Below are 57,671 nucleotides of genomic sequence, written 5' to 3'. Positions count from 1 at the left end.
ATGTGTCTAAAACCGTTCCGTTTTTATCTTCAATTTGTGTAATAAACATCGGAGAAACTCGCATTCCTTTGTTTGCAAATGTTGAATAGGCACTAGCCATCTCTAGTAGCGTTAAATCGATTGCACCTAATGCGATTGACGGATTGGCTTGGAACTCAGTATCTATTCCAGCAGATTTTGCCAATCTGGCTACATTAACTGGTGAAACCTCGTCGATTAATCGAGCTGTAATAACATTTATAGAGTTTGCCAACGCTTCTTTCAACGTTAATTCTCCTCCATACTTTTCTCCTGCATTTTTAGGTGTCCAATCATCTTGCATTCCATATTTTTCTTTTGGAATAGTATATGGTGTATTTGGTAACTTATCACAAGGAGATCTTTTTAATTGATTAATTGCGGTTGCGTATACAAACGGTTTAAAAGTAGAACCTACTTGACGTTTTTGTTGTTCAACTGCATCGTATTTAAAATGCTTGTTATTAATACCTCCAACCCAAGCTTTGATATGACCTGTTTGTGGTTCAATTGATACTAAACCTGAGCGCAAGAAATACTTATAATAGCGAATAGAATCATAAGGACTCATTACGGTATCCCTATCTCCTTTCCAAGTAAAAACTCGCATATCGGTTTTAGTTTGAAATGCTTTTTCTATTTCCTTATCAGATTTACCATCCGCTTTCATTCGTTTATAACGATCTGAATTTTTTTTAGCTCGGTCTAATATTTTACGGATCTCACTTTTATCAATGTCGTAAAAAGGAGCTGTTTTATTTCTTTTTTGTTCTTCAAAAAAGTATTTCTGAAGGTTAGACATGTGCTCGGTTACTGCTTCTTCTGCATATTGCTGCATTCTAGAATCTATAGTAACATAAATTTTAAGACCATCTTTATAAATATCATAAAACTCACCATCTGCTTTTGGGTTCTTTTTCGCCCAATCTTTCATAAACTGCTTTAGATATTCTCTAAAGTAAGTTGCTAATCCATCACTATGACTTTCCGGTGTAAAATTAATTTTTAATGGTAGCTTTTGTAATGAGTCTCTTTGTTTTTCTGAAATGAAGCTATTCTTTTCCATTTGAGAAAAAACTACATTTCTTCTTTCTAATGACTTGTTTTTAGATACTTCTCTATGCGGATTAAACTGACGCGGATTTTTAAGCATTGCAACAATAATTGCAGACTCTTGTATATCTAAATCTTTAGGTTCTTTACCAAAGTAAATTCTCGCAGCAGAACGAATACCTGTTGCATTAAACAAGAAGCCTTGTGTATTTAAATACATTGTAATGATTTCTTGTTTAGTATATTGGCGTTCTAGTCTAACAGCTATTACCCACTCTTTAATTTTTTGAGTAAGTTTTGTTACCAGTGATGCATTTTCTCTTTTATGAAATAGATTTTTTGCTAACTGTTGCGTAATAGTACTTGCTCCTCCATTTCTACCAAGTTTAGCAATAGCTCTAGCTAAACCTCTAAAATCTATACCTGAATGACTATAAAAACGTTCATCTTCCGTTGCTACTAAAGCTTTAACCAAATTGTCTGGCAAATCTTTGAATTGAATAGGGGTTCTATTAGCTTTTAAATAATATTTCCCTAAAGTTTTTCCATCAGAAGAAATGATTTCAGTTGCTAAATCATTTTTAGGGTTTTCTAGCTCTTCAAACGTAGGAAGCTTTCCAAATGCTCCCCATGAAGCTAGAAGAAAAACAAAGCATAATGCAAACAAACCTCCTAAAACGATTCCCCAAAACCATTTTATATATTTTGTAAAGTTCATAGTTTCCTTTTTTGTCATTTTTTAATGTATTTTCTCAATTCTAAATCCAACATTTACGATGCCTTCTAATTCATTGATTCCTTCAACTTCTCCACCTTTTCTCATAGCTTGAAAGATGTCTAAAGTGTAGGTTCCTTGAATCGGAAATAGAATTTGTTCTTTGTAAAATAATTTATTCTCTTTTAATTCTGAAAAGCCTTTTCCTAAAAACTGACCGTTCTTGTCAGCCATATCATATTCTAAGGTGTCTATAATCTGATACCCATCAGGAAAACTCATTTTTGTTATTAAAAATAAGTTGCTGTATTGGTAATCATTATTATTTCTAATACTAATAAACAGATTTCTTTTTGCTAAAGTATCTGTTACTTCAAATTTGTAGGATATAGGTGTGTTTATTTCCCATCTCCCATCATTTATTGAAGTGTACTCATCATAAACTCTTTTGGAATCACAAGAAACCAGAATTAATAAAAGTGCTGTAAGCCTTAAAACTATGTTATTGCTGATTTTTTTTAGCATTATTATTGTTTCCAGAATTTCGACGTTTATTTCTTCTCTGATTGTTATTTGTTTTTTTGTTTGAAGGAGAATTATTTTGGTTTTGTCGGTTATTATTTTTCTTGTCTTGATTTTGGTTTTGACCTGATTGTTTATTCACCTTCTTTACTGTACTATTCTTTGGTGTACTTTTTTGTTCTCCTTTTTTTGATTTATTAGAAGGTGGTGTATCTGTTCTTTTTTGGTTAGAACTTTTGTTGCGGTTTTTATTTCTATTTCTCTTTGGCTTTTTAGGAGTATCAAAACGAGTTAAACTATCTTGACCGACAACGTTCTCAAAATCAATTTTAGTTTCTTCTGTAATTTCAGCTTCGTAATCCTCTAGGGGAGAACCTAGCTCATCGCTTTCATTTAACTCTATAATTTCTTGTACCTGATCCAATGATAACTTATACCATTTGAACTTTTCTTCTTTATAGGTATACCAGATTAGCTTTTTGAAAATATCCATTTTTACAAAAATCGCCTCTCCTTTTTCTGTTTTTAGCACAACATCTTGCTTAGGAAATGCACTTAAAGCATCTAGGTAAGAATCTAACTCGAAATTTAAACAACATTTTAATTTACCACACTGACCCGCAAGTTTTAATGGATTTAAAGATAACTGCTGATAACGAGCCGCAGCTGTGTTTACTTTTCTAAAATCGGTCAACCAAGTTGAACAACACAACTCTCTACCACAAGAACCTATTCCTCCTAAACGTGCAGCTTCTTGTCGCATTCCTACTTGTTTCATTTCAACACGAATAGAAAAAGCACTTGCTAAATCTCTAATTAATTGTCTAAAATCAACGCGATCATCTGCTGTATAATAGAACGTAGCTTTATTTCCATCACCTTGAAACTCTACATCAGAAAGTTTCATTTTTAAACCAAGGCGGCTAATAATTTCTCGTCCTTTTCTTTGTGTTTCGAGTTCTCTATCTCTTGCTTCGTTCCAGACATCAATGTCTTTTTGCGTTGCTTTTCGATAGATTTTTTTTACATCAGGGCTATCAAGTGCAACTTTTCTTTTTTTCATTTGCACTTTAACAAGTTCTCCAGCTAGAGAAACCACACCAATATCATGTCCTGGATTTCCTTCAACAGCAACAACATCACCCATTACTATAGTGTGTGTTTTATCCGTGCTTTTGAAAAAATGTTTTCTTCCGTTTTTAAAACGAACTTCATATATATTAAACGGAGCTTCACCGGTAGGTAAAGTCATATTCGATAACCAATCAAAAACAGCTAATTTATTTCCACTTCCACATGAACCCGTTCCACAATTTCCATTGCTCTTACATCCATTAGGAACGCCGCTTTTGTTAGTTGAGCAACTGCTACAACCCATAATTTATATATTGTTTTAATAACTTCTTAAATCTGATTGTGTTTCAGCATCAAGACGCTAATTGTAATTGTTTGATTTATAATTAGATAAAAAAAAGCATTTTCTTTTCTATCAATTCGTAAATATACTCATTCCTATGGAATGTAAAAACCCCTTTACTCACTGAAATGCTTAGTTACCTAAAAATGATTTACAAATTGAAACTACATCCTCTAAATGCGAAGGTAATTCGTCTTTATCCCATGGATGTTTTGCTCCAAAAACATGATCTGCTTCATCAATAACATGAAGCTCACTATGTAAACCCCAAGAATGTAAGTTTTCAGCTTCGTTAATCAGAATTGAAGTATCTGCATTTCCATGAATAATACAAAATGGTATTTCTAACTTTTTTACCGCGCGTTCAATACTAAAACGTTCTTCGTTTGCTTTAAAATCTTGATAAAACTGATAATAATGTGGCATTTGTTGTTTCGTTCTTCCATTTAAAACATATTTCACACCATCTCTTCTCCATTGTTCTAAATCTCCAATTGTTGAAGACCTTTTTCCAAAATTTGAAACACCGCCCAACGTAATAACTTGTTTTATTCTCGCATCTTCCGCTGCTTTTATACATACAATTCCGCCTCCTCTACTATGTCCGATTAACGAAATAGAGTCTGAGTTTATTTCATTTTTAAATTGATTATTTGAACAGCACCAATCAATAACAGTTTTTAAATCGTCTAACTCTTTTGTGTAGTTGTTATTCCCAAAAGCCTCTAAATCTGGAAAATCAATAGGTTGCTCAACAGTTCCTCCATTGTGTGAAAAATTAAACTTGATAAAAAAAGCATCTTCCGCTAACGCTTCTGCCATTAAATTCCAAGCACCCCAATCTTTAAACCCTTTGTAGCCATGACAGAAGATTAGGGTTGGTTTTGGCTGCTCATTCCTACTAAAAAAAGCATCTAAAACAATTGGTTTACCATGTTTACCTTCGATAATAATATTCTTGATTTTTTCCATAGGTATAAAAATAAAAAAGCTCATCAGTAACTGATGAGCTTTTTAAAAAATATATTGAATCTTATTAGATAATTCCTTGTGCTAACATTGCATCTGCAACTTTCACAAATCCAGCTATGTTTGCTCCTTTTACGTAGTCTACATATCCTGATTCATCAGTTCCATATTGCACACATGCTTCATGAATATTCTTCATAATTCCTTTTAATCTTTCGTCAACCTCCTCACGAGTCCAGCTTAAACGTAATGAGTTTTGGCTCATTTCTAATCCAGAAGTTGCCACACCTCCAGCATTTGAAGCTTTTCCTGGCGCAAATAAGATTTTGTGTTCGTGGAATGCTGCAATTGCCTCAGGAGTTGATGGCATATTTGCTCCTTCACTTACACAGATACATCCATTTTTAATTAACGTTTCTGCCTCTTCTCCATTTAACTCGTTTTGAGTAGCACATGGTAAAGCGATATCACTTTTTACAGACCAAGGGCGCTCACCTTTAAAGAACTTAGCAGATGGATATTTTTCTACATATTCATTGATACGTCCACGCTTAACATTCTTTAGCTCCATTATAAAAGCTAACTTATCAGCGTCAATTCCTGCTTCATCATAAATATAACCTGAAGAATCAGAAAGCGTAACTACTTTAGCTCCTAACTCAGTAGCTTTTTCACAAGCATATTGAGCCACATTTCCTGAACCAGAAATCGTTACAGTTTTACCTTTAAAAGAATCTCCTTTAGTAGCTAACATGTTTTCAGCAAAATAAACTGCTCCATAACCTGTTGCTTCAGGACGAATTAGCGATCCTCCCCAAGATTGTCCTTTTCCAGTTAAAACTCCAGTAAACTCATTTCTAAGTTTTTTATACATTCCGAACATGTATCCAATCTCACGTCCTCCAACACCTATATCTCCAGCTGGCACATCTGTATTTGGACCAATATGTCTAAATAATTCACTCATGAATGCATGACAAAAACGCATGATTTCGTTATCTGATTTTCCTTTTGGATCAAAATCAGAACCTCCTTTTCCACCACCCATTGGTAATGTAGTAAGAGAGTTTTTAAATACTTGTTCAAATGCTAAGAATTTTAAAATACTTGCATTTACCGTTGGATGAAAACGTAAACCTCCTTTATAAGGACCGATAGCTGAATTCATTTGAATTCTATAACCTCTGTTTACTTGAATTTCTCCTTTATCATCAACCCATGAAACTCTGAATGAAATTAAACGCTCAGGCTCAACCATTCTTAATAAAATGTTTTTCCCATTATAAATATCATGCTCTGCAATATAAGGGATAACTGTCTCAGCTACTTCTTGAACTGCTTGTAAAAATTCTGGTTCGTGGCCATTACGCTTTTCAACCAGTTCCATAAAAGCCTTTATTTTAGATTCCATAATTTAGTTATTCGAAAAATGTTTTTTTAATAAAAATAAAGCACAAATATAGTTAAATAACTAATCTGACGATTTAAAAAAGTTCTTTTTTTGTTGAAACGAAAACGTTATAGTAAACTCAAGAAAGAAAAAGGCTAATTCAGTAAAAAAACGTAAATTTGCCACTCATTTTTTTGAAGGATTATGTTAGATAAAGTAAAAGAACTTATTGGAGACGTACAAACATTTCAGGCAACTACCAAAGAAGAGGTTGAAGCTTTCAGAATAAAATACTTAGGAAGCAAAGGTTTGCTTAAAGGTTTATTTGCTGAATTTAGAAATGTAGATGATGAGTTGAAAAAAGATTTTGGACAAGCCCTAAACAATTTAAGAAATGCTGCAGAAGGTAAAGTAGCTGAGTTAAAAGAAGCTCTTGAAAATACTGTAGAAGAAAAAGGTGTTTATGGTGATTTAACTAGACCTTCTGAGCCTATCGAATTGGGTTCTCGTCATCCAATATCTATTGTTAAAAATAGAATTATTGAAGTTTTTAATAGAATTGGGTTTACAGTTTCTGAAGGACCAGAAATTGAAGATGACTGGCACAACTTTACAGCTTTAAACTTGCCTGAATATCATCCAGCAAGAGATATGCAAGATACTTTCTTTATTGAAAAAAATCCAGACACTTTATTAAGAACGCACACTTCTTCTGTACAAGTTCGCTATATGGAGAATAATGAACCTCCTATTAGAACTATTTCTCCAGGTAGAGTTTTTAGAAATGAAGATATTTCTGCTCGTGCGCATTGTATTTTTCACCAAGTTGAAGGTTTGTATATTGATACTGATGTTTCTTTTGCTGATTTAAAACAAGTGCTATTATACTTTACAAAAGAAATGTTTGGTAAATCTAAGATTCGTTTGCGTCCGTCTTACTTCCCATTTACAGAGCCAAGTGCTGAAGTAGATATTTATTGGGGACTAGAAACGGAAACTGATTACAGAATTACCAAGGGAACTGGTTGGTTAGAAATTATGGGATGTGGAATGGTTGACCCTAATGTTTTAAAGAACTGTAATATAGATCCAACGAAATATTCCGGTTATGCTTTTGGAATGGGTATAGAGCGTATTGCCATGTTGTTATATCAAATTCCTGATATTAGAATGTTTTATGAAAATGATGTTCGTTTCTTAGAGCAATTTAAATCTGTGATTTAATTTCATGAGAAAAGATATTGAAATTTCTGAAGTGACTGACCTAGAAATGGCTGTTGTTTTGGAACCAAATGAAACGCATGATTCTGATGATTGGTATGTGTATTTAATCAATAAAAAGAATGTTGATTTAGATATGGTAATTATTGTTTCTCAAGGATTTTCTGAAACAAAAACCACTACTGTATTTAGAAAGAAAATTGATAAACTTCCTACAAACTCTTTTGTTAAAGTGGAAATGATTCATCCTGATGTTTTTTCATTAGATAATCGATTTCAAGTTTCTTTTTTTGAAGGAAATCAAATCTTTGAAAAAACCTTCCAATTTGATAAAAACACTATTAAAGAAGGAAATTTACGTATGATTTCACTTTTAAATAAAAGAGGTATTGTAGTAAAATAACTTGAATAGAATTTATTATAGAATAATTACTTGAAAGTACTCAGTTATATCTACATACTATTTATCCTTTTAACACTAACTAAGTTTATATAAAAAGAAAAATCCCTTTACATTTGGGGCTTGTAAAAGGACTTTGAATAGTTAACCAAATAAATATAAAAACTTTTAATTCAAATAATGAATAATTGTATTTTAAGGGGATAAATACTTTATAATATTCTTATTTACACTTCAAAGATAGTACTGGTTTTCTTTTAAACTTGTTGCAAATCGATGTTCGAATTGCTTACTGTAGATTAACTGTTTAATTTACTCGATTAGTTAAGTTGTTTGTTTTTTTCTCTCTCTTTGAATTACACAATTCTTATAAAAACAAAAAACTCTCTTACAGTAGGGGCTAGTAAGAGAGCTGACATGATTTAATCAATCACAAAACTTTAATTCAAACTCAAAATGAAAAATAAAACTTAATAGGGATTACTTTATTTTCTATTTACACTTCAAAGATATATCTATTTAACTTTCTGTTAATCAAGTATTCGACGTTTCCTTTTTTTACTATAGATAAACAGTTACTATTTATAGATTAATAAAATTTAGCTTTTTAAATTAGGATTTAAACCCGATTTATGAAGTTTGTAAAAAAGAAAAACCTCTTACATTTGGGGCTTGTAAGAGGCGGGCTTTTTAACTCAAAAAAATGAAAAAGTATATTTTTTTTTAGGGATTTTACTTTTTAAATTTTCTTTACTACTATTAACACTTCAAAAGTACTTAGCATTACCAAATTATTTTACCAAAATTCGATGTGCTAATTCTTACTGTAGATAAGTTGTTGTTATCTGTAGACTAATGAAATTTACTTTTGTTTGAAGAAGACATAGCAAGAGTTAAGATAACTTATAAAAAAAGAAATCTCTTACATTTGGGGCTTGTAAGAGATTATTTTTTTAACTCAAAAAAATGAAAAAGTATTTTGTTTTGGGGATTATTACTTTTTAAATTTTCTTTACTACTATTAACACTCCAAAAGTACAACCAAAAAGAAGCTGACAGCATAACTTTTAGTTTTATTACCTCCATCTTTAGGTGAATGGATGCTATTTCTCGTTGAATGGAAAAATCAATTAAATAGATTCGTAAGTCTCTACAGTTATGTCAGCAAGAACATCTCCTGTGTGTTTAGTAGATAACGGTTCAAAAAGCAACACATGAACTTCTTCTCTTGCAATTGGTTTATGTAAAACTCCTTTTGGAACTATATAAAATTCACCTTCATTTATGATAACAGAATCATCTTCTAAATCTATTTGTAGTTGTCCTTTTATAACCATAAACAATTCATCTTCATCATCGTGTTTATGAAATACAAATTCACCTTGTATTTTAGCTAATAAAACTTGTTGACCATTTAATTCTGCAACTTTTTTAGGAGACCATTGGTCTGTAAATAAATTGAACTTTTCCTTGATGTTAATTACTGATGACATATACTAATTACTTTTTAGGTTTTTTACATTTTCTGTATCGATTCTTGATACTTCTTTCAATTCATTTTTTTCAAAAAGCGCTGGTAATTCTGATAAAGGCGTTCCTACTTCTGCTTTATAATTGATATAATCTTGGAATAAAACACCGTCTATATTTCTTCGATTATAACTACTTCTAAAACGAACTCCTCCACCATTTACTTTGTAATTGTAAGCCAAATAATCCATAGTATTAGTATCCTTGTTAATCCAATAGTAATATTGATCTTCAAAATCTTTACCTCCGCCTTCTTGTTTGAAAGTAACTTGAATTACATCATAGTTCTTACCTTTTATTTGAATTTCTCCTTTGTACGTTTTGTTTACAGCTGCATCACTTAACTTATGTGGAAGTGTAGCAAAATAAATAACCGAATTTAGAGATTCACCAAAGCGAGAAGCATCTTCGTTACTCAATTCAACCTTATTACCATTAACAGTTCTATTGAAACTTCCGTTTTCTAATACATCAATAACCGCTTCTTTTTTATCATTCTCTTTAATTACAGAATACGTATACGAATCATTATTATTTGTAAAACTGTATTGTTTATTTCTAAATGTAAACGAATAAGAGGCCTCTTCGAATAAATCTCCTCCATGAGCTTTAATTGACGAGTTTATAATAGCTTCTGCTTTATTTTTTGGAGTTACTATTAGTTCCTCTTTTACTTCTTTAGTTGTTTCTTTTTTTTCTGATTTACATGAAAGAAATAAGAATATACATAACGTTGCAAACGTAGATTTCAAAATGGTCTTCATTGTAGCTTGATTTGTTTATGTAAATATGTCCTATTTTTTTTAACATCTTACAAGTCTTAACAAATATTTAGTGAATTTAACGTATAAAAAAACCGCTTAAAGAATCTTTAAACGGTTTTATTTATAATAAGGTTTTGAATTTATCGTAACGTAACTTTTCCTTCTCCTGCCTTGATATCATCAATATATACATCAACAATATAATTACCGGATTGCATAAAATTTCTATCAACAGATATAAGAGAAACTATTCCAATTTTCTGGTTCTCGTAATTTACTTTGATAAAATCGTTATACGGTTTTGAACCATTATCTTCTCCTCTATTCTTTTCAGATAAAATAACGTTGTTGTCTTTATCTTTAATTTGAATAAGGATATCTCTTACACCAACCTCTGCTAATTTGTTTTCTAATAAATCAAATTTAATTTTAAACGCATCAGTTCTGTTAGATCTAGAAGTACCAGTATACTTACCATTGCTTCTTTCTTTGTAAGAAAACACAGAAACTTTACCAATTTTTACATTAGCAGCGGTACCTATTTTCTCTTTTAATGCTTTTTCTTGGTTTTCCAGCTCTTCATTCATCTTAGCTAAGGACTCTTGTGATTTTTTATGAGCTCTTAATTTAAGTTTTGCCGAATTATTTTCTTGCTGTAATAGTTCGTTTTTTTGCTGAAGGTTATCAGCTTGCAGTAGTAATGCTCTGTTTTCACGTTCTAACTTAGCTGCCTTTACGCTATACTTAACTAACAAATCGTAATTCCCTTTTTTAACATCCTTGATAGAATCTTTAAGGGCGATAATTTTATTGATACTGGTAATTATTCTTCTTGATAAACCTTTCTTTTTTGTCGACATCTTTTTGTAGTCGGCAACGATTTGATCAAGTTCTTTTTGTAAAATGAGTTTTTCTTTTCTAAACTCCTCATCAAGTTTAGTTTGACTCTCATGAGTTTTAAAAGAATATACTACTAATGATATTAAAAGTACAATAGGTGAATACTTCAAAAATTTGTTCACCGTGGCTTTACTAATCTTTGTCATCGTAAGGGGGAAATTGAAGTTATTGTGTTAAAATTATGAAAAATCTTTTGCTTTTAGCATTTTATATTCCCTTTTTTCGATGAAAGGTTTTATAAACTCCTTGAATGGAGTGTTTTAATTAAAAAAATAAAACACTGTAAAAGAATCCTTTAATTATATTACTTTCGTTGAAAAAACAAAAAATGTTTTTAAGTCTTCAAGAAGTTTTTAAAAATACTACAGCTTTAGAAATTGTCCAATTGATTTTATTAATTGGAGGAGGAAGTTTTCTTTTATTATATTCAAAATTAATTCCCTTCCGTTATTTAGGACACGCAGTAAATATATTACGCGGTAAATATGACAAAGACACCTCTCCTGGAGATTTATCACATTATGAAGCATTATCTTCTGCTATTGCTGCAACCGTTGGAATGGGGAATATAAGCGGTGTTGCAATTGCTATTGCTACTGGTGGACCAGGAGCAATTTTTTGGATGTGGGTAAGTGCATTTGTAGGAATGGCTACTAAGTTTTTTACCTGTAGTTTATCCATAATGTATCGTGGAAAAGATGAAGCGGGAAATGTAAAAGGTGGGCCAATGTATGTAATTACTGAAGGTTTAGGAAAACGTTGGAAACCTTTAGCTGTATTCTTCTCTTTGGCTGGATTGATTGGAACACTTCCAGCTTTTCAGGCTAATCAATTAACACAAACGTTAGTTGATGTTTTTGAAGTAAATTCATCGAATGAGAAAACTGCTAAGTTTTTGTTAGGAATCACAATAGCAATTATAACTTCTTTAGTAATTTTTGGAGGAATTAAACGAATTGGAAAAGTTGCTGGGAAATTGGTACCTGTAATGGTTGTTATCTATCTGATTACAGTCTTAACTATTTTAATTTTAAGATTTGACACTATTCCTGAAATATTCTCACTAATTTTTACTGATGCCTTTTCTGGAAATGCTGTAATGGGTGGTGCTTTAGGAGCTTTAATTGTTACTGGAGTAAAAAGAGCCGCTTTTTCTAACGAAGCTGGTATTGGAACCGCTCCGATAATGCACGGAACTGCTAAAACCAATGAACCAATTAGAGAAGGATTAGTTGCCATGCTAGGCCCAGCGATTGACACGCTGTTAGTTTGTACGCTTACAGCTTTGGCAATTTTAGCTGCTGGAATTTGGAAAAACTTTGATGGAAATGGAATCTCGTTAACACTTTCCTCTTTTGATGCAGTTTTACCTTATGGTTTGGGTAGTGTTATTTTAACTATTTGTGTGCTAATTTTTGCTTTTTCTACTCTTTTTACCTATTCTTTCTATGGGTATTCTTGTTTGAGTTTTTTAACGAATACTAAAACCGGTAAGTATTACAACTACATCTATATTATAACAATTGTTATTGCTTCAATTACTAAGCTCGATTTTGTTATTAATTTGATAGATAGTGGTTATGCCTTAATGGCTATTCCTACAGTAATTTCTACTTTAATTTTAGCTCCAAAAGTAAAGAAGGCCGCAAACGAATATTTTAAGAAGTTAGCAGTAGGCAGTAGGCAGTAGGCAGTAGGCAGTAGACAGTAGGCAAAAATACTTTTATCAACTGATAACTGATAACTGATAACTGATAACTGATAACAAAATTACCTCTTCAAATAGTAGCGTATACTTTTCCAAAGTAAAAAGCAACTTACTATTAAAAGTAAGATTCCCCACATCCAATAGGTTCCAAAGGTATTTATAGCTATGTTTTGCGTATCTGAGGTCATAACTTGACCATTTCTTTCAAATTGTTTTGTAAATAAATAGTTTAACTGAAGGTACGTACTTAACACACATTGCAATCCTAAAAAAAGAACTGTTATAGTTTCAATCTTTTTATTTTTTAAAAACATAATTATTAGAAAGGCTACAGCAAAACCTCCAAGAACAATAATTCCCCAATACGAACGAATCCAGATTAATAGCGATAAAACCATAACAACCGTTAAGATTCTGAACAATATTGCAGCGTGTTTTTGCGAACGTGCAGCAATAATCAACAAACTTCCAGAAATAGCTGGTCCTAATAAACCTCCAGCTGCCGTTAACGCTCTTGCTGTCTGAATCGAAAAAAACTTGTTTGTAACCGTTGAATAAGCAACTCCTCCTCCGTTAGCATAAATTTCTAAATAATGAAACTTGCCTCCAACAAGTAAAGCTGTTAAACCATGTCCCATTTCATGAAACCAAGTTCCTAACAATCTAAATGGATATTGTATTTTTACAAAGTAGGGAAGCTGCAACAATAAAAAAATTGCCACAGAAACTAATAACACGGTATAATCTGTCTTTTTAGAAATCACTTTTTCCATAAAAATGGCAATTATGAAAAGAATTTATCCTTTCTTTTTTTCATTTCTTCTCCTAACAATTTGTCAAACCCTTCTTTTTGTTCTAGTTGTTTGATAATTTTGGAGAAAGTCTCTTCATCAACATCTTGACTCAGCTTAAAAACACCTTCCATTTTTTCAACTTTTATTTCAAAACCTGCTATATGAGGCATTAATCGTTGTTTATAATTTTCAGGCAAATTATCATAAATTGTTGGAGAATCTGAATTCCCATCTTCATGCTCTAGAGTAAACGCTCTCATTAAATCAATAAGTTTATCTCCTTCAAAAAAAGAAATACTTCCATTTACATGAACTGTCATATAATTCCAAGTAGAACCCTTGCTTTTATTTGTTCCCCAAGAAGCACTAACATAACCGTTTGGCCCGTTGAAAACAACCAAAACAGTATTACTTTTCATTAATGCCAGATAATGATCGGTTTGTTTCATCATATGTCCGACCAAAAACATTTCATTTTTTCTGTTTTCAACTACTAAAGGAATGTGAGTTCCGACAAAGTTTCCGTTCTCGTCTAAACCTGTTATAAAAGCTAAAGGATATTGCTCGATAAACTGACTAAGTTCTTCTTCTCTTTCTATTTTATATGTTGGGATGCTGTACATCAATTAAGTTTTTAGACGATAAAATTATAAAGTTTTGACACTAATTCATCCAATATAGTATTCTCTTCAATTAAATCTTTGTAAGTGAAATCTCCTTCCATTAAATAATTAGCTAATTTAATCTTGTAAATATTATTTAAAGTTCCAGAACTAGATTTGATTTTTTTTATTTCCTTTTTAGGGACTTTATTAGCTGAAAACACCTGCTCATAAAATTCTCCTAAATTTTTAATACAATAATCTTTTTCATTAAATCTGAAGCTCTTTGACTTCTCTTGATATTTTTCTGATAACAAAAGTTGGCTCATAAAGCCTTGAATTATACTTTTAGGTAAAAGATTTTCAATTTCAACAACCTTAGTATTCTCGTAATGAAAATTATTATTATCTTTTGATAGACTCTCGAAGTTTCTTCTTCTCAAGTCTTTTTTTGATCCTTCTAACGCATTATCATTATCTGCTAATAAGAATATCTTGTTAGATAACGCAAATGAGTTTATTTTTTCTCTTATTTCGTCATCATTAAATTCTTCATTCTCATTAAACAAATAATGCTCAATTAAATTACCACCATATTCAAAAAAAGCATAATCAATATCTTCTTTTAAAAATTGTTTTTTATTGTATTCGCAATATAACTTCAAAAATTTAGACAAATATTTTCTATCCGTTGGTCCTTCAACCCAAATTGAACAATTAGCTAATAAAACAGAAGATGTATTTACCCCTAACTCATCTAGAGTCTCTTTACTTGGTTTAATATTGGTTTTTATTAGATGCTTTCCTTCTTCTAATTTTTGAAACTGAAAAAAAGAAACTTTATCATTTTTTAAGGTTAAATCTAAAAAATGATTGGAGTGTGTTGTAAAGAAATACTTTAAATTTTTAGCTTGTAAAAATTCATTATTCAATAATGTCTCTATAAATATTCTTTGAAAGCCAGGATGTAAGTTAATTTCTGGTTCTTCAATAAAAAATATTTCATTTCTTTTTGCAGTAAAAATTGGAAACAATAAGAGAATCAACGTTTGTATTCCATCACCTATTTCATGTATACCCTTGTATCCTTGTTTTTCAAAGTTTATATGAATTATTCTTTCTTTTTTGTGTGGTGATAGAATTATTTTTTCTCCTTCAAAAAAATTAACACTTAAAAACTCCTCAAAATCTCTTATATCCTTTGTCTTTTCAGATCCAATTACTGCGTCAATTTTAGTCCAAAGTTCTAAACCTGTATGTATATCATTTTTTTCTGTAAAATTTCCTACTGCTCCAAAATACCTTTTTTCAACTACCTCACTAAAAACATAATCTGATAGCCCTATATCGTTCAATAAACTTCTTATAATAGGAGTATAATTTTTCTTATATATTTTATTTTGTTCAGAAAAAACTAGTTCTCTGTAATATAATTCAACTCTTTCAATATAATCCTTAACTAAAAATTCTAAATCAATATTTCTCGTCTTCGAAAGACTTTCTTTTAAAAATTTCATCTTTTTAGCAAATTCTTTTTTTTCAGTCTCAGAAAAACTTCTATTTGATATGAAGTCTGTAGAAATTAAACTATCATTTTCTTGTAAGTATTTAAAAAATCCAAACAATATATTTTTATTATCTTGACTTAAAGCATTAGTCTGTTTATTTTTAATTTCTTTTGACAATTCTAAATAAGAAAATTCATTAGAAAGAAAAGTATGATGAGATTTTAATAAACCTCTCATAAATCTGCTTTTCCCTGAATTATTTGCTCCAATGAAAAAATTGACTTGACCTATCTCTAATTGACAAGATATTTTCTCTCCTTCTGTTGTCAACTCCTTCTTGAGAAACTCTTCATTTTCTTCATTAATATAGAAGGTAGGGTTTTGTAATTCTGATGGAAAACTAATACTATCTTTCTCTTGGAACATTAAAATCATAGACGTTTTATTTAATAGGATGATCTAAAATATTACTAATTTTTTAGATAATAAGACTAAACTTCTTAATCCTTTTTCCATACAACATTTATAGTTAAATTTGCGCATCTAAAATTATAGAAAATGTACAGATCGCATTCTTGCGGTGAGTTAAGAGCATCGCATATTAATACAGAAGTTACCCTAGCAGGATGGGTTCAAAAATCAAGAGATAAAGGTTTCATGATTTGGGTTGATTTACGAGATCGTTACGGAATTACTCAGTTGATTTTTGATGAAGAGAGAACTTCTAAAGACTTAATGGAAAAAGCAAAAACATTAGGTAGAGAGTTTGTGATTCAAGTAAAAGGAACTGTTATTGAAAGAGCTTCTAAAAATCCAAATATTGCAACTGGAGATATAGAAGTTTTAGTTTCTGAATTAACTATTTTAAATGAAGCAAAATTACCACCATTTACCATTGAAGATGAAACGGATGGTGGAGAAGATATTCGAATGAAATATCGCTATTTAGATATTCGTCGTAATCCGGTAAAAAACAGCTTAATTTTCCGTCATAAAGTTTCAATGGAAGTTCGTAAATATCTTTCAGACAAAGGATTTATTGATGTTGAAACTCCATATTTAATCAAATCTACTCCAGAAGGAGCGCGTGATTTCTTGGTTCCTTCAAGAATGAATGCTGGTCAGTTTTACGCATTACCGCAATCGCCACAAACTTTCAAGCAATTATTAATGGTTGGAGGAATGGATAAATACTTCCAGATTGTAAAGTGTTTCAGAGATGAAGATTTACGTGCCGATCGTCAACCAGAGTTTACACAAATAGACTGTGAAATGGCGTTTGTTGAGCAAGAAGATATTTTAGAGATTTTCGAAGGAATGACTCGTCATTTATTGAAGGAGATTAATGGTGTAGATGTAGATAAATTCCCAAGAATGCAATACGATGATGCGATGCGTTTGTATGGTAACGACAAGCCAGATATTCGTTTTGGAATGCAGTTTGGAGAGTTAAACGAAGTAGCACAACATAAAGATTTCAAAGTATTTAACGATGCTGAGTTAGTAGTTGGAATTGCTGTTCCAGGTGCTGCTTCTTATACAAGAAAAGAGATAGATGCCTTGATTGATTGGGTAAAACGTCCTCAAGTGGGTGCTTTAGGAATGGTATATGTAAAGTGTAACGAAGATGGAAGTTATAAATCATCTGTAGATAAGTTTTACGACCAAGAAGATTTAGCAAAATGGGCTGAAACTACAGGTGCAAAAGCAGGGGATTTAATCTGTATTCTATCTGGTAATACCTCAAAAGTACGTGCGCAATTATCTGCGTTACGTATGGAATTGGCAGAACGTTTAGGCTTGCGTAAACCAAACGAATTTGCTCCGTTGTGGGTTGTAGATTTCCCATTATTAGAATTAGATGAAGAAACTGGACATTATCATGCAATGCACCATCCATTTACCTCACCAAAACCTGGTCAGTTAGAATTACTAGATACCAATCCAGGAGCTATTAAAGCCAATGCATACGATTTGGTATTAAACGGAAATGAAATCGGAGGTGGTTCTATAAGAATTCATGATAAAGAAACTCAAGCAATTATGTTTAAACACTTAGGATTTACACCTGAAGAAGCAAAAGCTCAGTTTGGTTTCTTAATGGATGCCTTTGAATATGGTGCTCCGCCTCATGGTGGATTAGCTTTTGGTTTAGATAGATTGGTTGCCATTTTAGGTGGTCAAGAAACAATTCGTGATTTTATTGCCTTCCCTAAAAATAATTCTGGTAGAGATGTAATGATTGATGCTCCTGCCACAATTGATGAGGAACAATTAACGGAATTAAGTATCAAGCTGCATATTCAAAAAGAAGCTTAAAAATACAATCCCGCTTAGAGCGGGATTTTTTATTATTTTTATCTTAACTGAACTTCATATTATGAATAAAATAATTCTTCTACTCGTTGCTTCTTTATTTCTTAGTTTCTCGTATGCTCAAGAATTAACAGGCAAACAATTACTAGCTAACGCAATTCAATATCATGATCCAAATGGAAATTGGGAAACTTTTAAAGGAACTTTAAAGGTAACCATGACCATTCCTGAGAAACCAAACAGAAATAGTGAAATTAAGATTGATTTGCCAAACGAGTATTTTTACGTAAAGGCTACACGAGGGGAAAACACTACAGAATACACAGTTGATAGAGGTGTCTGTAAAATTACTTTTAACGGTGTTGAAAATCCATCAGAAGCTATTTTAAAAGAACATAAACTAAGTTGTGACAGAGCTAATTTGTTTAAAAATTATTACACGTATTTGTACGGTCTTCCAATGAAGTTAAAAGACAACGGAACAAATATTCATGAGAAAGTAGAAAAGAGAACGTTTAAAGGAAAGGAATATTTAGTGTTGAAAGTAACCTATGATGAAAGCGTTGGTAAAGATACTTGGTATTTTTACTTTAACCCAAAAACGTATGCTATGGAAGTGTATCAGTTTTTTAAAGAAGCAAAAGATAGTGGTGAATATATTTTACTATCTGATGAAACAACCATCAATGGGATTAAGATGCCAAAAGTAAGAGCTTGGTATTACAACAAAAATGATGGGTATTTAGGAACAGATACACTTGTAAAATAAACTAGCAATGCTACTTTCCAAAAATACATTAAAGCGAATTTTAATATGGCGTTACAAAAATGTTTCGGAACGCCAGTTCATTTATATTTTAAGTCTTTTAGTAGGTTTTTTAGCAGGTTTAGGTACACTTGTTCTTAAAAACTTAACGTATTTTTTTCATTGGGTTTTGGAAGGTAATTTAATCGAAGATTATCATTATTCATTGTATTTTTTATTTCCAATAATTGGTTTACTAATAGTAAATGGGATTAAAAAATATGTGCTTAAAAGAGAAATAGGGCACGGAATTTCTACTACGCTAGAAGCGATTTCTAAAAAAAATGGAATTATAAAACAGTATAAAATTTATGCTTCCATAATTACGGCTCCAATAACAGTAGGTTTTGGAGGTTCTGTGGGATTGCAAGGTCCGGCAGTAAGTACAGGAGCCGCACTTGGTTCTGGTATTGCGCAACTTTTTCATATGAATACCAAAACTAGGATGTTGTTAATTGGTTGTGCAGCTGCAGGTGCAATGGCGTCAATGTTCCAAGCTCCAATTGCAGCTATTATTTTTGCTATTGAAGTTTTTAGTTTAGACATGGCGTTTGTTTCCTTAATTCCGTTACTATTAGCCTCAGTTTCTGCAATTATTACATCGTACTTTTTTCTTGGTCACGATGTACTTTTTTCAGTAAAAATTAAAGAAGTATTTGAAATAAGAGATCTTGCTTTTTACATAGTACTGGCCATTGTAACTGGATTTGCCTCAGTATATTTTTCAAAAATTTACTTTATTATCATCAATTTTTTTAATCGTTTTAAAAAAACATCTCATAAACTCTTTTGGAGTTTAATTACTATTGGTTTGTTGCTTTTATTAATTCCGCCTTTATATGGTGAAGGATATTCGATTATTAATAATTTACTGCTTAACAATGCTCCTGAAGCTTTAAAAGATCTTCCTTATGAATTTGATAAAACGAATGTATGGACCATCATTATTTTTTTATTACTCATTGGTGTTTTTAAAGTTGTAGCAATGACAACAACTTTTGCTGCTGGAGGTGTTGGTGGTATTTTTATTCCAACATTAGTAATGGGAAGTATACTAGGAAATGTAATTGCAAAAACTATTAATGCCTTAGGTTTTTCTGTTTCCGAAACTAACTTCACCTTAATAGGTATGAGCGGACTAATGGCTGGTGTTTTACATGCTCCTTTAACAGCTATATTCTTAATCGCTGAAATTACCGGAGGCTATGAACTATTTGTTCCTCTAATGCTTGTTGCGGCAGTGTCTTATTCAATTACTACCTATTTTGTTTCAAACTCTATTTACACCGTAGAGCTGGCGGAAAAAGGAGAGCTAATCACACACGACAAAGACAAAAACGTAATGATGATGATGGATATCAAAAAAATTATTGAAAAAAACTTCGTTCGTATTTCATTAGACATGAGTTTGCGTCAGATGCTTGTTTCTGCAGTAACAAAATCTAAAAGAAATATCTTTCCTGTTTTAAATGAAAAAAAGGAGTTTTTAGGTATTGTTTTACTAGATGATATCCGTCCGATAATGTTTGATCAAAAGTTGTATGATGAATTGACTGTTTCCGATTTTATGAAAAGTGCTCCTGCTGTAATTTTTGACACCGATAGCATTGAACAAATAATGCAAAAATTCAAAGAAAGTGGTGCTTGGAATTTACCAATAGTTAAAGAGGATGGAACGTATATCGGTTTTATATCAAAATCTAAATTGTTATCTGCCTACAGAACCAAACTCCTTCAGTTTACATCTTAGAAACATTAAACAATTACTTATTTATTTCAAACTTTATAGCCATTAAGTGTTTTACATTTACTAATTCGTCATCCATTTTTCCAGGCTTAAACTTAGGTAAGCTCTTAATGACTTTAGCAGCTTCAATTTCAAATAATTCTCCGTTAATTGGACCTAAGGTTACAATATTTTTCACATCTCCGTTACTATCAATAACAAAACTTGTCCATACAATTCCTTCAATACCATTATGTTCTAGAGCAGATGGATACTCTAAATGATCATTTACATACGCTTCCAAAACTTCTTTCAAACTTCCTTTGTATTGCAAATTATCATTAGCTTCTAAAAAAGTTGGCTCTTGTGTAACCTCTCCCAGATATACATCTTTTACTTTCTTTGGAAGTATTTTAGTTTTAGTTACACTGATAGTTTTTAAATTCTTTCTTAGTGAGCTATAATAACTATTTTTTCTATTTCTAAGGTACCTGTTGCTTTGCACTTTTGGAAGTTCCTCTTTTGTATCTTCCTTTTCATTTAAGCATTTGTCAATAGTATTCAATTCCATTAAAAGATCGTCAGATGATGAAGAACTAACACAAACATTATTTTGACTAATAAGTGTTGAACTCGAAATAAAAACAAAACTCAGAAGTAGTATTCTCTTTAAAATCATAATAGAAGGTATTTATAGTGGTTGATAAAAATGTTGTTGTTATTTTCTAATAACACTACAAATAACTTCCAGCTTTCTCTTATGTAAAAGTAAAGTTGTGTGAAAGGGAAAAATAGTCTTTAAAAAGGAAAAAAAGGGCTGTAATTTTTATGAACAAACCCTTTTTTAAAAGTATTTTGATGAATAAACGTCTTTGTAGATTTTAAAATTATTGACGTAAGAGTGCAACTACTTTATCTGGAAAATCGGTAAAACAACCATCTACTTTTGCCTCAAAAAGTAAGGTATTTACATGTTCTTCAAAAGATGTAAAATCACCTAATTGATCTGCTCTCAACGTATAAGTATGAACTTTCAATCCTAACGAATGAGCTTCTTCTACTAAAGAAGTAAACTGCCATTTTCCATCAATCTTTTTATCTAGAATTTGTTTGTACCACGGACCAATTCCGTCGGCATAAGTTGCAAAATGAGTTAATTCTTTGGTTTCTTCAGGAAACTCTATTAACTGAATTAAAAACAAATCAGAGTGTAACTCTTTTCGAACTCTCTCTAATTCTTTAGCATCAAAACATTGAAAAATACAATTATCGGTTTTAGATGTATAACCGTATTCTGTTAAAATTGCTAAGGTTATTTTTGCAATGTCTTTTCCATTTTTATGATGGAATTCAGGATTTTTAATTTCTGGATAAATACCAATAGTGTTTCCTGTGCTTTTATTTAAACCCTGAATTAATTCTATTTCTTGAGATAGTGAATGAAGTTTAAAATTGCCTTTCCCTTTTGGAAATCGATTAGGATAAAATTGTTTTCCTGTCTTCGGATCAAAACGTTCTGTAACCTGTAATTCTTGTAATTCTTCAAAGGTAAAATCGATTACATAATAGCGTCCATCTTCTCGTTTTCTTTCAGGAAATTTGGTTGCTACATCGGTAACGTCATCTAAATAAATATCATGAATTACTACAGGAACATCATCTTTACTCAACACCAAATCTTGCTCAATAAAATCTGGATGCATTGCATACGCCATTGCTTTAGCTTCCATAGTATGTTCAGGTAAATACCCAGAAGCTCCTCGATGAGCTACAACCGTTTTTGAATCCATAACTTTACTTTTAATACTTTGTTTTGAAGTGGTTTGACAACTCTCTAAAAAGAGAATAATAATAACCAAAATAAGACTTCTCATACTAACTATTTCTAGTAAAAGTATATAAAAAAGGAGAAAGGTAATTTTAAGATTCCATTAAATGTTCATCGCTTTTTTAAGCATTTATTTTAAACAGTTTGTAATGTGTTTTTAAAAAATCGATTGTTCAGTTTCCGTAGTAAATGCTTCCAAAAATTTCATTCCTCGATAGGAATTTCCTTTTTCATTTAATTTCGGACTCCAAACTGTAATGCAATATTTTTCTGGATGAATGGCTACAATACCACCACCAACTCCACTCTTCCCAGGCAATCCTACGCGAAAAGAAAACTCACCAGATTCATCATAAAATCCACAAGTTTGCATAATGGCATTTACTCTTTTAGTTTTACTTAGGTTTAATACCTTTTTTCCTTTTGAAGTAGTGAAGTTAGGATTTGCCAAAAACATGAATACTCGAGATAATTCTTGACAGCTCATTTCGATAGAACACATATGAAAATAAAAATCCAATACTTCTTCTGGTTCATTTTCAATATTTCCAAAAGACTTGATAAAATTACACAAAGCCTTGTTTCTATAACCAACTGAAGCTTCAGATATTGCTACAGTTTCAGAGTAATTAATTTCACTAGAATGACATAATTCTCTAATTGCTTTTAAAAAATCTTCCTTCGGATTTTCATAATAACTCACCAGCATATCGCAAATTACCATAGCTCCACTATTCATAAATGGATTTCTTGGAATTCCCATATCTGACTCTAATTGCACTAGCGAATTAAACGCAGTTCCTGAAGGTTCAACATCTACTCGGTCCCAAATTTTATCTCCAAAAATCTGATATGCTAAACTTAAAGACAGCACTTTTGAAATACTTTGAATTGAAAATTTTGTTTGCCAATTTCCTACTCCATATTCCTCATTATTTCGAGTTAATAAACAAACTCCAAAATTAGCGGCATCAACTTTGGCTAATTCAGGGATATAAGTAGCAATTGTGCCTTTGTTTTCCTCTGAGGCAATAGTGTTATATATACTTTCTATAATCGCTTTATAATCGATTGTTTTTTCTGCTGAATTCATGTTCTATTACTTATGAACTAATAAAAGGCAATGTAAAACAAATTATTTGGGTTTTCGTACTTTATCAATACAGCCAAAAACAAAAAAGACCGCTAATAAAAAGCAGTCTTTTTTCTATGATAACATACCTAATTAGTACGCTCTTTTATTATTTCCTTCATAAAAATTAATAAAGGCCTGGTTTACTACTCGATGACCTCCTGGTGTTGGATAATCTCCTGTGAAATACCAATCTCCTTTATGATCTGGACAAGAATTGTGTAATCCTTCCACTGTTTGGTAAATAATTTCTACATCTGCATTTACCTCTTCCGTTTTTAACATCTCAGCAATCTTTGCAGAAATTTCTTCATGTGTAAATGGCGCATAAATTTCTTTTACAAAATTTACAATGTGTTCAGAGTCTTCTTTAGATTGTTGCTCTTTACACTTCTCATATACTTCATCAACAATATGATACTTATTGTTCTCTTTTAGTAATTCTAACGCAGCTTTAAACGCAATAAAATCGCCAATTCTTGCCATATCTATTCCGTAACAATCTGGGTAACGAATTTGTGGAGCAGAAGAAACTACTATAATTTTCTTAGGAGATAAACGATCTAAGATTTTTATAATACTCTTCTTTAAGGTTGTTCCTCTAACAATACTATCATCAATAATAACTAAGTTATCCGTAGGTTTTACTACTCCATACGTAACATCATATACATGAGCTACTAAATCGTCTCTACTACTGTCATCGGTAATAAAGGTTCTTAATTTAGCATCCTTTATTGCTATTTTTTCAAAACGAGGTCTTTCCGATAAAATTTCAGTAACTCGTTCTGCTGATAACTTTCCTCCTCCAGCTAAGATTTCAGCTGTTTTCTGTTGATTTAGTACATCTTCTGCAGCTTCCATCATTCCGTAAAATGACGTTTCTGCTGTATTTGGAATGTAGGTAAATACTGTGTTTGAAATATCATTATCAATTGATTTCAATACTTCTGGAAACACAAATTTCCCTAAGTTTTTACGCTCTTGATAGATGTCTGCATCACTTCCCCTAGAAAAATAAATTCGTTCAAAAGAACATGATAATTTATCTCTCTTTTTCAATACTCTTTCTAAAGAAGTACTTCCGTTTTTCTTTATAATTAATGCTTTACCACGAGGTAATTCATTTACTTCCTCTATTGGTACGTTAAAAGTTGTTTGAATAACTGGTCTTTCCGAAGCAACTACAACTACTTCGTCATCTTGATACCAGAAAGCTGGACGGATTCCTGATGGATCTCTAAGTACAAATGCATCTCCGTGTCCTAATAAACCAGCCATTGCATATCCACCATCCCAGTTCTTTGAAGATCTTTTTAAAATACGTTGTATATCTAAATTTTCTTCAATAAATGGTGATGCTTGTCTTTTATTAAAGCCCGCTGCTTTTGCTTTTTTATAGGTCTGAGAAACTTCATCTTCTAAAAAGTGACCTATTTTTTCCATTACCGTAACCGTATCCGTAGCTTCTTTTGGATGTTGTCCTAAACTGACTAGTTCTTTCATTAATTCTCCAGAATTAGTCATGTTAAAGTTACCTGCTACAATTAAATTTTTGTGCTTCCAGTTACTTTGACGTAAAAAAGGATGTACATTTTCAATGCTATTTCCTCCAAATGTTCCATAACGAACATGTCCTAAAAATAAATTTCCGATATAAGGCATGTTTTCTTCTTGCCACTTTACATCGTCTAATTTTGACGGATCTTTCTCAAAAATATCATTAATTCTATTATTGATTTGTCCGAAAATATCTTGAATTGGTTGTGTTTTGTTCGAACGAATTCTACTAATGTATCTCGTACCAGGATCTACATTGAACTTTATACTTGCCAAACCAGCACCGTCTTGTCCTCTATTATGTTGCTTCTCCATAAGAAGATACAACTTGTTCAAACCATAAAAAGCTGTACCGTACTTCTCTTTATAATATTCAAGGGGCTTTAATAATCTAACTAAGGCAATTCCACATTCGTGCTTTAAAAAATCACTCATTAATTATTCTTTATGTTGTGTTGTTGTGTGTTATATAAAATAAAAAACCGCGCAACAAGGCGCGGATAGGTATTAAACTAATTCGATATCAAACTGTGTTAGCTGTTTAAATGCATGTAAACGAGTTTGAACTTCTTCTTTCGATAACTCTTCCATTCGTTCCGTACCAAACTTTTCTACACAGAAAGAGGCTAAGTTTGATCCATAAATAATGGCATTTTTCATGTTCTCAAACGAGTAATCTTCTGTTCTTGCAATATACCCACAGAATCCTCCTGCAAATGTATCTCCTGCTCCTGTTGGATCAAAAACTTCTGCTAACGGTAATGCCGGTGCGAAGAACATATTCTCTTCATTAAATAATAAAGCTCCGTGCTCTCCTTTTTTAATAACCACATATTTTGGACCCATTTCATGAATTTTCTTCGCTGCATTTACTAAAGAATACTCTCCACTTAATTGACGTGCTTCTTCATCATTAATCGTAATAACATCAATTCTCTTTAGCACCTCGTGTAAATCATTCAACGCAATGTCCATCCAAAAGTTCATCGTGTCTAAAACTACTAACTTAGGTCTTTCATTCATTTGATCTAAAACCGAAGCCTGTGTTAAAGGATGCAAATTTCCTAACATTACTACTGGAGCATCTTTAAATTCTTCAGGAACTACCGGTGTAAACGTTTCTAAAACATTTAATTCAGTAACTAAGGTATCTCTTGAGTTCATATCGTTATGATACTTTCCACTCCAAAAGAATGTTTTTCCATCTTTTACGATTTCAATTCCTGTGGTATCAATTCCTTTTTCTTCCATCATATCTAAATACGATTGTGGAAAATCTCCTCCTACTACAGAAACTACTCCTGTTTTTACTCCAAATTGAGAAGCTGCTAACCCTACAAAGGTTCCAGACCCTCCTAATATTTTATCAGTTTTACCGAATGGTGTTTCAATTGCATCAAAAGCAACCGTTCCTACTGCTAATAGTTTACTCATTTATTAATTTTTATCAGTAATTTTGCACAACGAATGCACAAAACAATTTGTAAAGTGCAAAAATAGTTCTAAAAAATGACTATCAAAGAAATACAAGAAGAAATTATCGATGAGTTTTCAATGTTTGAAGACTGGATGGAGCGTTATGAATATATAATTGAGTTAGGAAAATCGTTACCTATCATTGATGAGCAATACAAATTAGATGAAAATCTAATTAAAGGTTGCCAATCAAAAGTATGGATGCATTCTGAGATTGATGGTGATATCATTAAGTTTACAGCAGATAGCGATGCCATTTTAACTAAAGGAATCGTAGCGTTATTGTTACGTGTTTTTTCCGACCAAAAGCCACAGGATATTTTAGATGCCGATACTAATTTTATTGATGAAATTGGTTTAAAAGAACATTTAAGTCCGACAAGAGCAAATGGTTTGGTTTCTATGGTGAAGCAAATTAAAATGTATGCCATTGCGCAACAATCTAAATTAACAAGTTAATATTTGATCATGACAGAAGATAAATTAGAAGAATTAGGAGATAAAATTGTACGTGTGTTAAAAACCATATACGATCCTGAAATTCCAGTTGATATTTATGAATTAGGGTTGATTTACGATGTTTTTATTTCGGAAGAGAACGATGCAAAAATATTAATGACATTAACATCTCCAAACTGTCCTGTAGCTGAAACTTTACCTGTAGAAGTAGAGGAAAAAGTAAAAACCTTAAAAGAGATTAACGATTGTGAGGTTGAAATTACTTTTGATCCTACTTGGACACAAGATATGATGAGTGAAGAAGCAAAGCTTGAATTAGGAATGTTATAAAACAGTTTCTATGGTAGAAGAAATTATAAATAGAGTAGCAAACAGTAAATTAGTAACCATTGATTTAGAAGATTTCTATCTTTCTGGACCTAGAACTGTATTTGATGTTTCAGATTGGTTGTTTGAAGGTTTATTGTTAAGAGAAAAAGATTTTAGAGAACAGGTTAAAAACCACGATTGGTCTCAATACCAAGATGCTTATGTTGCTTTATGTTGTTCAACGGATGCAATCATTCCTTCTTGGGCTTATTTGTTGTTAACAACACAACTTAATCCCTTTGCTAAAAAAGTAGTTATTGGTAATTTAGACCTGCTAGAAACAATTTTATATGTAGACATCATTAATAACATAGATGTTACCTCGTTTAAAGATAAACCCGTTATTATAAAAGGCTGTTCCAACAAACCAATTCCTGAAACTGCCTACACATTATTAATAAGTAAAGTACAAGCTGTAACTAAATCAATTATGTTTGGTGAAGCTTGCTCAACAGTTCCATTATACAAGAAAAAATAATCCCCATGTTTTTTAGTACGATAAAAAAACTATGTTTCTTTATTCTATTATTAAGTCAAATCGCTTTTTCTCAAGAAACAAAAAAACAAGAAAGTAAGAAAACAGATAGTATCCCCAAAAAATGGAATACTATTACCAAGTTAACATTTATTTTAAACCAATCTACCTTTTCAAATTGGGTTGCTGGTGGTACCAATACCGTTGCTGGAAATGTAAATATAAACTACGAGTTTAATTACAAAAAGAAGAATTGGAATTGGGATAATAAAATTACGTCTGCCTACGGTTTAAGTTATATAGATAAACAAGGAGTTAGAAAAACTGATGATCGATTAGAATACAATTCTTTACTAGGTTATAAATCAAAAAAGGACTGGTTTTTTTCATTTTACAACAATTTAAAAACTCAGTATACTAGAGGTTATGACTACAAAAAAACTCCTGTATTAGCAATTTCAGATTTATTTTCACCTGCTTACCTAAGTTTTGGACCAGGTATGCTTTGGAAAAAATCAGATAATGAGTTTGTTAATATTGCTCCTTCTTCATCAAGGTTTACTTTTGTTTCAGAAGAGTTTTCAGGTAAATATGGGGTTGATGAAGGTGAGACAACTAGTTTTGGTTTAGGATTTAACTTATCTTCTTACTACAAGTTTTCGATAACAGAAACGTTAACAATGGAAAACATCTTGGCTTTATATGCTGATTATCTGGACAAACCTCAAAATATAGATGTAGATTATCAAGTTAACTTTTTAGTGAAAATTAGTGATTATTTTTCTACGAACCTTGGTTTTCATACCATTATTGATGATAACGCTTCCAGTAGAATACAGTTCAGACAGCTATTTGGTTTGGGTGTTAATTATGTTTTTCTTTAAAATGTGACTTTTTCTACTCTCCGTAGTCTAAATAGCTGAAGAAAGCGTAATTTTGCGCAAAAATTAATACTTAATAAATTATAATTTAAATAATGAAAAAATTATTAGCTATTGCTATCGTATTAGGAGGATTAACTCTTTCTGCTCAAGAGGAAAAAAAAGAAGAACCAAAAGAAGGATGGAAAAAAGAAGGTACTTTGTCTTTTCTATTCAATCAGTCAGCTTTTAACAATTGGTTAGCTGGGGGAACAAACAGTATCGCTGGTAACTTAAGCTTAAACTACGATTTTAATTATTTAAGAGGAGACTGGAACTGGGATAATAAAATTATAGCTTCTTACGGTTTAACAAAGTTAAAAGGACAGAGTTTACAAAAAACGGATGATCGTTTTGAACTAAACTCGTTATTAGGTAAAAAAGCAGACGGATATTGGTTTTATTCTGCATTTTTTAACTTTAAAACTCAAATGTCTTCAACGGATGTTAACGGAGTACAACAATCTCACTTTTTCTCACCTGCTTATTTCCAATTTGGACCAGGTATGTTATGGAAAAAGAGTGATAATTTAAAAGTAAACATTGCTCCAGGTACATCTAAATTAGTTGTTTTATCGGAAGATTTAGCTCCTGCTTTTGGTGTTGATGCTGGTGAAACTACTCGTTACGAGTTAGGTGCTGCTGTAGGTGCTTACTACAAATTTAACTTAATGGAAAATGTATCTGTAGAAAACATTTTAAACCTATACAGCAACTATTTAGAAGATCCTCAAAACGTAGATTTAGATTACACGGTAAATATTGTAATGAAAATCAACAAGTATTTATCGGCTAACTTAGCATTACAAACTATTTATGATGATAATGCTTTCAAAGGATTTCAAACAAGAGAAGTATTTGGTTTAGGAGTTAATTACGTTTTTTAGATCAATTTCATAAAACATTACAAACCCCAAGAAATAGTCTTGGGGTTTTTTTATTTTTACAAAAAATTACATAAATGGGACTACTTATTTTTTATGGTGTTATATCGATACTCTTTTCTTTCTTATGCTCAATTCTTGAAGCTGTTTTATTGAGTGTTACACCTACTTTTATCAATGTAAAAAAGAAAGAAGGTAAATCGTATGCAAAAGGATTAGAAATCTTAAAGAAAGATGTAGACAAACCTTTAATTGCAATATTAACTCTAAATACTATTGCCCATACAGTTGGCGCTATTTTAGTTGGTTCTGAAGCCGAAAATGTTTTTGCTGAAGATTCAGGAAATGGAATTTTTAGTGGTGTCTTTATTGTTTCGGCGATCATGACAATTCTTATTTTAGTTGCATCTGAAATTATTCCAAAAACCATTGGTGCTACGTATTGGAAATCTCTAGCGGGTATTACCACTTCAGCTTTAAATATTTTAATTTTCTTCTTTAAATACACCGGTATCATTTGGGTGCTTCAACTTTTTACCAAAATGTTTGGTAAAGGAGGACATGGAGAAAGTGTGTTGAGTAGGGAAGATTTTTCAGCTATGACTGAAATTGCTGAAAAGGAGGGTGTTTTCCATAAAAACGAAAGTAAGGTTATTAGAAACATGTTAGGTTTTAAAGAGGTTTGGGCAAAACATATTATGACACCTCGCACGGTGCTAAAAACGGCTGATGCTTCTCAAACAATTCAATCATTCTTTGACGAAAACCCTACATTGCGTTTTTCGCGTATTCCTTTGTACTCAGAAACACCTGACCATATAATCGGGTATTTTTTAAAAGATCAGCTCTTAGAAGCTATTATAAGAGGTAAAGGAGATGAAAAACTAGAAACAATTAAACGTGATATTATTGTTACCAATAGAGAATTACCAATACCAGAACTATTTGAAAAACTAATTGAACAAAGAGAACATATTGCTTTAGTAGTTGATGAGTTTGGTTCTGTAAGTGGAATTGTTACGCAAGAAGATGCCATTGAAACATTATTAGGTTTAGAAATAATGGATGAAAGTGATAATGTAGCTGATTTACAAAATTTAGCTAGAAAAAGCTGGGAACAACGTGCTAAACGTTTAGGAATAATAGAATAGCTTTTTATATCATCCATCATATAAAAACAAATAACCCAGAGAAATTTCTCTGGGTTATTTGTTTTATGCTATTTACTATTTTCTTAGTCGTTAATTGTCCAAGAAATGTAATATGTCTGTCCAATTTGTCCTGTACCAGGAGCAACAAAATACTCGTCTCCAAATAAGTTAGTTCCTCCAATTTTGAATCTAGATTTGATTGATGGAATTCTATAATTTAACTGTGCGTCAATTACAGTTCTTGCATCAACATTTCCTTTTACAAATGTAGATACCCATCTGTACTCATCTAACCATCTTCCGCTTACATTAAATCCAAAGTTTTTAAATAGGTTTTCATTTCCTAATTGTGCTTTGAATGTATGCTTTGGCGTGTTAAAGTTTGGTTCGAAAAGACCTAAATCCTTATCATCAAAAGAGAAATTAATGTAATCGTAGCTTAAACCTAAGTCAAAACGATTAAATACTTTTGTGTTTACTGCAATACTTGCTCCGTAAGAATTAACTACAGATTTACTATTAGTTACAATATTAAATTCTTGTAAGTTAGAGTTTAATGCTTCTGCATCTAAAACTAAAACATTAGTAGCTGGATCAATAAATCCGTTAGCGACGTTAGGATCTTGTAACTGAGTTGCTGTTACTGGAGTATTTCCGAAAGGAAGTACCTTTCCTGCAGTAGGAGTTAAGATATCTTGGAAGAATACAAAATCATTATGAATACTGTAGAATCCGTTTACATCGATACTAATATTGTTTGTATCTGTAATAGGGAACATACTTCTATATCCTAATTCAATAGTTTTTACTTCTTCAGGTACAATAGCTGTATAAGTAGACTTTTGATAAAGTGGTCCTTGATAATTAGTATCATCTGGGAATACAGTACGCGTTAATAATGAATTATTAATAATATCGTCTCCAGTAATTCCTTGAACATCTAACGTATTTAAGTTAGCCCATGAAGTACCTAAATTGATTTTTCTTCCTGGTTGGTTAAATAAATATTGCTCCTGAATAGTTGGGTTTCTAAAACCTGTTTGGTAAGAAGCTCTAACAATATGGTTCTTATCTTCTCCTAATGCATAGTTTACAGCAAAACGAGGTGAATAATTCCCATCAAAGTTTTGAGATTTATCATAACGAACAGATGCTGTTAACTTTAATCTTTCGTCAAAGAACTTCTTTTGAATCTGAGAATAAAAACCATACTCTTCTACTCGAATTGTTTGATCTGCATCATTAAAGATTGTTCCTCTAGAATCTGGATTATATTGTCTGAAAGATCCTCCTACTTGAACATCAGCCCAATCATTTAATAAACTCTTAAAGTTATAATTACCATCAGCATGTACATAAGAACTTCTATCAAAAATTCTACTACCTCCTTCAGTAATTAACGTAGATCTAACATCATCAAATGCTTGTTTAAATTCAGGTGTTCCTGGTTGCAAACCAAAGCTATCTGCATATTCTCTTGCTGCTTCTAAAATAGAAATATCAGCAGTTAAGTTATTCCAATCTACACCGTTATTACTTAAACCAAGTAAGTAATCAACTCCCCAACTACCAACTAAGTTGTTAGCTTGAGATCTTGCAGTAAGTACCGCACCTGTAGCATCTAAACTATAACTGTTTCCTGCATCATTTCTTGTATGATATGCTCTAACATAAAAGTTTTCACCTTTCACTTCAAACTTAGATTGTCCAATAGAATACTCTCTCTGAGAATATCTTGAATCGTTTCCTTGTAATAAACCATTCCCTCTTGCCATTCTAGTAGAGAAGATTAATTCTAATCTATTATCTTCAAATGGTCTGTAGTGAAAAGACGCAGAGAATCTTAAGTTATTTGCTTTTTCGTCAACTAATATATCTCTTTCTGCATATCCAGTACGATAAACTCTAGCATCCTGCGGTAACAAAACGTTAAAGAAATTGATTCCTATATTTTGAACACTGATACTGTTGTTAAATTCGTCTCCATACAAATTAATTCCATTGTAATTTAATGGATTGTTAATGCTTCCTTCAGCAATTTCGCCTGTATCAATTAATTTATTTCTAGTATCGTTAGCTAACCATTCGTGCGCTTGGAAATATGAAAAGTTAACTTTAGCAGCGAAAGCATCACTAAATCTGTACGCCATTCTAGCAGCAAAGTCATAAAACTTGTTAGTTCCAGCTAACTCTTGATTTGTAAATCCTGACTTAAACATTGTACTGATTCCAGTAAAGTCGAATGGGTTTTTTGTGTTCATTAATAACACACCATTATAGGCGTTCGCCCCATATAATGCAGATGATGCACCCGGTAGGATTTCAACATTATTAATATCTAACTCAGATACTCCTGATAAGTTACCCGCACTAAAGTTTAATGCTGGAGCAGCAGTATCCATTCCGTCTACCATTTGTACGAACCTAGAGTTTGAAAAATCAGAAAAACCTCTAGTGTTGATAGACTTAAATCCGTAACCTAATTCTCTTGATTGCACACCTTTAAGGTTTGTTAATCCATCGTAAAAAGAGTTAGATGATGTTTTTCTAATATCAGTTAATCCAAATCTCTCGATAGTTACTGGAGATTCGATGATTCTTTCAGGAACTCTCGATGCCGAGATTACTACCTGATCTAAAAGTAAATTTTCTTTTAAAATTACATTTACTTTTTGGTTTGCTCTTGTGATTTCTACAATTTCTGTTTGATGACCGAAAGCCGAAACAGTTATTGTTTGAGGAAAACTACCTTTAACAGTAATGGTAAATTCTCCGTTGTCGTTTGATGCTGTAGTTTCTGAACCACTTACAATTTTAGCTCCATAAAAAGGCTCTAAATATTCATTGTAAACTACACCATTAATTTTTACCTGTGCAAAATTTGCAATAGCACTTAAGGTAAAAACAATTACTAATAATTGCTTTTTAAACATTGGGATTGTTGTTTAGGGATTGTAAATTATTATTCTTCTAATGAAAAGTTAATAGGGAAACCATATTTAACAGCAACAGGTTTTCCATCCTTTTGAGCTGGAACAAATGCTGTTAATTGTGACACTACTCTTTTTGCTTCTTCATCTAAAATTTCAGCATTATCTGGTCCTAATGTTTTAATGTTTCTAACATCACCATTAGAGTCAATAATAAAACGAACCCACACTTCACCTTGCACCATATTGGATACAGCTTCGGCTGGGTATCTGAAATGTTTGTTGATATGCTTAATCATTTCTTCGTTGAAACAATCAATCATGTCTCCTTTTTTTGCTTTTTTACAACCCGCAAACAATGGTAATTCATCTACTGTTGTAAATCTTTCAGCTTTTCTTACTTCTTCCTCAGATAAGCTATTTGTTAAAGCTGCGATATCTGTTGCAGCACTTTTTTTCTTTAAAGAAAGTGAGCTTGAAATGCTAGGAGTTGTAGCAATTTCTGAAACTCCTGATGTATTAAGAGAAGTAGTACTTGCAACTGCTTGCTTTTTTGCTACTTGTCTCTTTTTCAGGAATCTTTTAGAAGCAGATACCCTTACAGTAATTTGTCGGGTTCTTTTGCTTTTTCCTTTTTCAGAAGGTTTGATTGAGCATTTAGTTACACTAATGCTGTTAAGGTCTTGAATATCGTTTTCTTTGGGAGTTTCACAAGATTCTTGACCAAATAGGTTAAGGGAGGCTAACAATACGACTACTAGTACTTTTATTTTCATATATTCAAAATTAATTACGTAGTTGTTAGTTTTTGGTTTAAATTTGGGATGCAAAAATACAGTTTTTTTGAATATCTTTTAAATTTTATGCTTTTTTTAACAAAAAAAAGGCTGACAAAATTGCCAACCTTTATTCTATCTATGTTTTTGACTATTAATTATTTATTGTCCAAGAGATATAATACTGAGATCCAATAATACCTGCACCAGGAACAGTAGTGTAATTTTCTCCTGTTAAGTTTGTACCTCCAACTTTAATTTGTGATTTTAACTTAGGAAATCCTAAACTTAATTGTGCATCTAACACTAATCTATCTTCCACCAATGCTTCTATAAATCTTGACTGATATAAGAATTCATCTTGCCATCTAGCATTTACACCAAAACCAAAATTTTTAAATAATCTTTCATGACCTAACTGTAATTTAACCTGATGTTTAGGTGTGTTAAAAGAAGGTCTAAAATCAATATTATCTGCGTCTACTTTAAAATCTGAAAACGTATAACTTCCACCAAAATCAAATCCTCCTAAAATTTTTGTTGAGAATCCAGCTGCAAACCCGTAAGTATCTATTTTAGAATTTGTATTTGTTCTTAAAACATAACGTAACATGTCATTTCTAACAACTGCAGTTCCTGCTTCTGTACCTGGAGTTGAATCTGGAGTTGAAGGGTTATTTACATCTCCATAAAAAGGAGCAAATACCTCTTTAGTTGTTAAGAAATCTTCATGGAAGTTATAGTATCCAACAAGGTCAAATTCGAAAAGCTTTCCTGCTAAATCAACTGCTCCCCTGTATCCTAATTCAAAAGATTGCACTGTTTCAGGGCGTATTGTTTCTAATTCTGCTTTTTCTAATAAGCTTACGTCTGGTGTATTTCCTAGTCTTACATCCGCTAAAAAAGCATCAACAGATTCTGCTGTAAATGAATTATTAAATGCATTTTCACCTGTTAATGTTGCTAAAATAGCTGGATTTGAACGATATGGAGTAACTGTTACCTCTCTGGTTAAGTTTTCCTCAACCGTACCTAAAAACACTCTATCTCCTAATTGTAATCCTAAATACTGATCTTGAGATGTTGGGTTACGGAAGGCTGTTTGGAAACCAATTCTAAAGTTATGATCTCTTCTCTCACCAACAGCGTATGAAAGTGTTGCTCTAGGAGAAAATTTTCCTTCAAAGTTTCTTGCTTTATCAAAACGAGCTGTAGCAGTAAGTTTTAATCTATCATCTTTAAACTTTTTCTGAACTTGAGCATAAACCCCATATAAACGATGTCTTAAAACTCCATCATCATCAGTATAAACCTGTCCTTGAGAGTCTAGTGCGTAACTTCTAAAACTACCTCCAACTTGAATATTAGCGAAATCAAAATAATCTGATAAATTCCAATTTGCATCAGCGTGGTAATACCCAGTTTGATCAATTAATTTTGCTCCTCCTTCACTAATTGGAGTATTTTTAGCTCTATTTAAACTTGCAATATATTCTGGTGTTCCAGGCTCTAATCTTCCACTTTCAGAAACTTGTCTTGCAAAAGCATGAGCTTGGTCGTTCGTAGCTCCAGTAAAGATTGAAGCTAAGTAAGCAACTCCATACTCTCCAAAATACGTTGCATGATCTTTCCATTCATTAGCTATAAAAATACCTGCAAGTCTTCCATCCATAGTATTTCCCGCATCATTTTCAGTATAATACCCTCTTACAAAGTAATTTTTACCTTTTACCTCTAGCTTATACTGCTCCATAAATCCTTGACGCTGGCTATATCTGTTACTAGCATGAATTAAGTTATCAGATAAACTTAGTTTAGAACCTAATATAATTTCAGCTGAATTTTTACCCCATGGTCTAAAATGTAAATCGGTACTAAAATTCAAAGTTTTGGTATCTAAATCTAATAGATTTTCTTCTCGGTAACCTACTCTAGACACATTAACGTTATCAACATTTAACCAACTTCCAGCAGGTATTGGTTGTCCGTTAGGTAGTAACTGACCTCTATTTTCAAGACTTCTAATAATGTCTCGTAAATTAAATCCTATTTCATCACCATATATATTTACACCATCATATCCTACATCGTCAGCATGACTTGTTCCAGAGATAATTCTACCTCCTTGACCAGAGGTGTTTCTATAATCTCTTGCATGCCATTCTTCACCTTTAGTGTAAACGATATTTGCTTTTGCAGCAAAATGTTCACTGAATTTGTATGCCATTCTAGCTCCTACATCATAAAACGCATAAGCCCCTCTATCTTCTTGAGTAGTAACACCTGACTTAAAGTAAGTACTTACCCCATGATCATCAAATGGATTTTTACTTGTCATTAATAAGATACCATTGAAGGCGTTAGCCCCATATAATGCTGAAGCTGCACCTGGCAGAATCTCGACGTTTTTAACATCTAATTCATTTAAACCTATAATGTTACCTAACGAATAATCAAAAATTGGAACTGCCTGATCTACACCGTCAACTAACTGAACAAATCGGTTGTTTAATGTGTTTCCAAAACCTCTATTTGAAGTTATAATTTTAATGGAAAAACTATTACCTAAGATGTTGATTCCTTTTAAATTACTTAAACTTTCATAAAAATTTGGAGATGCAGTTCTTTTAATATACTTACCATCAATTCTCTCAATAGTTACAGGTGATTCCATTACTCGTTCAGGAGTTCTAGAAGCAGAGATAACTACTTGGTCTAAAACAAATGCTTCTTTTAAAATAACATTTAAGTCATCAGACATACTTGTTACTTCGACAATTTCGCTTTGAAATCCAACAGAAGTTACGTTTAACGTTACAGGAAATTTCTTAACATTGATGGTAAACTCTCCATCTATATTAGAAATTACCGATGTTCCTTCACTTGATGTAATTGTGGCACCAGGAAATGGTTCCAAATATTCATCAAATACTAACCCTGACAGTTTGTTCTGTGCCAAGAGTGTAAAATTTACTGCACAAAATAACAGTAGAAGTACTTTTCTGACCATAATTAATAGTTTGATTACATTGATTTTTTGCTTTCTTAAAGTAAGAAAAATTTAGTTATCCTCCAAAGAGAAGTTTATTGGGAAGCCATATTTTACAGAAGTAGTCTTACCATCTTTAACTCCAGGAATAAATTTAGGTAGGTTTGAAACTACACGAATGGCTTCATCATTTAAAATTTTAGCACCTTTTGGACCTAGCGCTTTTATGTTGGTAACATTTCCGTCTTTATCTATAATAAATCGTACCCAAACCTCACCTTGTACCTTATTCACTAATGCATCATCTGGATATCTAAAATGCTCTTGTATATGTTTCATCATCTCATTGTTAAAACAATCTAACTGAGCATCTCCTTGTTCTCCTTTACAAGAAGCAAATAATGGAATATCATTTACTGTACTAAACTTTTCAGCGCTTCTAACTTCTTCTTTAGACAATGTATTTGTTAGTGCAGCTAAATTTGTTTTTAGTGCAACAGTTTTAGAAATACCATCTGAATGGTTTGTTTCAGTTAGTCCTGAAGAACTTAAATTGCTAGCGCCTGCTACTAAACTCTTTCTTTTCTTTAAAAAACGTCTTTTTGGTGCAGAAACTCTAACAGAAATTTGTCTCGCTCTTTTATCTTTAGAATCCTTAGAAGGTTTAATTGTACACTTAGTTATACTGTTTAAATCTTCTACTGCTTCATCGGGTGTTTCACAAGTATCCTTTTGTGCAAAAACATTAATCGAAAAAGTGATTAATGCAAAAACTACTAATTTTTTCATAATTTGGGGAATGACTCCTTGTATAACAATCTATAAACAAGGTAATTAAACATCAACTTTACACTAAATATGTTCCATTTCAAAACTAGCAAAGAGAATAACTTCTATTTTTGATTGCTAAGTTTTTGCCTTTTTAAATCGTTCTTGATGAATTTTTGACAATTCTAGTGTCAGGAAATTAGTTTTAGTATAAAAAGTTGTTATATGGGAAGATTTTAGTATGAATTTTCATTACCTCATCATACACTTTTTCTTTGAACTCTTCAATATTTGTTTTTTCTTCTGCCGAAATAAAACATACTTCCTCACTTAAATCGTTAACCCATTTATTCTTCCAATCTTCTAATGTGTAATGAGCTTTCGTTTTTTCTGTAACTAAATCGTCTTCATCTATTGTTTCACAAATATAGGCGTCGATTTTGTTGAATACCATTATTGTAGGCTTATTAGCACTATTTATTTCGACCAAAATATCATTTACTGACGATATATGGTCTTCAAAATTAGGATGTGAGATGTCTACAACGTGTAAAATCAAGTCTGCTTCTCTAACTTCATCGAGGGTAGATTTGAAAGATTCTACCAGTTGTGTAGGAAGTTTTCTTATAAAACCAACCGTATCAGTTAGTAAGAAAGGGATGTTTTTAACAACTACTTTTCGAACAGTGGTATCTAAGGTTGCAAACAATTTGTTTTCAGCAAAAACCTCACTTTTACTTATTAAGTTCATTAGTGTAGATTTACCAACATTAGTGTATCCAACTAATGCTACTCTAACCATTTTACCTCTGTTTTTTCTTTGAACAGACATCTGTCTGTCAATAGTCTCCAGTTTCTTTTTTAACAATGTTATTTTATCACGAATAATACGTCTATCCGTTTCTATCTCCGTTTCACCAGGACCTCTCATACCAATACCTCCTTTTTGTTTATCAAGGTGTGTCCACATTCTTGTTAATCGAGGTAATAAATACTGATATTGAGCTAATTCTACTTGAGTTTTTGCTGAACTAGTTTGAGCTCTACCAGCAAATATGTCAAGAATTAAGTTTGTTCTATCTAATATTTTACAATCCAATATTCGCTCAATATTTCGTAATTGAGCAGGAGATAATTCATCATCAAAAATAGCCGTCCCAACATTGTGAGCGTCTATGTATTCTTTTACTTCATCTAACTTTCCTGTTCCTAAAAACGTTTTAGGATTCGGTCTGTCTAATTTTTGCAAAAACCTTTTTACAGGTACACCTCCAGCAGTAATCGTTAAAAACTCTAGCTCATCTAGGTACTCTAATGCTTTATCTTCATTTTGTAATTGAGTAATTACTCCAATCAAAACTGCCTTTTCGGAAATTGCTTCTCTTGTTTCTATCATAAGGCACAAAAATACGAATTATAAGAAATCGAAATACGGTTAATTGTTACTTTACACAATTAATTCTTGGTGCATTGATAGACGAATGCGGGTGGTATATTAATAGCTTCAAATTGAATAGAAATATTTTTCTTTCCAAAGACCTGCTTTAACTTTTTTAAATAATTAAGAGAGTATTGAAATTGTATATATTTTCCACCTTCTTTAAGAACTTCATGAGATTTTTTTAAGATACTCATGGAAATTTCTTTCGGAATTATAGAAAGCGGTAAACTAGAAACTATATAATCCGACTCTGTAAATGACAATTTCTGTATTTGCTTCTTTACATTTTCAGCAGATTCTTTTAAAACTATAAGTTGCGGATTGTTGATTTTTTGCAATTCATTATAAAAGTTTTCATTGATTTCAAAACAAATCAAAGTAGTGTTTGGACCTATTCTTTGAAGTAAATGTTTTGTAATTGCACCATTACCCGGACCAAGTTCAATAATAAGCTCAGCAGACTCGAAATCTATACCCTTTAACATCCTGTCAGCTAAAAACCTAGAGCTTGGTGCTATGGTCCCAGATGTTTTTGCTGTGGCAATGGCTTCTTTAAAAAAATTAAACTTTTTCCCCAAAAAAAATGATCTATTTGTATATTTATAAAAAAATTGCTTCGCAAATATGCGTTTTTTTAAAGACTTTTTAAGGGTATTTTTTCCTAATTTCTGTGTTAATTGTTCTAATCAATTGGTTCATTCAGAAAAAATTTTGTGTACACTCTGTGCTAATGAACTTCCGATTATTCCTATTAAAAGTTATAATACCAATTTTATAACTCAAGTTTTTTACGGTCGAATACACTTAGAAAAAGGAGCTTCTTTTCTATACTTCAATAAGAAAAATATCACTCAAAAACTTCTCCATCAACTAAAATATAAAGGAAGAACAGATATTGGAACTGTATTAGGCACATGGTATGCAGAGCGAATTAACTCCTCTTCTTTTATGAATGATATAGATTGTATTATTCCTGTTCCTATTCATCCTAAAAAATTAAAAAAGAGAGGCTATAATCAGGTTTTGAGTTTCTGTGAAAGTATTAGTGAAAAATTTGGTGCCGCCATTCATCAAGATATATTGATAAGAAGTACAAACACCAATTCGCAAACCTCTAAAACTAGATTTGAAAGAGCGGAAACGATTCGCAAAGACTTTATGTTGTTGGATAAAAATCTATTAAAAAACAAACATGTTTTGCTTGTTGACGATGTTATAACTACTGGAGCAACTATTGAAGCTTGTTGTAAAGAATTGTTAAAAACAGAGAATTTAAAAATAAGTGTTTTAAGTATTGCGTTTACAGAAAATACATAGCTTGTTTTTTACTACTTTTGAACTTACTTAAATACATTTTCTTGTGAAGTTTTTTAAATACTTGCTTTTTTTCATTTCTTATATCTTCATCCTTCAAAGTTGTGCAAGAAAAGGAACGCCTGGTGGTGGACCCAAAGATGAAGATGCTCCTATTATGGTAGTAGCAAAACCTGCTTATGAAAGTATAAACTTTAAAGGAAATTCTATTCGTATTTATTTTGACGAATATATTGTGCTTAAGGATTTAAATAAAAAGTTAATTATATCTCCTCCTTTTAAAAATCCTGCTTTAATTACACCGCAAGGAACACCAAGTAAGTATATAAACATAAAAATTCTAGATACTTTAAAAGAGAACACAACCTATACTTTTAACTTTGGTGATGCTATTCAAGATAATAACGAGAATAATAAACTTGAGAATTTTAAATATGTTTTTTCTACAGGAAACTTTATAGATTCATTGACTTTAAAAGGTTCAGTAATTGATGTTTTAGCAAAAAAGAAAGAGAAAAACTATAATGTGCTTTTATATAAAATTGATTCGACCTATAATGATTCAATTATTTATAAGAAAAAACCAGATTATGTTACTAAAACTTTAGATTCTGTAAATTTTAACTTCTCTAACATTAGTGAAGGAAAATATAGAGTTTTTGCTCTAGAAGAAGAAACTTCTAATTATCTATTTAATTCTAAAACGGATAGAATTGGTTTTTTCGATAAAGAGATTACTTTACCTAAAGATAGTATTATTGATTCTCCAATAACATTATTTAGTGAAGATCAACCTTATGAGTTTAAAAGAGGAAAAGAAATTAAAAAAGGAAAAATTCAATTTGGTTTTACCGGAAAACAAGAAGATATAAAAGTGGAAATGCTTTCATCTGTTCCTTCAGACTTTAAATCTTACTATAAACTAAATAAGGAAAAAGATTCTTTAAATTTTTGGCACACACCTGTTGACTTAGACTCTCTAAATTTTATTGTAACGAATAAAGACAATATTGATACTACTAAAGTCTTTTTAAGAAAAAAACAAATTGACTCTCTGTCGGTTTCAACAAATATTAAAAGTAGAAGCCTGCATTTTAAGGATACGCTTACAATATCTACTAATACTCCGATTATAGATTATGATTTAGAGAAGTTTAATCTTACCGTTTCCGACTCAATTGATTTAGATTTTGAAGTTAAAAAATTAGCTTTTGATAAACTCGGTGTTTTCTTTGATATGAAAACACAATCTAAATATCGATTAAAACTTCTTCCTAAGGCTATAAAAGACCTTTATAATACACAAACAAAAGATACTTTGAATTATCTTTTTATCACCAAACAAGTAGAAGATTATGGTTCTATTATAATGGATATTCAAAAAGAAGTTGAGAAACCTGTTATCATTGAATTATTAGCTAATGATAAGGTGGAACAAAGAGTATACTTAACTTCTTCTCAAAAAGTCGAATTTACGCTCTTAGACCCCAAAAAATACACCATAAAAGCAATAGTTGACGAAAATGAAAATGGCGTTTGGGATACAGGAGATTATTTATTAAAAAGACAGCCAGAGGAAATCATTTATTTTCCTCAGGAGTTAGAGTTAAGAGCTAATTGGATTTTAAACGAAGTTATGCGCATAAAAAAAGAGAGTCCCTAAACTCTCTTTTTAATACTTCCTCATTTTTTTCTCTAAATAGTTAAAGGGAGAAATCTAAAGAAAGCTCATATGATAACGGAACAGAAATTCCATTTTTCTTTGCAGGTGTAAATTTTGGTAACCTCAATATTAATTCTTTTGAATAGTCTCCTAATATTTTTTCCTGGTTTTCGTCAATAACTTTTTCAACTTTAATAGTTCCGTTTTTATCAAAAAGGAACTGTACAGTAACTTTACCAGTAATATTATTATCAAGAGCTTCTAAAGGATACTCAAAATTATCTTGAATATGCTTTCCTATTTGAGTTTTAAAGCATATTAGAATTGAAATATCTTTTATTCCTTCACATGATTCAAATACTGGAATAAAATCTACTTCAGTAAGTTTAAAGACTGATGTGCTAAGTTTTTTTGCAACAATTTTGTTATTTGAAACAGTAGGTTTTGTAGTAATTTTTAAACCGTTAGCATCAAGTTCGCTAATGGCTTTAACAGCTTCTTTAGCTTCTATTATTGAAGCGTCATCGACCGGTTTTCTTACACGAAGAAATCTTCTGTTAACATGACTTAATCTAAGGAATATCTGACGCTCAGGCTTATCTTTAGTATCAAGTTTACTATTGATTACTTTGCATTTATCAATGGTGTTTAAGTCTTCTACTACAACTACTTTAGAAGTGCAAAGTTTATTAGTTTGTGCGGTAATAACGTTTACTAAAAACAAGTAAACTAACAATCTTAGGGGGGTTTTCATTATCGGGGGGATATTAAATTGTTGTTTATTATTTATTTGGTAAATACTGAATATGTATTTAAAATGTAGTGGTGTTACATAATCATCATTAAATTAATTTAGTTAAAGAGAAAAATCTAATTGAAATTCATAAGAGGTAGCAACTGGCTTACCTTCTTTTACTCCTGCCTCAAGTTTAGGTAACTTAGACAGTAACTCAACACTATACTGAGTAAGTGTTTCAACGTCGTTTTCATCGGTAGCAACTACATCAACTACTTTACCTTCTTTATTTATGGTAAATTTAATGGTTACTTTTCCAGTAGTTCCGTCTTCAATTGCCTCTTCTGGATACTCAAAGTTTTCTTTAATAAATTGAGTAATACCTGATTTAAAACATTTAATTGAAGATGTAATTCCGTTAACTTTACAAGATGTAAAAATTGGTGCTCTATCTACCTTATCAAAGGTGAAAATTGAATTAAAATCAGTTGTATTTTTTGTTACCTCTTTTTCTACCGGAGTTTCACTTTTTTCAACGCTCTTATCTTTTCTTTTGATTAAGAATCGTGTTTTGTCTGTAGTAGAATTTTCTTCTTTAATTGTAGTTGGCTTAACCTCTGTTTTCTTTTTGTATACAATTTCTACTTCAATATTCTTTGAAGAATTATTGTTCTTTTTAATTTTAACAGTATGGTCGTTGTCACTCTGGCTAAAAGCCGAATTAATCATAAACAAACTAAAGAGCAACCAAGTAACTTTTTTCATAATGAGGGGATTTAAAGTTCTGGTCAATAATAATATTGGGAATACTAAGATAGTATAAAAAAATAAAATTTTAACATTTTTATTGTTTAAAAATCAACATCATAGATGAAGACTAAAGAAAACCCAGTAATAATCACTTGTTCACTTTAGCCCATGTATCTCTTAAACCAACTGTTTTGTTAAAAACTAGTTTTTCACTTGTACTATCATCATCAACATTAAAATATCCTAATCGCTGGAACTGGAAACGATCTCCAATCTTAGAACTAGTTAAACTCGGTTCAACATGTGCTACAATTTTTTCCAAAGAATTAGGGTTTAAAAACTCCATAAAATCTTGATCCTTGTGAGAATCTGGAGCTTCATCAGAAAATAATCGATCGTATATTCTAACCTCTGCTTCAACAGCATGCATTTTAGAAACCCAATGTAATGTACCTTTAACTTTTCGCTTACTTTCTTCGGTTCCGCTGCCAGATTTACTTAAAGGATCATAAGTACAATGAATTTCAGTGATGTTTCCATCAGCATCCTTTACACAACTCTCTCCTTTAATAATGTATGCGTTCTTCAAACGAACTTCTTTTCCTAAACTTAACCTAAAGTACTTTTTGTTCGCTTCTTCTTTAAAATCGTCTCTTTCGATGTATAATTCTCGTGAAAAAGGAACTTCTCGAGTACCTGCATCCATTTCAGGATTATTTTCAGCAATTAACCATTCTTCTTCACCTTCTGGATAATTGGTAATTACTAATTTAACAGGATCCAAAACTGCCATAACTCTATTGGCTGTTTTATTTAAATCTTCACGTATTTTAAACTCTAATAACGCTACATCAATAACATTCTCTCTTTTCGAAACACCAACGGTTTCAACAAAGCTTCTGATAGATGCTGGAGTATATCCTCTTCTTCTTAAGCCAGAAATAGTAGGCATTCTTGGATCGTCCCAACCTGAAACAATACCTTCTTCTACCAACTTTAAAAGTTTTCGTTTACTCATGATGGTATAACTCAAGTTTAAACGAGAAAACTCTCTTTGCTTTGGCATTAAAGGATACTCATTTTTACTGTATTCATATACGTTATCTCTAAACCAATTGTATAAATCACGGTGTGGTTTAAACTCTAAAGAACATAACGAATGAGAAATTTGTTCGATATAATCACTCTCACCATGTGTCCAGTCGTACATAGGATAAATAACCCAATCATTTCCTGTTCTATGATGAGCTTTTTTCAAAATTCGGTACATGATTGGATCACGTAATAACATGTTTGGCGAAGTCATATCTATTTTAGCACGTAACACATGTGCTCCTTCGTCAAACTCTCCTTCTTTCATTCGAGTGAACAAATCAAGGTTTTCTTCAACGCTTCTATCTCTAAACGGACTCGCAACACCAGGTTCGGTTGGAGTTCCTTTTTGTTCAGCCATAGCCTCGGAAGATTGGCTATCTACATATGCTTTTCCATCTTTAATAAGTTGTACAGCCCAATCATATAATTGTTGAAAATAATCAGAAGAATAACACTCGTTTTCCCATTGATATCCTAACCAAGCAACATCTTTTTTAATAGCATCTACATACTCTTGCTCTTCTTTTGCTGGGTTTGTATCATCGAAACGTAAATTTACTGGAGCATTATATTTTTCTCCTAAACCAAAGCTAATTCCAATAGCTTTAGTATGACCAATATGAAGATATCCATTAGGTTCTGGCGGAAAACGAAAACGTAAATTTTCATTTTTCATTCCATTTGCTAAATCTTCTTCAATAATTTGCTCTATGAAGTTTAGTGATTTTTTTTCTTCTGACATGTTCACTTTTAATTTACCCACAAAAGTAATTATTTATAAAGAAAAAAGCAGTGAAAAACGAGTTGTTTTCACTGCTTTTTCTATTAGTTATAAAAACTACTATTCTATAGAAAAAGTATTGTTTAATGGGTTTACATCTGCCATTAATCCACTAGTATCTATTTGCACAGATTTTACTGGTTTATTAGCCGTAAATGTATATGTTGGATAAGCCCATCCCCAATCTTTAAGCAACTTAGCAGTTGTTGATTTTGCTCCTCTCATAATTTCTAAAGGAATATAAAAAGATTCTTTTGAGCCATCAGTATATTCAACTTCAAGATCAATTGGCATTGGTATTGCTCCTATTCTTTCTAAAGTAATTTCTTTATCCTTAACTTGTTTAACACCGTAATCAATAAAGTGTGTTGTTTGAGTCCATTCATTCAAATACCAGTCTAAATGAATCCCAGATACTTTTTCTGCACTTCTTTTAATGTCATTTGGCGTTGGATGTTTAAAAGCAAAATCGTTATAATACTTTTTTAATGTTTTAGCTACATTATCTGAGCCAATAATATATTCTAACTGGCTTAAAAATATATTTCCTTTGCTATAACTACCAATACCATAAGCTAAATTAGTTTCATACCTATCAGCATGTGTTGATAATGGTTTTTCCTTACCAGATTTAGCTAAATAAGCGTAATTTCTGTAAGAACCTGCATGTGGATTTTGACTTCCTTTCTCTAAAATAGTATCTTCTGCTTTGTTAGAAATATACGTTGTAAAACCTTCATCCATCCATGGGTGTTTACTCTCATTAGTTGCTAATAAAAACTGAAACCATGTGTGAGCTAACTCATGTGCAGTAACCCCAAATAAGCTTCCCCAGCTACGCTTACCCGTAACTAAAGTACATTGTGCGTATTCCATTCCTCCATCTCCACCTTGAATAACACTGTATTGTTTGTATGGATAAGGACCAATATTTTCACTAAAATATTTCATTAACTCAGCTGTTTTTGGTTGAAGTTTCTTCCAACTCTCAATATACTTTTCTTCTAATGTTTTTTTATAGAAGAAATGCAGGTTTACTCCATTATCCATTGTAAAAGTATCATGTTGATACTCTGGGTCGGCAGCCCAAGTAAAATCGTGAATGTTTATTCCAACGAAATTCCAAGTTAATTTATTTCCTTTAGGAAGTTTTAACCCCTTATCTTTATTCTCATACCCGTGACCAACTTCTTGCGGGTTTTGTAAAGTACCTGTACCACCTACGACGTAGTTTTTATCGATGTGTAAGGTAACATCAAAATTACCCCAAACACCATGAAACTCTCTAGCGATATAAGGTGGTGTATGCCATCCTTCAAAATCGTACTCTGCCATTTTTGGATACCATTGTGTCATTGACAAAGCAACACCTTCTTTACTATTTCTCCCTGAACGTCTAATTTGTAAAGGAACTTGCGCATCGAACTCCATTTCAAAAGTTACTTTTTTACCTGACTTAATAGGTTTGTTTAAGGTAACCTCTAAAATAGTTCCTACTGTTTCGTATGATACTTTTTCTCCGTCTTGTGTAAGTGAAGTAACCTTAATATAACCAATTTCAGAAGGACTTAGTTTTGCAATTCTACTTTCAACAACAGGATTATCTGAAGTTCCTGTTTTAGTTACCATTCTACCGTCTGGATCTTCAATTGTGTGCAAACGAGCATCCATTTGAGAATTCGGTTGAAATGCATTAAAATACAAATGATAAAATACCTTGTTTAATTCGTCTGGTGAATTATTAGTATAAACCAGTTTTTGTTTTCCCTTGTATTGATAGGTGTTTACATCCATATCAATATCCATAGTGTAATCTACTTTTTGTTGCCAATAATTCTTTTGGTTACCAGAATTTTGAGCTACACTTCCGCAAGCGAATAAAAGAGCACTACTTAGTAAAAAAAATACTTTTTTCATTATTTATAATTTAATCAAAAAAAAGAGCATTATTAAATGCTCTTTTTTTATTGTTTTCAACATACGTTATTTTCCATTCACCATTCTATCTGCCATACGTAATGCGTTATAAGCATTTACAACACGTCCTGAAACAGATAAGTCAGAAAACGGTACTAATTCATCTTTCGTTCCTGGCTTGATTACCTTTAAGTCAATTTTAGTTCCAGAATTCATTAAAATTCTTTTAACTTGACTTGCAGATAACTGTGGGTAGTAAGAACGGATTAATGCAGCTACACCAGCAGTTGCAGGAGAAGCCATTGATGTTCCACTTTTTTTACCATACTCATCTTCTGGAGTAGTAGAATATACTGCAACACCAGGAGCAAATACGTCAACATTAATTTTACCATAGTTTGTAAAACTTGCTGGTAATTTCTCATTGTAGTTAGCACTCATTGCTCCAATTGTAATAAAGTTATCTGCAACTTCATTTACTTGATCAGGAGCATCATTAGGGAATGTTTTATCTACATCAATATCATCACTTGAATTTCCAGCTGCATTAACAATTAATACATCTTTTTCAGCTGCGTACTTGATAGCATCGTAAACCCAATTTTTATGAGGAGAATATCCTTTACCAAAACTTGTATTGATTACTTTCGCTCCGTTATCTACTGCATAACGAATTCCTAAAGCTACATCTTTATCGTACTCATCACCATCTGGTACCGAACGAACAGCCATAATTTTTACATTATTAGCAACACCATCCATTCCTTTTTCGTTACCTCTAGTAGCACCAATGATACCAGAAACGTGTGTTCCATGAGACTCATCTTTAGCTGAATGTCCTGAATTACCATTACCATATCCAGGGCTATCATTAATATCTTCTGGATTATCTCCAATCACTTTACGATAGTTCTGCTTTAATAGCTCTCCAGAAATCATAGCCTTGTCAGACTCTAACTTTCCTTTGAAATAGCTAACAGCTCCTTCAAGTTCAGATTTTGCTTCAGAAAGAGATGCCATTCCAAATCCGAAAATTTGTTTTGCTACTGCTACAGAAGCTTCTAAATCAGCATTATTTTTTATCCCTAAAACATCTTGACTCGTATAATCAGCTGTACCAAAATGTTTAGTGAACTTTTTATCAGCTTCAATAACACTTTCTAACATTTTACCATAGACCATGCTGTTTTGCTCGATTCTTTGAATTCCTTTTTTAGCCTTTTCAAGTTCTTTGTTATAGAATTCTTTTACTTCAGCAGCAGTTTCAGCATCAGCAATAGATGGGTTTTGCATAATTCTTTGGTACTCTAACAATTCTTTGTAAGTGTCTCCTAAAAAGTTCCATCCGTTGATATCATCAACATAACCGTTTTTATCATCATCAATTCCATTTCCAGGAATTTCGTCTTCATTTACCCAAGCAACATCTTTAAGATCTTCGTGTTTTAAATCGGTACCGCTATCAACAACACCAACAATAACTTGAACTCCTTTTTTTCCTTTTAAGAACTCATACGCCTTGTATACACTCATTCCAGGAATAGTATCAGTAGCAAGATCGTAATGTTGCCAATTCTTTCCTTCTACGTCAGTTAATTCAGCTTTTTTAGCTGGAATGTCGATTACTGCATTTGGCCCTTGTGGTACTTCCTTCTTTGCAACATTATTCGCTGTAGAACAACTTGCTAACGCAATTGCCACAGTTGAATATAAAATTGGTTTTATTAATTTCATGTTTATTAATTAAATATGTCTGTAAATTTGTAAGTTTCTTTTAATCGTACTCCTTTTTCTGTATGTTTTACTGTTATAATTTCATTGTAAGCATCATGCTCAAGGAAAAGGAAATATTCTTTATCTGCAGCCTCTGTTAAGAAAGCTTCTTTCTCTTTAAGTGTTAACAAAGGTCTAGTATCATATCCCATTACATAAGGCAATGGTATGTGACCCGCAGTAGGCAACAAATCTGCCATAAACACTAAGGTTTTACCTTGGTATTCTATTTTAGGCAACATTTGTTTTTCTGTATGCCCATCTTTAAAAATAACATCAAAACCAACATAGTCTTTTGCATTTAAATGCAGAAAGTTAAGTTGACCACTTTCTTCTATTGGTAAAATGTTTTCTTTTAAAAACGATGCTTTCTCTCTAGGATTTGGATTAACCGCCCAATCCCAATGCCTACTATTACTCCAAAACCTGGCATTTTTAAAAGCAGGTTCAAAACCTGTTCTATCTTTATTCCATTGTATTGCACCACCACAATGATCGAAATGTAAATGTGTTAAAAACACATCGGTAATATCATCACGATGAAAACCATATTTAGCCAGAGAAGTATCTAATGAAAAATCTCCATACAAGTAGTAATATCCAAAAAATTTATCGGACTGTTTATTTCCAATTCCTGTGTCAATTAACGTTAATCGATCACCGTATTCAATGAGCATGCAACGCATCCCCATTTCAATCATGTTATTGGAATCTGCTGGATTTGTTCTTTCCCATAAAGACTTTGGAACTACACCGAACATTGCTCCTCCATCTAGTTTAAAGTTTCCTGTTTCTATTGGATATATTTGCATAGAAAACAAATATCTGAAATTTTAACGAAACTTAAAGTTAATAATTTGATAATAGGAAATAAAAAAGCTTTTACCGATTGTAAAAGCTTTTTTGAGGTGTCGAGCGGATTCGAACCGCTGTAGATGGTGTTGCAGACCACTGCCTAGCCACTCGGCCACGACACCTTAAGTGAGTGTGCAAATTTAATACTTTTCTTAGTTACGGCAAGTATTTTTTAATTTTTACGTTTTTTTGACAAAACTATGGTCACTTCTCCCACGTTTCCACCAATCGGAGGGTTTAGTTTTGAGACACTTACCGTTGCTTCTTCTACTAAACTAATTTCATTAAAAATTCTGTCAATCATTCTTTTAGCAACATGTTCGAGTAGTTTTGAGCGAACTGCCATTTCCTCTTTTGCTATTTTATTCAAGTGAACATAATCAACCGTATCAATTAATTCATCACTCTCAGCAGATGTACTTAAATTAGCTTTCACTTCGATATCTACTCTATATTCTGAGCCAATTTTAGCCTCTTCATCTAAACATCCATGATTGGTAAACAATCTAATGTCGGTAACTCTAATAATTCCCATTCAATTATTTAATTTCAAACGTTTGCTTTTCTTGTCCTATTTTAACAGTATATTTTCCTTTTGGTAAATACGTTACGCCATTTTTAGCTTCAGATATAATCGTCTCTTTCTTAGCTTTTTTAAATTCTTTTAATCCTTTTTCATTAAACGATACATCAAACATTGCTTCATTGAATCCTCTCTCTGCATTTACCGTTAACTCATTTACTTTGATATCATCGTTGTAAATATCAATCGTAACATTTCCGTTTTTATTTGCATAAAATGGAATTTTTAATTCTGGTGTGTTTGGCTCTAACCATTTACTCCAAGAATTACCCCAAAATCTTCCTTTACGAATATTTCCAATCGTAAAAATATGATTTTCTTTAGTGCTAAATTCTTTAGAATATTCTTGTAACGATTGTATGTTGGCTTTGTATAAACTTCTTCCGTGAGTACCAACAATTAGCTCTTTTGCTTCTGGCTGAATAACCACATCATGTACTGCTACATTTGGTAAATTCTTATGGAAAACTTCCCAAGAGATACCTCCATCAAAAGAAACATACAAACCATTATCTGTTCCAACATATAACAAGTTTTCTTTTTCTGGATCTTCCTTAATTACGTTTACTGGAGAAGCAGGAATCGAATTCCCTATGTTTTCCCAAGTTTTACCGTAATCATTAGACACAAATACATATGTATTAAAATCATCCCATCTATATCCGTTTAACGTTACATAAACTCGTTCTTTTTTATGTTTAGAAGCAATTACTCTAGTTACCCATAAATCTTTAGGTAACGAATTTGAAATTACTTCCCAACTACCTCCTCCGTTTTTTGTTACATGAACTAAACCGTCATCAGAACCTGTATAAATTAATCCAAATTGAAAAGGACTTTCACTGATTGTTGTTAAGGTTCCGTATGCAACATTTCCTTTTTTCCCTCCTTTAGTTAAATCATCAGAAATAGTCTCCCAATCATTTCCTTGGTTTAAAGAACGATGTAATTTATTTCCCCCTAAGTATAAAATATCTTGGTTGTGATTTGATAAATGAATAGGTGTTTGCCAATTGAATCGGTAAGGACTTTCTCCTAAAATATGCTTTGGCTGAATATACGTTTGCTTACCAGATGCTCTGTCAATTCTGAAGTAATTTCCAAATTGATAACCGGTGTACACAATATTAGGATTTCTATCATCAACCTGAACTTGCATTCCGTCTCCACCCATAATAGATTCATACGGGTTTTTTCCAGATTGCAACCAAGACTTGTCAATTTTTGCATTATTGATCGCGGTCCAAACTCCGTTGTCCTGTAAGCCACCATACACATTATATTGTTTTTGATTGTCTGCATGAATTGCATAAAACTGCCCAACAGGCGGTGTGTTTAATTTTAACCAACTCTTTCCATCATCGTAAGAAACATTCAAACCACCATCATTTCCATCAATTAAATGACCTTGAACTTTCGAATTTACCCATAATGCTTGATGATCGGCATGTACATTCTCTCTGCTAATTGATGTAAATGTTTTACCACCATCTTTAGACTTTAAAATTGGTACTCCTAAGATGTAAATTCCATCTTTATCTTGTGGGTCTACTCTAATTTCACCAAAATAATACCCATATGAATAATACAAATCATCTAAATATCCTTCGTGTGTTTTTTTCCAAGATTTTCCTCCGTTTGTAGTTTTAAAAACTTCGGCTCCAATAACAGGAGTATCAAACAATAAAGAGTTTGCATCTTCTAGATATTTAGCTAAATCTATTGGTTTTACAGAACCAGCTCGTACCATTTGTTTTACATTTTCGGCACGATACTTTTCTTGGAAACCATTCATTTTTAAATATGAATTCAATTTTTTGTCAGACAATGCTAAAAACGATTCAACAGACATTGTTTTGAAATCTTCTTTTGTTAAGGCATTCGTTGTTGTCTTTTTATCTTTTTCCTCTTTTCTTCTAAACTGGCTATCATGTGATGCATAGACTGTATTTTCATCAAAAACAGCTAATCCAATTCTTCCAACTCCTTCTCCATTTGGAAATCCATTATTCTCAGAAATTTTCATCCATGTGTTCCCTCCATCTTCAGATTTATAAATAGCTGAGTTTTTCCCATTTCCTTCAAAGTTCCAAGCTTTACGTTCTCTTTCCCAAGAAGCCGCATATAATACATTGAAATTATTAGGAGCTTGTTGCACGTCTATAATTCCAGTATCCTCGTTAATAAATAATGTTCTTTTCCACGTTTTACCTCCATCGGTTGTTTTATAAATTCCTCTTTCGGTGTTTGACGAGTATAAATGTCCTAAAACACCAATCACAACCTCGTTCGGGTTATTTGGATTAATTAGTAATCTACCAATATGATGAGAATCGAACAAACCAACATTTTCCCAGTTCTTTCCTCCATCAGTAGATTTCAAAATTCCAATTCCCGCATAAGAAGATCGAGAAGAATTGTTTTCTCCTGTTCCAACCCAAATTGTGTTAGTTTTCCAATCAACCGCAATATCACCAATATTCTGAGTATCGGAATTATCCATAACTGGAGTAAATGTATTTCCGTTATTGTTAGTGTGCCACAAACCTCCTGAAGCATATCCTACATAAAACTCATTTGTTTTGTTTGGATTTACATCAATATCCACCACTCTTCCACTCATAATTGTAGGACCAATATTTGTAAATGGAATATTTTTAACTAGCGAGTTTTTAGTCATTGTTCGCTTCTTTGCTAAAGCGTCTTTTACAACTTCCGCAGAAGTTGCGTTCTGCTGACCATAAACTGTTGCACCTAAAAGCAATAAAAAGGAAAGTGTTTTTTTCATTTGGTTTGAGTTTAAGACCTTAAAAATAAAAAATAATCAGGAGGACATCTATGAATATTTATTTTTAACATGTTCATTCCGTTTTATATTTTAGTTAGATTTGTAAAAAAAGTCATATGAACATTTTTATTCTTTCTGTTGGTGAACATGTTTATTCTACAAAACGTTTATATGATGAAGCCGTCAAAAGAGGTCATGATGTTAGCATCATAAATCACCTGAAATGTTCCATAAAACTTAGCGAAGGAAAAAGAGAAATTATATATTTTGGTGAAAACATTATAGACGAGCCGGATGTAATTATTCCTAGAATTGGTGCCTCAGCAACAAGACATGGAGCTGCTGTTGTTAAAGAATTTGAAATGCATGGTGTTTTAAGTGCCGCTAGATCTTTGGGAATAATAAGAGCTCAAAATAAAGTAAGAACACTTCAAATTATGAATCGGAAAGGAATTCCCATTCCTGATACTCTGTTTTCGGTAAATCCAGAAAATATAAAAGAACAAATAGAATTACTTGGAGGTGCTCCTGTAATTATTAAACTTCAAGAAGGAACACAAGGTATGGGCGTAATGCTCGCAGAAAGCAAGAAATCTGCAAAATCTATTATTGATACTTTTTACAGAATGAATATGAGCATTTTGCTTCAGGAGTTTATAAGTGAAAGTAATAGTGAGGATATTAGAGTAATTGTTGCAGGAGATAAAGTGATTACCGCTATGAAACGAAAAGGCTTAGATGATGATTTTAGATCTAATATTCATAGAGGAGGATCTGGATCTAAAGTAGAGTTAACCGAACAAGAAAAAGCAATGGCTATTAGAGCTGCAAGTTATCTAGGTTTACCTATTGCTGGTGTAGATCTTATTCGCTCAAAAAGAGGCCCGTTACTTATAGAGGTTAATTCAACTCCAGGTTTACAAGGTGTAGAAGCGTACACAAGAATTAATGTTGCCGAAGGAATTATAAAATATTTAGAGAAAAAATGTTCGACAAAGAGTTCAAGAACGAAGAGGTAATAATTAGAGGCGAAAAAATTGGTTTAGGAGAAACTAAATTGATTAAAATTCCAGTAGACAGATTACCTACAGGAACCTTAATCGAAATTCCTGTATATGTTTTTAATGGAAAAGAAGTAGGTCCTACTATCTTGCTTCAAGGAGGTTTACACGGAGACGAAACCAACAGTATAGAACTGGTTAGGAGAATGTTAATAGACAAATCATACAAAATTCAAAGAGGATGTGTAATTGTTGTTCCTTTGTTAAACATTTTCGGGTTTTTAAATTTTTCAAGAGAATTACATGGTAAAGATGTAAACCGAAGCTTTCCTGGGTCTAGAACTGGTTCTTTAGCAAGTAGACTTGCCTATTATTTAATGAAGGAAATTACTAAGAACGTAGATTTTGCCATCGATTACCATACTGGTGGAGCACAACGTAGCAATTATCCTCAAATACGATATACTCCACAAGATGCTAGAGGAAAAGAATTGGCATCAATTTTTAATGCACCTTTTGAATTTGGCTCTAAAATTATTGCTAAATCCTTCCGTAACGAATGTTTTAAGCATAACATTCCTGTAATAGTTTATGAAGGAGGAGAATCGCTACGATTAGATGAACATGCCATTCAAGAAGGAATTAACGGAACCCTTAGAATTCTTAAACATTTTAAAATGATACGAGATTCCGTAGAAATCTCTAATAATACTACTTCAATTATTATTGAAAAGAGAAGTTGGGTTAGAGCAAAAGTTGCAGGCATCTTTACATCTAAAGTTGAAAATGGAACTTCTGTGAAAAAATGTGAAATATTGGGGTTTATTATGGACACCTATGGAGAAACTAAATTTTCTGTTAAGTCTCCTAAAGATGGATATATTATAGCAAAAAACAATTTTCCTGTTGTAAACTTAGGTGATCCTCTTTATCATCTTGGATCTTAATGCTTGTGTTATTCGTTAATTTTTTGTTAATTTATTAGCTAATTAACAAATTTTAAATCAAAAAACTATGGACTTAATCATTAGCTTACTTGCTGGAGCCTTGGGGGGAAACATAGCTGGAGCATTATTAAAAAAATTCTCTATGGGTACTTTATGGAATTCTATTGTTGGAATTCTAGGAGGTGCACTTGGTACACGATTATTAGGAATGTTGGGTATAGACTTAGGTGGTATATTAGGTGTTGTAGCTGGAGGTACTGTTGGAGGAGGTGTACTTATGGCTATAATTGGAGTTATTAAAGGTGCAATGAAGAAATAAACATACTCAATTAATAAATTTTAAAAGCGTCTAACTAAAATGTTTAGGCGCTTTTCTATTTTACAAAAACTATAACCGTACCTTTGCCCTTTATTCAGAAATAAGACTTAATTTATTTCTATACATATATTTATGACATTTGAATCATTAGGGTTAAAGAAAGAGCTTTTAAAAGCAGTAGAAGAAAAAGGATATACAACCCCATCCCCAATACAAGAAAAAGCAATCCCAGTAATTTTAGAAGGAAACGATGTTCTTGCATCTGCACAAACAGGTACTGGTAAAACAGCTGGTTTCACTTTACCTATATTACAAATAATTACAGATACAAAGAACCCGAAGTTTCGCCCCATAAGAGCATTAATTTTAACACCTACTAGAGAATTAGCAGCTCAGATTTATGACAACATTAAAGATTACAGTAAATACGTTAATATTAAATCTGCCGTAATATTTGGAGGTGTAAATCCCAAAAAGCAAATTTCAACTATTAAGAATGGTGTAGACATTTTAGTAGCTACACCTGGAAGGTTACTAGATTTACATGATCAAAAAGCTCTGTCGTTAAAACGAATTGATATTTTAATTCTTGATGAAGCAGACAGAATGCTAGACATGGGATTTGTAAGAGATATTAAAAAAATCATCGCACTACTACCTTCAAAGCGTCAGAATTTACTTTTCTCAGCAACTTTTTCTAAAGAGATAAAAGCATTAGCAAAAGGAATCTTATCAAACCCTGTGCTTGTTGAAGCTGCTCCAGAAAATACCACTGCCGAAATGGTTACACAAAAGATATATCGTACGCCTAAAAGTAGAAAAGCGGCTATGGTTATTCAACTAATTTCAGATGGTAACTGGAATCAGGTACTTATATTTACAAGAACAAAACACGGAGCAAACAGACTGGTAGAAAAATTACAAAAGAATGATATTTCTTCAGCTGCCATACACGGTAATAAAAGTCAGGGTGCTAGAACAAAAGCATTAAAAGAATTTAAAGAAAATACCATTCGTGTGTTAGTAGCTACAGATATTGCTGCACGTGGATTAGACATCCCTTTGTTACCACAAGTTATTAATTATGAACTCCCAAATATCCCCGAAGATTACGTACACAGAATAGGAAGAACAGGAAGAGCGGGAGCAAGTGGTGAAGCTATTTCATTAGTTGCAAATGAGGAATTAGAATATGTTAAAAACATTGAAAAGCTCTTAAAACAAAAATTAAAAATTGCTGAATTAGAAGGTTTTGACCTTACTCCAACTGAACCCTCTCAACCTGAAAGCACTTCAAAATCAAGCTCAAAAAACAAAAAACCTTCTTCTGGAAACCAAACTAAAAGAAATTTTAGGAACAAAAAAGGATCGAAAAACAACGAAGAAAACAAAGCTGCTCCAATTCGTAATAATCGAAAAAAATCTAAGAGAAGACCTAATAAAGGACCTAGAAATATCACTTAAAATCATACCTCTCTTTTTTATGAAAATCAAATAATCAAACTTCAGTAATTGAATGTTGCTGGATGTGTAAATTAAACTAAATCACTCTGTACTGAAAGTACAGAGGTTTTATTATACTGGGGACTAAAAGTCCCCTTTTTCATTCTAATATAAAATTAGAATTATCCGA

At 31.9% G+C, this 57,671-nt stretch carries 48 protein-coding genes and 1 tRNA gene (1 of these 49 running past the window's edge); 18 read left to right on the top strand and 31 right to left on the bottom strand.

Going from position 1 to position 57,671, the window contains the following annotated elements; genetic code table 11:
* The 5 genes from EV195_RS11795 to gdhA form a co-directional block, all read right to left on the bottom strand.
* Positions 1-1,807: the 5' portion of a penicillin-binding protein 1A gene (locus tag EV195_RS11795; RefSeq protein ID WP_132795161.1), read on the bottom strand. 494 nt of this gene lie to the left of the window's left edge; the window shows 1,807 of its 2,301 coding nt (coding positions 1-1,807); it begins with the start codon at positions 1,805-1,807; the stop codon falls past the left edge of the window.
* A 3-nt stretch (positions 1,808-1,810) separates the two neighbouring features.
* Positions 1,811-2,311, bottom strand: a complete 501-nt coding sequence (locus tag EV195_RS11790) for a gliding motility lipoprotein GldH (protein WP_132795160.1) — start codon at positions 2,309-2,311, stop codon at positions 1,811-1,813.
* A complete protein-coding gene (locus EV195_RS11785; protein WP_132795159.1) occupies positions 2,289-3,686 on the bottom strand; it encodes a PSP1 domain-containing protein in 1,398 nt (465 codons plus the stop codon). Before EV195_RS11785 ends, EV195_RS11790 begins: the two co-directional genes overlap by 23 nt.
* Before the next feature lie 171 nt (positions 3,687-3,857).
* Entirely contained in the window at positions 3,858-4,697 is an 840-nt protein-coding gene (locus EV195_RS11780) for an alpha/beta hydrolase family protein (protein ID WP_132795158.1), read from the bottom strand.
* Between the two features lie 64 nt (positions 4,698-4,761).
* Positions 4,762-6,105: an NADP-specific glutamate dehydrogenase gene (gdhA, locus tag EV195_RS11775; protein WP_132795157.1), complete on the bottom strand. Its 1,344-nt coding sequence runs from the start codon at positions 6,103-6,105 to the stop codon at positions 4,762-4,764.
* A gap of 183 nt (positions 6,106-6,288) precedes the next feature.
* Between gdhA and pheS the strand changes: the two genes are divergently transcribed.
* A complete protein-coding gene (gene pheS / locus EV195_RS11770) occupies positions 6,289-7,308 on the top strand; it encodes a phenylalanine--tRNA ligase subunit alpha (RefSeq protein WP_132795156.1) in 1,020 nt (339 codons plus the stop codon).
* A 4-nt stretch (positions 7,309-7,312) separates the two neighbouring features.
* Positions 7,313-7,708 (top strand): hypothetical protein, encoded by a 396-nt coding sequence (locus EV195_RS11765; protein ID WP_132795155.1) that lies wholly within the window; start codon positions 7,313-7,315, stop codon positions 7,706-7,708.
* Positions 7,709-8,835: 1,127 nt separating this feature from the next.
* On the opposite strand, the gene EV195_RS11760 is transcribed toward EV195_RS11765, so the two are convergent.
* The 3 genes from EV195_RS11760 to EV195_RS11750 all read right to left on the bottom strand — a co-directional run bounded on the left by EV195_RS11760 (position 8,836) and on the right by EV195_RS11750 (position 11,009).
* Entirely contained in the window at positions 8,836-9,198 is a 363-nt protein-coding gene (locus tag EV195_RS11760; RefSeq protein WP_132795154.1) for a cupin domain-containing protein, read from the bottom strand.
* A 3-nt stretch (positions 9,199-9,201) separates the two neighbouring features.
* Positions 9,202-9,999 carry a DUF6503 family protein gene (locus tag EV195_RS11755; protein WP_132795153.1) on the bottom strand — a complete coding sequence of 266 codons (798 nt, stop codon included), beginning with the start codon at positions 9,997-9,999 and terminating at the stop codon, positions 9,202-9,204.
* Between the two features lie 140 nt (positions 10,000-10,139).
* The gene (locus EV195_RS11750; protein WP_132795152.1) at positions 10,140-11,009 is read right to left on the bottom strand and encodes a hypothetical protein; all 870 of its coding nucleotides are present in this window, start codon (positions 11,007-11,009) and stop codon (positions 10,140-10,142) included.
* 218 nt (positions 11,010-11,227) lie between these two features.
* On the opposite strand from EV195_RS11750, the gene EV195_RS11745 reads away from it, so the two are divergent.
* Complete coding sequence (locus tag EV195_RS11745; protein WP_132795151.1) at positions 11,228-12,589, top strand: alanine/glycine:cation symporter family protein; 1,362 nt, start codon at positions 11,228-11,230, stop codon at positions 12,587-12,589.
* A gap of 80 nt (positions 12,590-12,669) precedes the next feature.
* Here EV195_RS11745 and EV195_RS11740 read toward each other — a convergent pair whose 3' ends face one another.
* From EV195_RS11740 to EV195_RS11730, 3 genes are read right to left on the bottom strand one after another with little or no spacing between them, the layout of a single operon-like run.
* Positions 12,670-13,380 (bottom strand): M50 family metallopeptidase, encoded by a 711-nt coding sequence (locus tag EV195_RS11740; protein WP_132795150.1) that lies wholly within the window; start codon positions 13,378-13,380, stop codon positions 12,670-12,672.
* Positions 13,381-13,391: 11 nt separating this feature from the next.
* Complete coding sequence (locus tag EV195_RS11735; RefSeq protein WP_132795149.1) at positions 13,392-14,024, bottom strand: FMN-binding negative transcriptional regulator; 633 nt, start codon at positions 14,022-14,024, stop codon at positions 13,392-13,394.
* Between the two features lie 11 nt (positions 14,025-14,035).
* Positions 14,036-15,946 carry an AAA family ATPase gene (locus EV195_RS11730; RefSeq protein WP_132795148.1) on the bottom strand — a complete coding sequence of 637 codons (1,911 nt, stop codon included), beginning with the start codon at positions 15,944-15,946 and terminating at the stop codon, positions 14,036-14,038.
* Positions 15,947-16,069: 123 nt separating this feature from the next.
* Between EV195_RS11730 and aspS the strand changes: the two genes are divergently transcribed.
* From aspS to EV195_RS11715, 3 genes are all read left to right on the top strand, one after another.
* Positions 16,070-17,830, top strand: a complete 1,761-nt coding sequence (gene aspS, locus EV195_RS11725; protein ID WP_132795147.1) for an aspartate--tRNA ligase — start codon at positions 16,070-16,072, stop codon at positions 17,828-17,830.
* Positions 17,831-17,891: 61 nt separating this feature from the next.
* Positions 17,892-18,596, top strand: coding sequence for a DUF6503 family protein (locus EV195_RS11720; protein WP_132795146.1), 705 nt, complete (start codon positions 17,892-17,894; stop codon positions 18,594-18,596).
* 7 nt (positions 18,597-18,603) lie between these two features.
* The gene (locus EV195_RS11715) at positions 18,604-20,382 is read left to right on the top strand and encodes a chloride channel protein (RefSeq protein WP_132795145.1); all 1,779 of its coding nucleotides are present in this window, start codon (positions 18,604-18,606) and stop codon (positions 20,380-20,382) included.
* A 13-nt stretch (positions 20,383-20,395) separates the two neighbouring features.
* Here the strand turns inward: EV195_RS11715 and EV195_RS11710 are convergent, their stop codons facing one another.
* From EV195_RS11710 to EV195_RS11690, 5 genes are all read right to left on the bottom strand, one after another.
* The gene (locus tag EV195_RS11710) at positions 20,396-21,037 is read right to left on the bottom strand and encodes an energy transducer TonB (RefSeq protein ID WP_132795144.1); all 642 of its coding nucleotides are present in this window, start codon (positions 21,035-21,037) and stop codon (positions 20,396-20,398) included.
* Positions 21,038-21,245: 208 nt separating this feature from the next.
* Complete coding sequence (gene glpQ / locus EV195_RS11705; protein WP_132795143.1) at positions 21,246-22,232, bottom strand: glycerophosphodiester phosphodiesterase; 987 nt, start codon at positions 22,230-22,232, stop codon at positions 21,246-21,248.
* A gap of 111 nt (positions 22,233-22,343) precedes the next feature.
* A complete protein-coding gene (locus EV195_RS11700) occupies positions 22,344-23,258 on the bottom strand; it encodes a glutaminase (protein ID WP_394851312.1) in 915 nt (304 codons plus the stop codon).
* Between the two features lie 153 nt (positions 23,259-23,411).
* Complete coding sequence (locus EV195_RS11695; protein WP_132795141.1) at positions 23,412-25,313, bottom strand: amidophosphoribosyltransferase; 1,902 nt, start codon at positions 25,311-25,313, stop codon at positions 23,412-23,414.
* 72 nt (positions 25,314-25,385) lie between these two features.
* Positions 25,386-26,312: a PfkB family carbohydrate kinase gene (locus EV195_RS11690; protein WP_132795140.1), complete on the bottom strand. Its 927-nt coding sequence runs from the start codon at positions 26,310-26,312 to the stop codon at positions 25,386-25,388.
* 75 nt (positions 26,313-26,387) lie between these two features.
* Between EV195_RS11690 and EV195_RS11685 the strand changes: the two genes are divergently transcribed.
* The 6 genes from EV195_RS11685 (at position 26,388) to EV195_RS11660 (ending at position 30,612) form a co-directional block, all read left to right on the top strand.
* Entirely contained in the window at positions 26,388-26,813 is a 426-nt protein-coding gene (locus EV195_RS11685; RefSeq protein ID WP_132795139.1) for a SufE family protein, read from the top strand.
* A gap of 9 nt (positions 26,814-26,822) precedes the next feature.
* Positions 26,823-27,143 (top strand): DUF59 domain-containing protein, encoded by a 321-nt coding sequence (locus EV195_RS11680; protein WP_132795138.1) that lies wholly within the window; start codon positions 26,823-26,825, stop codon positions 27,141-27,143.
* Between the two features lie 10 nt (positions 27,144-27,153).
* On the top strand, positions 27,154-27,660 hold the full coding sequence (locus EV195_RS11675; protein ID WP_132795137.1) for a DUF2480 family protein: 507 nt from the start codon (positions 27,154-27,156) through the stop codon (positions 27,658-27,660).
* Between the two features lie 5 nt (positions 27,661-27,665).
* Positions 27,666-28,541: a DUF3078 domain-containing protein gene (locus tag EV195_RS11670; RefSeq protein WP_243693111.1), complete on the top strand. Its 876-nt coding sequence runs from the start codon at positions 27,666-27,668 to the stop codon at positions 28,539-28,541.
* 92 nt (positions 28,542-28,633) lie between these two features.
* On the top strand, positions 28,634-29,464 hold the full coding sequence (locus tag EV195_RS11665; RefSeq protein ID WP_132795136.1) for a DUF3078 domain-containing protein: 831 nt from the start codon (positions 28,634-28,636) through the stop codon (positions 29,462-29,464).
* Between the two features lie 74 nt (positions 29,465-29,538).
* Complete coding sequence (locus EV195_RS11660) at positions 29,539-30,612, top strand: CNNM domain-containing protein (protein ID WP_132795135.1); 1,074 nt, start codon at positions 29,539-29,541, stop codon at positions 30,610-30,612.
* A gap of 83 nt (positions 30,613-30,695) precedes the next feature.
* Here the strand turns inward: EV195_RS11660 and EV195_RS11655 are convergent, their stop codons facing one another.
* The 6 genes from EV195_RS11655 to EV195_RS11630 all read right to left on the bottom strand — a co-directional run bounded on the left by EV195_RS11655 (position 30,696) and on the right by EV195_RS11630 (position 40,094).
* Positions 30,696-33,545 (bottom strand): TonB-dependent receptor, encoded by a 2,850-nt coding sequence (locus tag EV195_RS11655; protein ID WP_132795134.1) that lies wholly within the window; start codon positions 33,543-33,545, stop codon positions 30,696-30,698.
* A gap of 29 nt (positions 33,546-33,574) precedes the next feature.
* Complete coding sequence (locus tag EV195_RS11650) at positions 33,575-34,318, bottom strand: energy transducer TonB (RefSeq protein WP_132795133.1); 744 nt, start codon at positions 34,316-34,318, stop codon at positions 33,575-33,577.
* A 154-nt stretch (positions 34,319-34,472) separates the two neighbouring features.
* Positions 34,473-37,277, bottom strand: a complete 2,805-nt coding sequence (locus EV195_RS11645; protein WP_165915729.1) for a TonB-dependent receptor plug domain-containing protein — start codon at positions 37,275-37,277, stop codon at positions 34,473-34,475.
* Positions 37,278-37,379: 102 nt separating this feature from the next.
* Complete coding sequence (locus tag EV195_RS11640; protein WP_132795131.1) at positions 37,380-38,096, bottom strand: energy transducer TonB; 717 nt, start codon at positions 38,094-38,096, stop codon at positions 37,380-37,382.
* 184 nt (positions 38,097-38,280) lie between these two features.
* Complete coding sequence (gene hflX / locus EV195_RS11635) at positions 38,281-39,471, bottom strand: GTPase HflX (RefSeq protein ID WP_132795130.1); 1,191 nt, start codon at positions 39,469-39,471, stop codon at positions 38,281-38,283.
* A 59-nt stretch (positions 39,472-39,530) separates the two neighbouring features.
* Positions 39,531-40,094, bottom strand: a complete 564-nt coding sequence (locus EV195_RS11630) for a class I SAM-dependent methyltransferase (RefSeq protein ID WP_243693110.1) — start codon at positions 40,092-40,094, stop codon at positions 39,531-39,533.
* A gap of 133 nt (positions 40,095-40,227) precedes the next feature.
* Here EV195_RS11630 and EV195_RS11625 point away from each other — a divergent pair, with 133 nt between their 5' ends.
* Together EV195_RS11625 and EV195_RS11620 are read left to right on the top strand one after the other, a co-directional pair.
* The gene (locus EV195_RS11625) at positions 40,228-40,833 is read left to right on the top strand and encodes a ComF family protein (protein WP_165915728.1); all 606 of its coding nucleotides are present in this window, start codon (positions 40,228-40,230) and stop codon (positions 40,831-40,833) included.
* Between the two features lie 43 nt (positions 40,834-40,876).
* On the top strand, positions 40,877-42,493 hold the full coding sequence (locus EV195_RS11620; protein ID WP_243693109.1) for an Ig-like domain-containing protein: 1,617 nt from the start codon (positions 40,877-40,879) through the stop codon (positions 42,491-42,493).
* Between the two features lie 40 nt (positions 42,494-42,533).
* Here EV195_RS11620 and EV195_RS11615 read toward each other — a convergent pair whose 3' ends face one another.
* The 9 genes from EV195_RS11615 to EV195_RS11575 form a co-directional block, all read right to left on the bottom strand.
* On the bottom strand, positions 42,534-43,247 hold the full coding sequence (locus EV195_RS11615) for an energy transducer TonB (RefSeq protein ID WP_132795128.1): 714 nt from the start codon (positions 43,245-43,247) through the stop codon (positions 42,534-42,536).
* Positions 43,248-43,349: 102 nt separating this feature from the next.
* Entirely contained in the window at positions 43,350-43,994 is a 645-nt protein-coding gene (locus EV195_RS11610) for an energy transducer TonB (RefSeq protein WP_132795127.1), read from the bottom strand.
* Positions 43,995-44,127: 133 nt separating this feature from the next.
* Entirely contained in the window at positions 44,128-45,816 is a 1,689-nt protein-coding gene (locus EV195_RS11605; RefSeq protein WP_132795126.1) for a glutamine--tRNA ligase/YqeY domain fusion protein, read from the bottom strand.
* Between the two features lie 99 nt (positions 45,817-45,915).
* Positions 45,916-47,772: a M1 family metallopeptidase gene (locus tag EV195_RS11600; protein ID WP_132795125.1), complete on the bottom strand. Its 1,857-nt coding sequence runs from the start codon at positions 47,770-47,772 to the stop codon at positions 45,916-45,918.
* 66 nt (positions 47,773-47,838) lie between these two features.
* Complete coding sequence (locus EV195_RS11595) at positions 47,839-49,506, bottom strand: S8 family peptidase (RefSeq protein WP_132795124.1); 1,668 nt, start codon at positions 49,504-49,506, stop codon at positions 47,839-47,841.
* Between the two features lie 5 nt (positions 49,507-49,511).
* Positions 49,512-50,357, bottom strand: coding sequence for an MBL fold metallo-hydrolase (locus tag EV195_RS11590; RefSeq protein ID WP_132795123.1), 846 nt, complete (start codon positions 50,355-50,357; stop codon positions 49,512-49,514).
* A 94-nt stretch (positions 50,358-50,451) separates the two neighbouring features.
* Positions 50,452-50,522: transfer RNA gene (locus EV195_RS11585), tRNA-Cys, on the bottom strand.
* Between the two features lie 50 nt (positions 50,523-50,572).
* On the bottom strand, positions 50,573-50,935 hold the full coding sequence (gene folB, locus EV195_RS11580) for a dihydroneopterin aldolase (protein WP_132795122.1): 363 nt from the start codon (positions 50,933-50,935) through the stop codon (positions 50,573-50,575).
* 4 nt (positions 50,936-50,939) lie between these two features.
* A complete protein-coding gene (locus EV195_RS11575; RefSeq protein WP_132795121.1) occupies positions 50,940-53,771 on the bottom strand; it encodes a VPS10 domain-containing protein in 2,832 nt (943 codons plus the stop codon).
* A gap of 116 nt (positions 53,772-53,887) precedes the next feature.
* Here EV195_RS11575 and EV195_RS11570 point away from each other — a divergent pair, with 116 nt between their 5' ends.
* The 4 genes from EV195_RS11570 to EV195_RS11555 all read left to right on the top strand — a co-directional run bounded on the left by EV195_RS11570 (position 53,888) and on the right by EV195_RS11555 (position 57,502).
* Complete coding sequence (locus EV195_RS11570) at positions 53,888-54,790, top strand: RimK family alpha-L-glutamate ligase (RefSeq protein WP_132795120.1); 903 nt, start codon at positions 53,888-53,890, stop codon at positions 54,788-54,790.
* Positions 54,757-55,719, top strand: coding sequence for a succinylglutamate desuccinylase/aspartoacylase family protein (locus tag EV195_RS11565; protein ID WP_132795119.1), 963 nt, complete (start codon positions 54,757-54,759; stop codon positions 55,717-55,719). Before EV195_RS11570 ends, EV195_RS11565 begins: the two co-directional genes overlap by 34 nt.
* A gap of 67 nt (positions 55,720-55,786) precedes the next feature.
* Positions 55,787-56,038, top strand: coding sequence for a hypothetical protein (locus EV195_RS11560; protein ID WP_132795118.1), 252 nt, complete (start codon positions 55,787-55,789; stop codon positions 56,036-56,038).
* Between the two features lie 132 nt (positions 56,039-56,170).
* The gene (locus tag EV195_RS11555; RefSeq protein WP_132795117.1) at positions 56,171-57,502 is read left to right on the top strand and encodes a DEAD/DEAH box helicase; all 1,332 of its coding nucleotides are present in this window, start codon (positions 56,171-56,173) and stop codon (positions 57,500-57,502) included.
* Positions 57,503-57,671: the final 169 nt, after the last annotated feature.

This window comes from Tenacibaculum skagerrakense (assembly GCF_004345825.1).
GTDB classification, from domain to species: Bacteria; Bacteroidota; Bacteroidia; order Flavobacteriales; family Flavobacteriaceae; genus Polaribacter; species Polaribacter skagerrakensis.
Note: the sequence above shows the minus strand (reverse complement) of the source record. Positions and strands in the feature narration are given on the sequence as shown.

Bases quoted from the DNA above. Each gene is read 5' to 3' on its own strand.
- EV195_RS11675 (WP_132795137.1), top strand. From the start codon at position 27,154: ATGGTAGAAGAAATTATAAATAGAGTAGCAAACAGTAAATTAGTAACC.
- EV195_RS11710 (WP_132795144.1), bottom strand. From the start codon at position 21,037: ATGATTTTAAAGAGAATACTACTTCTGAGTTTTGTTTTTATTTCGAGT.
- EV195_RS11575 (WP_132795121.1), bottom strand. From the start codon at position 53,771: ATGAAAAAAACACTTTCCTTTTTATTGCTTTTAGGTGCAACAGTTTAT.
- EV195_RS11615 (WP_132795128.1), bottom strand. From the start codon at position 43,247: ATGAAAACCCCCCTAAGATTGTTAGTTTACTTGTTTTTAGTAAACGTT.
- EV195_RS11560 (WP_132795118.1), top strand. From the start codon at position 55,787: ATGGACTTAATCATTAGCTTACTTGCTGGAGCCTTGGGGGGAAACATA.
- EV195_RS11640 (WP_132795131.1), bottom strand. From the start codon at position 38,096: ATGAAAAAATTAGTAGTTTTTGCATTAATCACTTTTTCGATTAATGTT.
- glpQ (WP_132795143.1), bottom strand. From the start codon at position 22,232: ATGAGAAGTCTTATTTTGGTTATTATTATTCTCTTTTTAGAGAGTTGT.
- EV195_RS11610 (WP_132795127.1), bottom strand. From the start codon at position 43,994: ATGAAAAAAGTTACTTGGTTGCTCTTTAGTTTGTTTATGATTAATTCG.
- gdhA (WP_132795157.1), bottom strand. From the start codon at position 6,105: ATGGAATCTAAAATAAAGGCTTTTATGGAACTGGTTGAAAAGCGTAAT.
- EV195_RS11730 (WP_132795148.1), bottom strand. From the start codon at position 15,946: ATGATTTTAATGTTCCAAGAGAAAGATAGTATTAGTTTTCCATCAGAA.
- EV195_RS11590 (WP_132795123.1), bottom strand. From the start codon at position 50,357: ATGCAAATATATCCAATAGAAACAGGAAACTTTAAACTAGATGGAGGA.
- EV195_RS11720 (WP_132795146.1), top strand. From the start codon at position 17,892: ATGAATAAAATAATTCTTCTACTCGTTGCTTCTTTATTTCTTAGTTTC.
- EV195_RS11780 (WP_132795158.1), bottom strand. From the start codon at position 4,697: ATGGAAAAAATCAAGAATATTATTATCGAAGGTAAACATGGTAAACCA.
- EV195_RS11665 (WP_132795136.1), top strand. From the start codon at position 28,634: ATGAAAAAATTATTAGCTATTGCTATCGTATTAGGAGGATTAACTCTT.
- EV195_RS11755 (WP_132795153.1), bottom strand. From the start codon at position 9,999: ATGAAGACCATTTTGAAATCTACGTTTGCAACGTTATGTATATTCTTA.
- folB (WP_132795122.1), bottom strand. From the start codon at position 50,935: ATGGGAATTATTAGAGTTACCGACATTAGATTGTTTACCAATCATGGA.
- hflX (WP_132795130.1), bottom strand. From the start codon at position 39,471: ATGATAGAAACAAGAGAAGCAATTTCCGAAAAGGCAGTTTTGATTGGA.
- EV195_RS11680 (WP_132795138.1), top strand. From the start codon at position 26,823: ATGACAGAAGATAAATTAGAAGAATTAGGAGATAAAATTGTACGTGTG.
- EV195_RS11650 (WP_132795133.1), bottom strand. From the start codon at position 34,318: ATGAAAATAAAAGTACTAGTAGTCGTATTGTTAGCCTCCCTTAACCTA.
- EV195_RS11655 (WP_132795134.1), bottom strand. From the start codon at position 33,545: ATGTTTAAAAAGCAATTATTAGTAATTGTTTTTACCTTAAGTGCTATT.
- EV195_RS11745 (WP_132795151.1), top strand. From the start codon at position 11,228: ATGTTTTTAAGTCTTCAAGAAGTTTTTAAAAATACTACAGCTTTAGAA.
- pheS (WP_132795156.1), top strand. From the start codon at position 6,289: ATGTTAGATAAAGTAAAAGAACTTATTGGAGACGTACAAACATTTCAG.
- EV195_RS11785 (WP_132795159.1), bottom strand. From the start codon at position 3,686: ATGGGTTGTAGCAGTTGCTCAACTAACAAAAGCGGCGTTCCTAATGGA.
- EV195_RS11740 (WP_132795150.1), bottom strand. From the start codon at position 13,380: ATGGAAAAAGTGATTTCTAAAAAGACAGATTATACCGTGTTATTAGTT.
- EV195_RS11790 (WP_132795160.1), bottom strand. From the start codon at position 2,311: ATGCTAAAAAAAATCAGCAATAACATAGTTTTAAGGCTTACAGCACTT.
- EV195_RS11765 (WP_132795155.1), top strand. From the start codon at position 7,313: ATGAGAAAAGATATTGAAATTTCTGAAGTGACTGACCTAGAAATGGCT.
- aspS (WP_132795147.1), top strand. From the start codon at position 16,070: ATGTACAGATCGCATTCTTGCGGTGAGTTAAGAGCATCGCATATTAAT.
- EV195_RS11685 (WP_132795139.1), top strand. From the start codon at position 26,388: ATGACTATCAAAGAAATACAAGAAGAAATTATCGATGAGTTTTCAATG.
- EV195_RS11690 (WP_132795140.1), bottom strand. From the start codon at position 26,312: ATGAGTAAACTATTAGCAGTAGGAACGGTTGCTTTTGATGCAATTGAA.
- EV195_RS11695 (WP_132795141.1), bottom strand. From the start codon at position 25,313: ATGAGTGATTTTTTAAAGCACGAATGTGGAATTGCCTTAGTTAGATTA.
- EV195_RS11760 (WP_132795154.1), bottom strand. From the start codon at position 9,198: ATGTCATCAGTAATTAACATCAAGGAAAAGTTCAATTTATTTACAGAC.
- EV195_RS11735 (WP_132795149.1), bottom strand. From the start codon at position 14,024: ATGTACAGCATCCCAACATATAAAATAGAAAGAGAAGAAGAACTTAGT.
- EV195_RS11605 (WP_132795126.1), bottom strand. From the start codon at position 45,816: ATGTCAGAAGAAAAAAAATCACTAAACTTCATAGAGCAAATTATTGAA.
- EV195_RS11595 (WP_132795124.1), bottom strand. From the start codon at position 49,506: ATGAAATTAATAAAACCAATTTTATATTCAACTGTGGCAATTGCGTTA.
- EV195_RS11715 (WP_132795145.1), top strand. From the start codon at position 18,604: ATGCTACTTTCCAAAAATACATTAAAGCGAATTTTAATATGGCGTTAC.
- EV195_RS11570 (WP_132795120.1), top strand. From the start codon at position 53,888: ATGAACATTTTTATTCTTTCTGTTGGTGAACATGTTTATTCTACAAAA.
- EV195_RS11670 (WP_243693111.1), top strand. From the start codon at position 27,666: ATGTTTTTTAGTACGATAAAAAAACTATGTTTCTTTATTCTATTATTA.
- EV195_RS11555 (WP_132795117.1), top strand. From the start codon at position 56,171: ATGACATTTGAATCATTAGGGTTAAAGAAAGAGCTTTTAAAAGCAGTA.
- EV195_RS11660 (WP_132795135.1), top strand. From the start codon at position 29,539: ATGGGACTACTTATTTTTTATGGTGTTATATCGATACTCTTTTCTTTC.
- EV195_RS11600 (WP_132795125.1), bottom strand. From the start codon at position 47,772: ATGAAAAAAGTATTTTTTTTACTAAGTAGTGCTCTTTTATTCGCTTGC.
- EV195_RS11565 (WP_132795119.1), top strand. From the start codon at position 54,757: ATGTTCGACAAAGAGTTCAAGAACGAAGAGGTAATAATTAGAGGCGAA.